Source organism: Novosphingobium sp. (assembly GCF_040398825.1).
Classification (GTDB): Bacteria; Pseudomonadota; Alphaproteobacteria; order Sphingomonadales; family Sphingomonadaceae; genus Novosphingobium.
The window spans coordinates 54,951-102,608 of record NZ_JBBATI010000010.1 but is presented as its reverse complement, the minus strand read 5'-3'; the positions used below and the strand labels follow the sequence as shown (position 1 = coordinate 102,608).

Genomic DNA, 47,658 nt, shown 5'->3' with positions numbered 1-47,658 from the left:
CCTCCTCGGAGCCCAACGCAATGTGTGAATCTGCTAGCCCCTGAGGGGGGAGGGGCTCGCAGGGGTCCGACCAACTCTAACCGAGGCGCGCCGCGCGTTCGGCCAGCCGCGCCACTGCGGCCGCGTGGATTGCGGGTGCGGTCACCAGCAGGCCGAACGCGCGCGGATCGCGCTTGTTGAAATCGAACGGCTTGCCAAACGCATCGCTGACTGCCGCGCCTGCTTCCCGCGCGATCAGGCAGGCGGCGGCGATGTCCCATTCATAGCCCCAGCGCAGCGTCGCCAGCAGATCGGCCTCATCACTGGCGACCATGGCGATGCGCAGCGCGATCGAATTGGGTTTGTCGACCAGGGTCAGGTCGGCATCGACGCGGGGCAGCATATCGGCCGGCACGCGCGCACCGGGCAGGGCGTCGCGGGCGCTGGCGATCAGCGGGAGGCCATTGCGGGTGGCGCCGCGCCCGGCGGTGGCGATCCAGAATTCGCCGCGCGCGGGCGCATCCAGCACGCCGATCAGCGCGCGCCCGGCGCTGACCAGCGCCACCGACACGCACCATCCGCTGCGCGAGGCGACAAAATCGCGCGTGCCATCGACCGGATCGACCACCCAGCACAGCGACCGGTCCAGCCGGTCGGGATGGTCGGCGGTTTCTTCGGACAGCCACCCGGCGCTGGGCAGCAGCGCGCCCAGTTCGTGTTTCAAATAGGCATCGACCGCCAGATCGGCCTCGCTGACCGGGTTGTCGTGCGATTTGTGCCACACTTGCGGCGTGTGGCCATGCCCCGGCCAATGCGCCAGCGCCATCGCCCCGGCGGTGCGCACGATCGCTTCAAGACGGGCATAATCGATCATCGCGACGGCGATGCGGCATGCCGCCAGCCAAAGCAAGTCGCGGTTTTTGCTCCCTCGCCGCGCGATTTACTCATTCGTATGCGGAGCCTTTGATCCTCCAGTTTTGCACTGCGGCATAACGCCCCTTTTCAATGCCGTGGCCGTGTGCTTAAGGCGGCAGGACTCCACTGGTTCGGCGCCTTGCATCGGGCCATCCTCCCATTCGGTCACAGCGGGGAACTGCGCATGAACGTCCATGAATATCAGGCCAAGGAATTGCTCGCCAAATATGGCGTCAGCATTCCGGCAGGCATTGCCGCATTGACGGTTGACGAAGCGGTTGCCGCGGCAAAGCAGTTGCCCGGGCCGCTGTACGTGGTGAAATCGCAGATCCACGCCGGCGGGCGCGGCAAGGGCAAGTTCAAGGAACTGCCTGCCGATGCCAAGGGCGGCGTGCGCCTGGCCAAATCGCTGGACGACGTGGCGCTGCATGCCAGCGAAATGCTGGGCAACACGCTGGTCACCATCCAGACCGGCGACGCGGGCAAGCAGGTCAACCGGCTGTACGTGACCGACGGTGTCGACATCGCCAGGGAATATTACCTTTCGCTGGTGGTTGATCGCGGCACCGGGCGCGTTGCGCTGATCGTTTCGACCGAAGGCGGGATGGATATCGAGGACGTCGCGCACAACACGCCGGAAAAGATTTCGACGATCGTGATCGATCCGGCCACCGGGTTTCAGCCGCACCACGGCCGCGCGGTCGCCTTTGCATTGAAGCTGAAGGGCGATCTGAACAGGCAGGCGCAGATCGTGTCAAAGCAGTTGTACGAGGCGTTTGTCGCGCTCGATTCCGACATGCTGGAAATCAACCCGCTGGTCGAATCCGCCGATGGCAAGCTGCTGGTGCTCGATGCCAAGATGAGCTTTGATTCGAATGCGCTCTATCGCCACCCCGACGTGGTCGCGCTGCGCGATGAAAGCGAAGAAGACCCCGCCGAAATCGAAGCGTCGAAATACGACCTTGCCTACATCAAGCTCGACGGCAACATCGGCTGCATGGTCAATGGTGCGGGCCTGGCCATGGCGACGATGGACATCATCAAGCTGAATGGCGAATTTCCGGCCAATTTCCTTGACGTGGGCGGCGGCGCCACCACCGAAAAGGTCACCGCAGCGTTCAAGATCATTCTGGGTGATCCCGCGGTAAAGGGCATTCTCGTCAACATTTTTGGCGGGATCATGAAATGCGACATCATCGCCGATGGTATCGTTGCCGCCGCACGCGAAGTGAACCTGCAGGTTCCGCTCGTTGTCCGTCTCGAAGGTACCAATGTGCAACAGGGCAAGGATATCCTTGCCAATTCGGGTCTGCCCATCATTCCCGCCAACGACCTTGGCGATGCCGCGCAAAAGATCGTGGCCGAAGTCCGGAAGGTTTCCTGAACCATGTCGATCCTCGTCAACCAGCACACCAAGATCATCACCCAGGGGATGACCGGCAAGACCGGCGCGTTCCACACCCAGGCGGCGCTCGACTATGGCACGCAGATGGTGGCCGGCGTTACCCCGGGCAAGGGCGGCACCAGCCACATCGGCCTGCCGCAGTTTGATACCGTGGCCGAAGCGCGGGCGACGACCGGCGCGACCGCGTCGTGCATCTACGTGCCGCCTCCGGGTGCGGCCGACGCCATTCTGGAAGCGATCGATGCCGGCATGGAATTGATCGTGTGCATTACCGAGGGCATCCCGGTGCTCGACATGGTGCGCGTGAAGCGCGCGCTGATCGGATCGAAATCGCGCCTGATCGGCCCCAACTGTCCCGGCGTGCTGACCCCCAACGAATGCAAGATCGGCATCATGCCCGGCAGCATTTTCAAACAGGGCAGCGTCGGCGTGGTGTCGCGTTCGGGCACGCTGACCTATGAAGCGGTGTTTCAGACGTCGAACATTGGCCTTGGCCAGACCACCGCGGTCGGCATCGGCGGTGACCCGGTCAACGGCACCAACTTTATCGACGTGCTGGAACTGTTTCTGGCCGATGACGCCACCAAATCGATCATCATGATCGGCGAAATCGGCGGCGATGCCGAAGAACAGGCCGCACAGTTCCTGATCGATGAAGCCAAACGCGGCCGCAAAAAGCCGATGGCCGGCTTCATCGCCGGTCGTTCGGCCCCTCCGGGCCGGCGCATGGGCCATGCCGGCGCGATCGTGTCGGGCGGCAAGGGCGATGCCGAAAGCAAGATCGCCGCGATGGAATCCGCCGGCATCCGCGTCAGCCCGTCACCCAGCCTGCTGGGCGAAACGCTGGCTGACGTGCTGAAGGGCTGATTTTACGGGATGGGGCGGGGCATTGTCCCGCCCCCCCGTTACCCGATTTGCGCCAGGAGCAAACCGGTGCCGGCGGCGATCGCCAGCACGCGGATCACCGACCATTTGCGGCCGATGATCAGCCAGGCTGACAGCGCCACGATCACCGCGGCGCGCCAATCGAAACTGGCCCACACCGGAAGGCTGAAGCCGAACCCCCACGGGTGCACCGCGCGGAACAGCAGGTGGAGCGCGAACCAAGCCCCCAGATTGGCGATCACCCCGACAATCGCCGCGGTCACCAGCGTCAGCGCCCCTTTCAGCAGGCGCGCCTGTTCCAGCCGTTCGATCCACGGCGCCAGCGCAAACACCCACAGAAAGCACGGCGCGAACGTCATCCATGTGGTCAGCGCGGCGCCCAGCAGCCCGGCCACCAATGGTGTGAACGGCGCCGGTGCGCGAAACGCCGCCAGATAGCCCACAAACTGCGTGACCATGATCAGCGGCCCGGGGGTGGTTTCGGCCAACCCCAGCCCGTCGGCCATTTCCGGCGCGGTCAGCCAGTGCTGCGCGCCCACCGCCTGCTGCGCCATATAGGCCAGCACCGCATAGGCCCCGCCAAACGTGACCACCGCCAGTTTGGCAAAAAACACGCCGATCTGCCACAGCACATGATGCGGCCCCAGCGCGATGAACACCACCACCATCGGCGCCGCCCACAGCGCACCCCCGATCACCACCGCCCACACCGTCTGGCGCCAGGGTAGCCGCGTGGGCAGCGGCGCCGGCGCTGGCGTACCCAGTGCCAGCAGGCCCGGACGTGTGCGCGCGACCACCCAGCCGATTGCGCCCGCACCGATCACCACCAGCGGAAACGGCAGGTTGAACACGAACAGCGCGACAAACGCCGCCGCCGCTGCCGCCCGTTTGAACCCGGTGTTCAGCGCGCGCCCGGCCAGCCGCAGCACCGCCTGTACGACAATCGCCAGCACCGCCGCCTTGATCCCCAGGAACAGCGCGACGAACCAGCCCAGATGCGCGGCAAAACCATACAGCATCGACAGCGCCAGGATGACCATGGCACCCGGAATCACGAACAACAGCCCTGCGCACAGCCCGCCGCGCACGCCGTGCAGCTTCCACCCGATCCAGATCGCCAGCTGCTGCGCCTCTGGCCCGGGCAGCAGATGGCAGAAATTCAGCGCATGCAGATACTGGTCTTCGCTGATCCAGCCGCGCTGTTCGACCAGTTCGCGGTGCATCAGCGCAATCTGCCCCGCCGGCCCGCCAAAGCTGAGGCACCCGATCCGCGCCGACACCCGCACGAGTTCGGCAAAGTTGGGGTGCGGGGCAGGGGTTTGCACGGGGGAAGTGGCCAAGGTCGACACAAATACCTTTCCGTCGGCGCAAACACCGACATGTGAAAGGCAACGCTTGGGCTGACGCCTGACCGGGAGGTTGCTTGATCCCGATAGTCCTCAGCCTAAGTCAGGTGCGCGTAGAGAGCAACCCGTTTGGCGTAACGGGCATAGGCCCCGCGCGCCGGATTACCGCTGCGCCACCGGCACCGGCGCTGCCGCCGGGGCGACCGGGCCGCCAGGGTAAAAGCGTGTGACCGGCGTGGTCGTGATCAGGCCATAGACCGCCATGCCCGCCGCGCCGGGCCCGGTGCCGGGTTTCAGCGGGACAGCAACGCGCACCGCGGCGAGCGCTGCGGTGGGTGCCGCGCCGAAATTGCGCGCCGGGTTCTGCACCTTGCGCACTTCGATCCAGTTGGTCGATGTCACGATGTCCTGCGCCAGCAGATGCGTGGTCAGATCGACCGCCTGGCGCGCGCGCGCGACTTTCAGCCGGGTTTCGGCCTGCAAGTCTTCGACCGTGTTCACGATCGGCTGGCCCTGCGGGCTGACCGGGTTGATCAGCCCGCTCAGTTCGATCCACAGGTCCGATGGCAGATAACCGCCCGCATAGGGCAGCGCGGCGGCCTGTGCCGGGGTCATCACGTCGCCCGGCCGCACCACGGTGAAAAACGGATTGGTAAAGCGTTCGATCCGCTGTGCCAGCACCACGCCCATGTTGGCCAGCGCGATGGTAAACCCTTCCACCTGGTTGGACAGGGGATAGGGGTCCCAATTGGCGTCGGACAGGATATAGCCGCCCTGCCCATGGCTCAGCGCGCCGCCCTGCACATGAAATTGCATCAATTGCGGCGTGGCCAGTTCCCAGCTGTCGCCGGGCTGGACGCCGGGGCGCACTGCCGGGTTGTGATCGGACGAATTCATCGCGATCATCACGCTGTCGCGCATCGCGGCCCAGGCCGCCCAGGCTGATCCCACACGTTGCGTCGATGCGCGCAGGCTTTCGGGGTCCTGGATGATCCGTTTGGGATCAGCCTCCAGCAGATAACTGCCGCGCACCATGTCGAGCACGCGTGCCGCATCCCAGTTCAGCCAGGGATAGGGCCGGTTGGCCTGCACCGGCGCCGACAGCGGCGTCACGCTGGAATTCATGCCCAGCAGCGCCATGGCGGTGGCCAGGTCGGTCCATTCCAGCAGATTGCGCGAATCCGCCACCAGCAGCGCGGCATTGGCGGTGAACCAGGCATTGGTGCTGACCAGCGCGGCGTCATCGGCGCCAAACGGTTCCAGCGGCTGCAGCCCGGCCGCCTGCAACGCCTGTGCCGCCGGCATGCGTACCCCGCGATAATGCACGTCGCCCTTGCCGACCATTGCGCGGCCGATATCCCCCATCAGCGCCAGATCGCCTTCGCCCAATGACCCCTGGGCGTGCACCACCGGGATCACATCGTGGTTGACCATATCGATCAGCATCTGCGTCAGCGCCGGGCTGGCCGCTTCATACGACATGGCATTGGCGCGGATCGCCATCATCGCGCGGATGGCATCTTCGTGATCGACCTCTGGCCCATAGGACCCGGTCTCCCCGCGCGCAAAATTGGCCAGCTGGCGCGCCTTGATGCCCGGCATGTTGGCGGCCGAGGTCGGATCGCCGGAAAAGATCGTGGTTTCGCGCTGTGATCCCGACCCGCGGTTGAACCAGTACACGCTCAAGCCCTCGGCCGCCGCCTCCAGCAGCAGGCCATAGGCGTCGGCCGAACGTTGGCGTGCGGCGGGCGTCAGCGCAATGGCGGCGCCGTGCCGTGCGATCAGCACCAGCTGTTCGATGGTCAGATCATGGCCGCTGAGCGAAACGGTCTGCGCGGCGGCATCGTGCGCGCAGGCGATGAACGCGTCGGCCGCCGGCGCCTGGGCCACGACGGGCGTGGCCAGCAGCGATGAACACGCCAGGGCCATGATCCGAATCGCGCGCATACCGTCACCCCTTCGCCAGCCGAGCGGCAAGGATTGCCGGGTTTGCGTTATAAAGCCACCCCGGCCTTCAACCCTTCAAACACCGCCTCTTCGGCGGTGCGCGGGGTCAGCGCATCACCGATCACGTGGGTTTCCAGGCCCATCATGCTCAGGTCATCCTCCAGCGTCGCCACGCTGGCGTGGCCGAGGCTGGTGATCAGCGTATCGACATCATCGAACACCATGGCCGCACCGCTGCTGGCGTGCTGGCAATAGACCGTCTGCCCGTCGATCCCGAACAGCCGGGCATAGGGGATGACCTCGACGCCCAGTTCGTGCAACGTGCCCATCCACTGGTCGCGCACATATTGGTGGATGCGCTGCCCGGCCATATAACCATCGACCGCCAGCCGCACGCGGCAGCCCGCGCGCGCCAGCCTTTCGGCAATGCCCATGCCGATCCAGTCCAGGCTCCAGTCGGCGATCAGCACCGATGCGCCGACGTTGACTTCATTGCGCAGCACTTGCCAGGGGTTGACAACCTGGCCGGTGTCGGCGCCTTCGATCATGGCGTGGCGCGGGGTTGCCCCGGTGGCCACCACCACCGCAGCGGGCGCGATTGTCTCGATCAGCGCAGGGGTAACGCGCGTGTTCAGCCGCACGTCCACCCCGGCCAGCGCCATTTCGCGCGCCAGATTGGTGACGATGCCGCCAAATTCGGCGCGCCCCGGCAGCATTTGCGCCAGCAGCGCCTGCCCGCCCAATTGCCGGCCCGCCTCACACAGGATCACCTGGTGCCCGCGTGCGGCCGCGACGGCGGCGGCCTTCATGCCGGCGGGGCCGCCGCCGGCGATCAGGATGCGGCGCGGCAATGCGGCGGGTGTCAGCGTGCCATAGGTCAGTTCGCGCCCGGTTTCGGGGTGCTGGATGCACGATATGGGATAGCCCATGTGGAAATGGCCGATGCAGGCCTGGTTGCAGGCGATGCAGGCGCGGATATCGTCCAGCCGGCCGTCGCGGGCCTTGGCCGGCATCCGGGGGTCACAGATCAGCGCGCGGGTCATGCCCACCATGTCGGCGGCGCCGCTGGCCAGAATGCGTTCGGCATCCTGCGGCTGGTTGATGCGTCCGGCGACAAACACCGGGGTGGTCACGCGCGCCCGGATCGATGCGGACAACGGCGCCAGATACCCGTTGGCGATGGCCATCGGCGGGGCGATGTTGATCGCGCTGCCGATCCCGGCAGAGGTGCCGGCGGTCACGTTGTAATAATCAAACCGGCCATCAAACGCGACCAGCGCGGCCATGACCTCGTCCGCGTTCAGCCCTTCATCATCGCGTTCATCACCGCTGATGCGCAGGCCGACGACGAAGTCCGGGCCGACCTTTGCGCGGATCGCGGTCAGCACCTCGTCCAGGAAGCGCCGCCGTGCGGTATCATCACCGCCATACCCATCGCTGCGCAGATTGACGCGGGGGTTCAGGAACTGCGCGGGCAGGTAGCCGTGGCTGGCCACCACCTCCACCCCGTCCAGCCCGGCGCGTTCCAGCCGCTGCGCGGCATCGGCATAGCCCGCGATCACTTCGGCAATCATCGCCGCCGACATTGGGCGCGGGGTGACATGGAACCGTTCATTCGGCACCGCCGATGGCGCATAGGCGACTGGCAGCGTACCATCCTGGCTCTCCATGATTTCGCGCCCGGGGTGAAACAATTGCCCGAACAGCGCGCAGCCATGGCCATGCACCGCCTCGGCCACACGGGCATAGCCCGGGATGCACGCGTCCGATGTCGCCATCAGCAGATGCGAGGTATAGCGCGCGGTTTCGTGCACGCCGGCCACCTGCATCACGATCAGCCCGGCGCCGCCGGCCGCCCGCGCGCGGTGGTATTCCACCAATGCGTCATTGGGCACAAACGCGGTCGGCAGCGTGGTATCGTGCCCGGTCGACAGGATGCGGTTGCGAATGGTCAGATTGCGGATGGTGATCGGTGAAAACAGCGTGGTCAAAACGGTCATGTCGGCCCCGGTATCATGCAAACGCCGGCAATCCGCCCTCCACCGGGCGATTGCGGCCGGCACCTCCTATCAGCAAGTCATGCTGCACGCCAACCTGCCAACCGGTTCAGCGCGGCAAGGTTGGTGGCCAAGGCACAATCGCCCAGCCCCATCCGGTCAGCAGTCGGGCTTTGCCATCGGGCCAGATGAAGCGGGTCGATTCCGCCGACAGGTTGACCACCACACGAACATGGTCGCGACCCAGATCGCGGGTAAAGGCAAAGACATGGGCATTGTCGGTGGTAATCAGGCGCAGGTTGCCTGGCGCCATCGTGTTGGTCAGCGCGGGGTGCGCGTGTTTCAGCGCCAGCAGGCGGCGGTAGAAGGATGCGCGCGGGAATTTGCCCCACGCGATCGGATCGCGGTCAAAGAATTTCAGCCGTTTGGCATTCGCGTCTTCCTGCCCGGAATAGACCAGCGGCATGCCCGGCAGCGTGGCGGCCAGCACCGCCATCGCATCGGCCGCCGGGCCATACAGCTCCTGATCCGTGCCGTTCCACGCATTTTCATCGTGGTCGCTGGTAAACGTCATGCGCATTGCCCCGGCGGGATAGCGGCGCGGCGGCGCGGTATAGAGCGCGGCCAGGTCGCGTGCATTGGCCTGCCCGCGCGCGATTTTGATCATCAGGTGATACAATGCCCAGTCATAGGTCATGTCAAACGCACGCGTCTGCATTTCGGGCGTATCGGCCTCTGCCAGCAGGAACACCGGTTTCACTTTGTCGAGTTCGGCGCGGGCCTGGTCCCAGAAATCGACCGGCAATGTCCACGCCACATCACAGCGAAAACCATCGATGTCGGCGGCTTTCAGCCAGTATTGCATGGCCGCGATCATGCCCGCGCGCACGTCTGCCCGGCGGTAATCCAGCCCGATTACATCGGCCCAGACTTCCTGATGATGGTCGGACAGGTCGGTGTAATGGTATCCTTCCAGATCGCCCGCGGCATTGCGCAAATACCAATCCGGGTGGCGGGTAACCCACACATTGTCCCACCCGGTGTGGTTGGCGACCCAATCCAGGATCACCCTGAACCCCAGTCGGTGCGCGGTCGCGACCAGGTGGCGGAAATCGTCCAGCGTGCCGAATTCCGGATTGACCGCCAGATAGTCGCTGACCGCGTAAGGGCTGCCCAGCGTGCCTTTGCGTTGCAGGTGGCTGATCGGGTTGATCGGCATGATCCACAGGATATCGACCCCCATCCGGCGCAGGCGCGGCAGGTGCCGTTCAAACGCGCGGAACGTGCCCTGTGGCGTGTACTGCCGCACGTTCACTTCATAGATGGTCGCATGGGTGGACCATGCCGGGTGGTGGACAGCGGTCACGCCGTCCGTTGGCGGTAGCGTGGCCTGCGCCGGCTGCGCCATCACGATGGTCAGCAGGCCCATAAAGCCCACGCCTATCCGCCGCCCAATCCGGATCATCCGTCACACCCCACCGTTGCCGCTGGCGCAACCTAGATCATGGCGCGACGGGGGTCTTTTGGTATTCGTATGCCGACCGCCGGATGTGCGGATTGCACAACCGGCGGCCGCAACGCTGTGTGGCGCCGTATTTGATCGAGCGCCATGCGGTGTCAGTTATGCCCGCCGCCGCCATGGGGCTGGCCACCACCGCCACCACCGCCGCCGCCATGGGGCTGGCCACCGCCGCCGCCGTGTCCGCCACCGCCGCCGCCATGGGGTTGGCCGCCGCCACCGCCACGGTATCCGCCGCCGCCGTGGAAACCGTTGCCGTGGGTGGTATAGGCATGTCCGCCATAGCTGACACGATGGCCCGCATTGCCGCCGTGGCCTGTCCGCCCGGCATAGCCATGACGGGCTGCGCGGGTTGCGTAATGCCCGGCGATCGCGCCAGCGGCGACCCCGCCGACGATAGCCGCAGCGTGGCCTTTGCCCGGGCCTGCGTGGCTGGCGGGATCGGACATGGCGTTGTACCCGCGGTTCGACGGGTTTGCCGGCCCGAACCCGCGGGCATGGCGTGCGGCGGCCAGCTCGTTGGTGGAGGCATAGGCACGCACCCCGCCCGGGCCACCGTTGTAACTCACGCCGTCATAGCCGCGACCCATATACTGTCGGCGGTCGTAGATCGCGTTGACATGCAGGCCGCCGAAATTGTTGGCCGACCGGTTGTAATAGAACGTGCGCCCGTTCCAGTATCCGCCGTCATAGCCATAACCGCCATAGCCATAACCATAGCGGACCCCACCGTAAAATCCGACATCTTCGCCCCAGTACCCGGGGGTAAAGGCATAGACGCCGCCAACCCAGCCCCACCATGGCGGGGTCCACAGCACGCCGATGCGGGGCGGCCGCGCCCACGCACCCGATACCCAGTAATAGTCATAACCGGTGGAATTCCACGCCCAATAGCCCGGCGTCCAGGCATAGCCATAGGCCGGCATCGCCGTTTGCACTTCGTGGCGCAGCCGTGGTGGCGGGCCGGCGCCCTGGGCGATGACCGCCTGCGGTGACGATACGCAGGGCACTGCGCCCATGGTCGGCATCGCTGATGTCGCCAGCGCGATGGCCGCGACAGAGGCGATCTGGCGGCAGAATGTTTGCATGATCACGTGGGCTTGCTCCTGAGCTTTGGCCCCCCAGGATCAATTGTCGCAACAGGCGCCCCCGGACGGGAACGCGCTGCGGCGGTGCTGCCCGCATAGCACCGCGTGATGGGTTCAACAGGTTCGGAATATACCGCCGGCCCGGCAGTGTGATGGCCAGGGGGTGACGGCCATTGTGTGGTGGGCACGGGCATTTTGCAGCCCATGGGCATCTGCGCGCGACGTGCTATTCCAGCGCGATGAACCATCCGATGTTTCCCCATTTTGCAAACGTGTGGGTGCCGCTGGGGCTGGTGCGCGATGTGCCCGCCGGGCGGCCGGTGCCGCATGTGGTGGCGGGCGAACGGGTGGTGCTGTTCCGCGACGCTGATGGCCAGGTGCGCGCCCTGGTGGACCGGTGCCCGCATCGCGGGGTGGCGCTGTCGCTGGGCCGGGTCGATGGCGGGCAGATCGTCTGCCCGTTTCATGGCTGGCGCTTTGACGGGGCGGGGCACTGCCGGCACGTGCCGTGGAACCCCGATGCGCGGCTGCACACGCTGTCGGCCACCGGGCTGCCGCTGCGGGAGGCGGGCGGGCTGATCTGGCTGTTTACCGGGCAAAACCCGGTCGGCGCGCCACAGTTGCCCGATGTGCTGGGGCGCGACGATGTGCGGGTGATGGCGCAAAGCTTTGTGTGGGCGGCGCATTGGACGCGGGTGATGGAAAACATGCTCGACACCCCGCACCTGCCGTTTGTCCATGCGCGCACCATCGGCCGGTCGCTGCGCGGCCGCACCGCGGAAAAAATGACCATGGTGTGGGATGACACCGATTTTGGCGCGCAAGTCACCGCGGTGCGCGGGGATGAACCCCCGCGCGCGGTGCTGCGTTATTATTTTCCCAACATGATGGAACTGGCGATCGATCCGGGCGGGCGGATCATGCGCCTGCTGGCGGTGTGCACCCCGGCCGAGGCCGGGACCACGCGGCTGACCATTTATACGGTGCGCAATTTCTTCAGGGCGCGCCTGTTCGATCCGCTGTTTGCGCGCAGCAATGCCCGCATCGCCGCAGAGGACCAGGCAATCGTCGAAAGCGCGCGACCGTCGCAAGTGCCCCCGCCGGCCGAAGAACGCTCGGTCGCCAGCGATGCGCCCACGCTGGCCTTTCGCAGGATCTGGCTGAACCGGATCATGGCGCTTGGCGATCAGGGTATCCCGAACCTTGCCCCGGTCCCTGACCCCGCGCATGCGGCCAGTGCCACCGCGGGGGATTGAACGATGCCGTCACCAGTTCCGTTGCACGAATTCTGGCACCGCGATGCGGCGGCCAATCTGGCTGCGCTGGGGGTCACCGACAAAGGGTTGACCGCGGATGCGGCGACAGAGCGGCACGCCCGGTTTGGCGGCAATGGCCTGCTCACCACGGCGCAGCGACCGGTGTGGCTTGATCTGGTGCGGCGGCTGGCCAACCCGCTGGTGCTGATCCTGCTGGCGGCATCGGGCGCGGCGGCGGTGACCGGCGATCTGGTCAGCTTTTCGATCATCGTGACGATCGTGGCGTTGTCCACGGTGCTGGATACCGTGCAGGAACGCCGCGCGGCGGCGACCGCGGCGGCGCTGAAACGGTCGATCGCGCTGACCGCCCGCGTGCTGCGCGATGGGGTGTGGGCGGAACATCCGGTCGATGATCTGGTGCCGGGCGATATGGTCAGCCTGTCGGCGGGCGATCTGGTGCCCGCCGATGGTGTGGTGGTGACCGCCAATGCGGTGCAGGTGAACCAGGCCGCGCTGACGGGCGAATCGTTTCCAGTGGAAAAAAATCCTGCTGCCGCCGCCGGTACCGGCATGGCCGATGCTGCCAATCTGTTGTTAAGCGGCAGTTCGGTGATTGGCGGCACCGCGACCATGCTGGTGGTCGAAACCGGTGCGCATACGCGGTTTGGCGCGATTGCCAGTTCACTGGGCGGCAATCCGGAAACCACTGCATTCGAAGTGGGCATTCGCAAGTTTGGCGTGGTGATCGCGCGGTTGACGGTATTTCTGGTGCTGTTCGTGCTGCTGGCGCGGCTGGCGCTGGGGCGGCCGGCGCTGGAATCGTTTCTGTTTGCGATGGCGCTGGCGGTCGGGCTGACGCCGGAACTGCTGCCGATGATCATGACCATCACGCTGGCGCGCGGGGCAAAGCGCATGGCCGCGGCCAAAGTGGTGGTCAAACGGCTGTCATCGATCCACGATCTGGGCCAGATGGACGTGCTGTGCACCGACAAGACCGGCACGCTCACCCAGGCGCAGATCGCCATGGTGGGCCACCCCGGCATCGACGGTACCGACCGCGACCGCGTGTACCAGCTGGCCGTGATCAACGCCGCGTTTGCGCAAGGCATGAAAAGCCCGCTTGATCAGGCGCTGCTGGCGCATGATGCGCCCGGCGTGCCGGCGGGGTGGACCCGGCTGGACGAACGGCCGTTCGATTTTGAACGGCGGCGGGTGTCGGTGCTGGCCGCGCATGGCGACACCCGCGTGATCATCGTCAAGGGCGCACCCGAAGCGGTGCTGGCGCTGTGCACGCAGGTCGAACAGGCGGATGGCAAAGTGGTGCCGATTGATGCGGCGATCACCGCGCAGGCCGCTGCGCTGGTCGCCGCGCGCGCGGCCGAAGGCCTGCGCATGCTGGCGATCGCGTGGAAAGCCGCCGATGGCCTGACCCGCATCGACGGCGCAGACGATCACGCGCTGATCCTGGCCGGCTATTGCGTGTTTATCGATCCGCCCAAACCCAGCGCGCGCGCCGCGCTGACGCGGTTGGCGCATGCCGGGGTGCGGGTCAAACTGGTCACCGGCGATGCCGTGGCGGTGGCACAGCATCTGGCGGGCGAGGTCGGGCTGGCACACGATCACGTGCTGACCGGCGACCAGATCACCCACATGTCGGCCACCGCGCTGATCTATCATGTCAACCGGACCGACCTGTTCGCGCGGGTCAGCCCTGATCAGAAACTGCGCATTGTGCATGCCCTGCGCGCGCGCGGGCATACCGTGGGTTTCATCGGCGATGGCATCAACGATGCGCCGGCGATCCGCGTGGCCGATGTCGGCCTGTCGGTCGATGGTGCCACCGATGTCGCGCGCGAAGCGGCCGACATGATCCTGCTGGCGCCCGATCTGGCGGTGCTGGCCGATGGCATCATCGAAGGCCGGCGGACGTATGCCAACATCATGAAATACCTGCGGATGGGCACCAGTTCCAATTTCGGCAACATGCTGAGCATGGCGGTGGCGTCACTGTTCCTGCCGTTTCTGCCGCTGACCGCTGCGCAAGTGCTGCTGAACAATCTGCTGTACGATATTTCGCAGACCGGCATCCCGTTCGACAATGCCGATCCGCCGCTGCTGCAACGCCCGCACGGCTGGGATATGCGCGCGCTGGTGCGGTTTACCGCCATCATGGGGCCGCTATCGTCGGTGTTCGATCTGGCCACGTTCGGCCTGCTGTTATGGGTGTTTCACGCCGATATACCCACGTTCCGTGCGGCGTGGTTTGTCGAATCGATGGCCACGCAAGTGCTGGTGGTGCTGGTTATCCGCACCAGCGGCCCGGCCTGGCGGTTGCGCCCCGACCGGGTGTTGCTGGCGACGCTGCTGGGCAGCCTGGGGGTGGCGCTGGCGCTGCCGTTCCTGCCGTTTGCCCGGATGCTGGGGTTTGCGCCGCTGGGGCCGGGGCTGAGCGCGGCGATTGTCGGGCTGGTGGTCACTTACCTGGCGCTGGCCGAATGGCTGAAACGCTGGGCACTGCCACGGGCGGAACGGACGCGACCATGATCAGCGCTGGCGCACGGGGCAAAGGCCATGGCCCTTGCCCCGTGCGCCAGCGGATCGATCAGTTGTGCCCGGTGCCGTGATGGCCGCCCTGGTTCCCGTTGTGACCGCCACGGTTGCCGCCGCGATTCTGGAAATGCGGCATGGTCACGCCCTGGCGATAGGTCATGCTGCCGTGCAGCGGCTGGTAATTGCCCTGGCCGCGCGGCGCCTCACGCGCAAAGTGGCCACCATCGCCACGGCGATATTCGCGATCGCCATCACCCCGACGGTAGTAAAACGCGTTGTCATCGCCCCAATAGCCATCATAAACCTGGCCATAATAGCCATCGTAATAGCCGTCATAGGCATAAGGCCCGGAATCATAGCCGATCCCCATGCCAGGGCCATATTCCCCCACACAGGCGGATAGCGGCAGACTGGCGAGCGCCATCAGCGCGGCGGTCATCGATCGTTTCATCATGGTAACTCCTGCAAACAAGCGCCCCGCCGTGCATGTGAAACGCCCGACGGTCCGATTTGTTGCATGGAGCATGCCCGATGCGGCCGGTCTGATCCGGCCGGCTGTTTAAAATGCCGAAGCGGTGATCGCCAGATCGGCGTGGCGCCACGCGGCCTTGAACGCGGCGTCGGCGGTGGCCGCCTCGGCGGTCTTGCCCTGGGCTGCCAGCGACAGGGCGAGCCCCTTCAACGCCCAGCCATTGCCGCGATTGCGCACCAGATCTTCACGATAGACCATGCCGGCGGTAACGGCGTCGCCATTGCGCAAAAGCGCCTCGCCCAGCACTTGACGGGTGGGGGTGAACCAGTTCCACGGTTCGTCATAGGACAGGCTGTCTTCGGCGATGACAGCCGCGCTCAATTGCGTGATTTCATCGCTGGGGCGGTGTTCGGCGCGCGCGATCCGCGCCTCCACCGTCGGGATCGCGACGGCCAGCACCGCGCGCAACATGTTCTGCCCCGCGCCGGTATCGGTCGCCGGGCTGGCGGTGAAGCTGCGCAGCGTGATCAGCGTGGCGCGCGCCTGTGCCACTTTGCCGGTGGCCGCCTGCGCCATCGCCAGCCCGTACAGATATCCGCCGTGCAGGCCTGGCAGCGCGGGATCGGGCGCGGGCATTGCCAGCAATTGATCCCACAGCCCGAACCGCACGCGCGCGCCATAAGATTCGGCCACGTACCAATCCATGCCCGGCATGGCGCGCAGCATGGCATCGGGCACCACGTCGCGGCTGCCGTCCACCGCCTTCAGCGTTTCGGCCTGGCGACCCTCCATCGCGGCGGAATAGGCCAGGAACTGGTAATTGTGGCCGGTGTACATAACCGGATAATAATCGGGCGCATCGGTCTGACCGGCATAGGCCAGATCGGCCATGACCCCGCGCCGGTTGGCCTCGGCAGCGGCCTCGTACTGCCCCACGCGCTGCTGGATGTGCGATGGCATGTGCAACAGGTGCCCTTCGCCAGGTGCGGCATCCTTCAGCACCGCGGCCGAGGGCAGCGCGTCTTCGGGATGGGGCGAAGCCTCGATCGCGTGGATGAAATAGTGGTTGGCGCCGACGTGCGCCGGATCGCGCGCCAGCACCGCTTTCAGCGTGGCGACAATTTCCAGCGTACCCGGCGCGGGCACGCCCTGCGGCGACCACAATTTCCACGCGTGCAGGTTCATCAGCGCCTCGGCATAGAGCACCTGCACATCCAGATCGCCCGGGAACCGCGCCGCCACGCCTTGCAGCGCGGCGGCATAATCCCCCAGCACCGGCAGCAGATGATCGGGATCGAGCGCGTCGCTACCCGGATAGCGTTTGGCCAGCGCGGCGATCAGCGCCTGTTCCACCGGCGATGCGGTGCCGGCCTCGGCTGTGGCGCGATGCAACGCCTCTGCTGCCATGCGGGCGCGATCGGCGGTCAAATAAGGCAGGTTGTAATTCGGGCCGACGGTTAGCGACAGGCCCCAGAAACACGCCGCGCAATGCGGATCCAGCTGGGCCGCGCGCGCAAACGAGCGCGCCGCCTCATCATGGTTGAACCCCCACAGCAACGCCAGACCCTGGTCGAAATAGGCCTGCGCCTCTGGCACGGTGGTTGAAACGGCGCGATGCACTTTGGCCATGCCGTCAAAATGCCGCGCGCCCTGGGCCCAGCCGGCCAGCGTGGTCGGTGGCCCGGGCATCGGCATGGACATCGGCATGTTCATGGGCATATTCATCGGCGCGGCCGGCGGTGGCGGAGCGGCACTGGCGGACCAGCCAGTGCCAGAGGCCAGTACGGCCAGAGTGACCCCGATCAATCTGCGCCGCATGTCTTGTCCCCCCACCCTGTCACTGCATTCACGCCCAATGATCCGGCAAACCTTGCAAGCGCGCAAGCCTGCCGCACGGGCCGTCGCCATGACCGGGCAAAAAAGATGCACCTTTGCGGCGCACCGCCCTCTTCCATCCCCGGACAAATCCTGCTGGATTGGGTGCAGCCCGATACCGGGTGTGGGGGAATGGCCGCTATGCGCGCAATCAGGAATTTGGTGATGGTGGCCACCGCACTTGCGGGTCTGGGTGGCGGGGCCGCGCAGGCGCAAACCGCGCTGCGCCCCGACCAGGTGGAATTTCGCGCGCTGTACAAACAGCTGGTCGAAACCGACAGCTCGATCACCACCGGATCATGCACTGTGCTGGCTGACAAAGTCGAACACCATCTGCGCGCCGCGGGCTATGGCGATGCCGATATCACGCGGTTTGCCGTGCCCGATCATCCGGCCGAAGGCGGGCTGGTGGTGATCCTGCCGGGCACATCGAAAGTGCTGCGGCCGATCCTGCTGCTGGGGCACCTGGATGTGGTGGTCGCGCGGCGGCAGGACTGGGTGCGCGATCCCTACACACTGATCGAGGAAGACGGCAAATTCTATGGCCGCGGCGCCTCTGACATGAAGGCCATGGACGCGATCTGGATCGACCTGATGAGCCGGCTGAAACGCGATGGCACGCAGCTGAAACGCACGCTGAAACTGGCGCTGACCTGTGGTGAGGAAACCAGCACCGCGTTCAACGGCGCACAATGGCTGGCCGAACACCGCCGCGATCTGATCGATGCCGAATTCGCGCTGAACGAAGGCGGCGGCGGGCGCACCGATGGCAAGGGCAAAGTGCTGACGGAAACCCTTCATGTCGGCGAAAAGACCCCGGTCAACTACCGCATCGAGGCGACCAACGCTGGCGGCCATTCATCGATCCCGATCCGCGACAATGCGATCTATGAACTGGCCGACGCGCTGGGTAAGCTGCGCAATTGGGAATTTCCGCTGCAGATGACCGACACCACGCGCGCCTTTTTTGCCAAGGCCGGGGCCGCGCGCGGCGATGATCTGGGCCGGGCGATGGTGACCCTGGCCACTGCCACCCCCGGCAGCGCAGAGTTTGTCGCCGCCGAAGCGCTGGTCAATACCGATCGATCGTATCACGCGATGTTGCGCACCACGTGCGTGGCCACGCTGCTCGACGGCGGGCACGCCAACAACGCACTGCCGCAACGCGCCGGCGCCAATATCAATTGCCGCATTTTTCCGGGCGTTTCGGGCGAAGCGGTGCGGCTGGCGCTGCAGACTGTCATCGCCGACACGCGCATGACAGTGGTGCGCACCGACAACCGCGGCCCGGATGCGGTGCCCCCGCCGCTCGACCCCAAAGTGCTGGGCCCGGCGGAAAAGCTGGTGGCGAAATACTATCCCGGCGTGCCGCTCGTCCCCGCGATGTCGGCCGGCGCCACCGATGGCGTGTATCTTGAGGCGGTGGGCATCCCGTCCTACGGCCCGCCCGGCACCTACAGCAACCCTGATGGCAATGGCGCGCACGGGCTAAACGAATACGCGATCGTCAAAGCGGTCTATACCGGCCGCGATCTGCTGAACGAACTGGTGCGCGAATACGCCTCGCACTGAGTGTATTCGCTGATTATCCGACAATCCTATACGGCACTGGTTCGCGCCGGGCCGGATCGACATCGATCGCCTTGTCGCTGGGGGGAAACGCGCGCTGGTCGCAGGTGTCGCGCGGGCAGATGCGGCATGATGCGCCGATCTGCGCGACCGAGTCTGCCGATGCCAGGTTCAGCCCGTCGGCATAGATGAATTCGGCGGCATGGGTCGCCTCGCACCCCAGCGTTACCGCATAACGGCGCGGCGGGCGGAAATAGGAATTGGATGGTTTCACCAGCCCCTTGGCGATCGACACATATTGGATGCCATCGGGCATCTGCGCCAGTTGCACGTGGATGCGATCGGGAATGGCGACCGCTTCGTGGACGATCCACAACGGGCACGCACCGCCAAACCGGCCGAATTGCAGCCGCGTCGCCGAATGGCGCTTGGTCACATTGCCCGCCATGTCGACCCGGCAGAAATAGACCGGGATGCCGCGCGCGCGCGGGCGTTGCAGCGTGGACAGGCGGTGGCAGCACTGTTCAAAACTGGTGTGGAATTGCAGCCGCAACCGGTCGACATCATGGCGCAGCTCGCGTGCCGCCACGCGAAACCGTTCATAGGGCATCAGCAGTGCGCCGGCGGCATAATTGCCCAGCCCGATCGTCAGCAAATGCCGCGCGGCATCGCTTTGCAGCGCCGCGGCATCAACAATCGCGGCGATCTGTTGCGACAGCGCCAGCGCCGCCACCTGATACGCCAGTTGAAACCGGCCGGATTCGATCGGCTGGTTGGAATCGAGCTCCAGGTGGCGGCGCTCCGCATCGAACTGCCGCATCGGCCCGCCGCTGGTCCAGGCGATGGTCACGCCATTGGCGCGCAGCCACGCTTGCATCGATTGCACACGCGGCGATGGATCGGCGCCGGCGATGTCGGCGGCCAGCGCCTCGGCCGCGCAATCCAGCGCATCGACATAATTGTTGGCATTGTGGAACCAGTCGCGCACTTCCTCCCACGGCAGGCGGCCGCCGGCGGCCAGGCTGGTGCCGATGGTCTCATCCAACATGTCCAGCCGCAGCCGGGTTTGCGTGTGCAGGCTGTGCAACTGGATGAAACTGGCGGCAAAGCCGGGAAACTGGCGCACCAGCCGTTCCACCGTTTCACCCGGGTGGCCGCCCGGCAATTGCGGATCGGCCAGTGCATCGCGCAGGGCATCGACCATTCCGTCGCCTTCGGCCGGGGCCAGATCGGGCCAGTCGAGCGGGAAGGTCGCGCGCAAGGCATCGGCCAGCGCCGGGGTGAGGTTGCGTTCGCCATTTTCCAGCTGCGACAGGTAACTGGCGCTGATCCCCAGCGCATGCGCCATGTCGATCTGCCGCACCCCGCGCCGATCGCGCAACGCGCGCAGATGGGCCCCGGCAAACAGGCGCTGGCGTGTGGTCATCGGCGGGGCCTTCTTTGCAAAGTTGGGGTTTACAACTTTGCAGATTAACATTGGACAGGTGCAAGGCAATGCGTCATTCGCGCGGGTCAAAGATTTCACAAAGGATGGGCCATGTCCGCCAACATTGCCGAAATGGAAAAACGCCGCGCCGCCGCGCATCTGGGTGGGGGCCAGCGCCGGATCGACGCCCAGCATGCCAAGGGCAAGCTGACCGCGCGCGAACGGCTGGAAATTCTGCTCGACGAAGGCAGCTTTGAAGAAGTCGACGCCTATGTCGAACACAATTGCGTCGATTTCGGCATGCCCGAAACCACCATTCCGGGCGATGGCGTGGTCACCGGGTCGGGCACCATCAACGGCCGGCTGGTGTTTGTATTCGCGCAGGATTTTACGGTGTTTGGCGGCGCAGTGTCCGAACGCCACGCGATGAAGATCTGCAAGATCATGGATACCGCGATGAAGGTCGGCGCGCCGGTGATCGGCCTCAATGATTCGGGCGGCGCACGCATCCAGGAGGGCGTGGCCAGCCTGGGCGGTTATGCCGAGATTTTTCAGCGCAATGTGCTTGCCTCTGGCGTGGTGCCGCAACTGTCGCTGATCATGGGGCCGTGCGCCGGTGGCGCGGTTTATTCGCCGGCGATGACCGACTTCATCTTTATGGTGAAGGACAGCAGCTATATGTTTGTCACCGGGCCCGACGTGGTCAAAACGGTGACCAACGAGATCGTGACGCAGGAAGAGCTTGGTGGCGCGATCACCCACACCACCAAGACTTCGGTGGCGGACCTCGCGTGCGAAAACGATATCGATGCCTTGCTGGCGGCGCGCGAACTGTTTGATTTCCTGCCGCTGACCAACCAGACCGGGGTGCCGGTGCGGCCCAGCAGCGATGCCTGGGACCGGATCGACCACAGCCTGGACAGCTTGATCCCGGCCTCAGCCGCGCAGCCCTATGACATGCACGAAGTGATCCGCAAGGTGCTGGACGAGGGCGATTTCTTTGAAATCCAGCCCAAACACGCGGGCAATATCCTGTGCGGGTTCGGGCGGATCGAGGGCCGGACGGTGGGCGTCGTCGCCAACCAGCCGCTGGTGCTGGCGGGCGTGCTCGACATCAATTCATCCAAGAAAGCCGCGCGGTTCGTGCGGTTCTGCGATGCGTTTGAAATCCCCATCCTGACGTTTGTGGACGTGCCCGGGTTCCTTCCCGGCACAGCACAGGAACACAACGGCATCATCAAGCATGGCGCGAAACTGCTGTTCGCCTATGCCGAGGCGACCGTGCCCAAGATCACCGTGATCACGCGCAAGGCCTATGGCGGGGCTTACGATGTGATGGCCAGCAAGCACCTGCGCGGCGATCTCAACTATGCCTGGCCCACCGCTGAAATTGCGGTGATGGGCGCCAAGGGCGCGGTGGAAATCATCTTTCGCGGGCTGTCGGGCGAAGAACAGGCCGAAAAGGTGCGCGAATACGAAGATCGCTTTGCCAACCCGTTCGTCGCGGCCAGCAAGGGCTTTGTGGACGAGGTGATCCACCCGCATTCGACGCGGCGGCGGATTGCGCTGGGCCTGCGCAAGCTGCGGCACAAGTCGTTGGAAAACCCGTGGAAGAAACACGACAACATTCCGTTGTGATGCGGGGAGAGCCAGCCATGCGCACCCACTTCTTCACACCACTCCCCACCCCCGTTCGTGCTGAGCCTGTCGAAGCAGGCGCGCTGACGCTGGCCTCATTTACCCATCCCCTCAGGGAAGGGTGTCCTGCGCCCGCAATGACGCGCGTCAATCGAACGTCGGACACCCCCACCCAACCCTCCCCCTGGAGGGGGAAGGCTTTAAGGACCGTGCTATGAAACTGGGTCGCTTAAACCATGTCGGTGTGGCGGTGCCGTCGATGGCGGACGCCATCGCCTATTACCGCGATGTGATGGGCGCGAGCCTGATCACCGAACCGTTCGACTTGCCCGAACAGGGCGTAAAGGTCGCCTTCGTCAACACCCCGCACGATAGCGGCGCACTGGGGACGCAGGGCGGCACGCAGATCGAACTGATCGAGCCGCTGGGCGAAACCAGCCCGATCGCCGGCTTTATCGCGAAGAACCCCGCCGGCGGTCAGCATCATCTCTGCTACGAAGTCGATGATATCGACCAGGCGCGCGAATGGTTCACCGCCCAGGGCAAGCGCATCCTGGGCCCCACGCGCATCGGGGCGCATGGCACGCCGATCTTTTTCCTGCACCCCAAGGACATGTTGGGGCAGCTGACCGAAATCATGGAAACGCCGAAAGCGGCGCACTGAGGATTACCATGGCAACGCATGACGATTGGCAGAAAGCCGCCGCGAAAGAGGTGAAGGGCAAGGACCTGACCTGGCACACGCCTGAAGGGATCGCGGTAAAACCGCTGTACACCGCTGCCGATGTGACCGCCGATCCCGGCCTGCCCGGCTTTGCCCCGTTCACACGTGGCGTGCGCGCCAGCATGTATGCCGGGCGGCCGTGGACCATCCGGCAATATGCGGGTTTTTCGACGGCTGAGGAATCCAACGCGTTCTACCGCCGCAACCTGGCCGCGGGCCAAAAAGGCCTGTCGGTCGCGTTCGATCTGGCCACGCATCGCGGCTATGACAGCGATCATCCGCGCGTGGTCGGCGATGTGGGCAAGGCCGGCGTGGCAATCGACAGTGTCGAGGATATGAAGATCCTGTTCGACGGCATCCCGCTCGATCAGATGTCGGTATCGATGACCATGAACGGCGCGGTCATCCCGATCCTGGCGTTCTTTATCGTCGCGGGTGAGGAACAGGGTGTGCCACGCGCCGCGCTCGACGGGACCATTCAGAACGACATTCTGAAGGAGTTCATGGTCCGCAACACCTATATCTATCCGCCCGAACCCAGCATGCGGATCATTTCCGACATCTTTGGCTATACCAGCCGCGAAATGCCCAAGTTCAATTCGATCTCGATTTCCGGCTACCACATGCAGGAAGCCGGCGCGACGCAAGTGCAGGAACTGGCGTTCACCATCGCCGACGGCATGGAATATGTGAAATACGGCGTCGCATCGGGCCTCGACATCGACAAGTTCGCCGGGCGGCTGTCGTTCTTTTTCGCGATCGGCATGAATTTTTTCATGGAGGTCGCCAAACTGCGCGCCGCGCGCGTGCTGTGGCACCGCGTGATGACGCAACTGGGTGCGCAGGACGAACGCAGCAAGATGCTGCGCACGCATTGCCAGACCTCGGGCGTGTCCTTGCAGGAACAGGACCCCTACAACAACGTCATCCGCACCACGATCGAGGCGATGGCGGCGATGCTGGGCGGCACCCAGTCGCTGCACACCAATGCGCTGGATGAAGCGATCGCGCTGCCCACCGATTTTTCCGCGCGCATCGCGCGCAACACGCAGATCGTGATCCAGGAAGAAACCGGCATGTGCAACGTGGTCGATCCGCTGGGCGGGTCGTACTACATCGAAGCACTGACCACCCAACTGGTCGATGCCGCCTGGGCGATCATCGAACGCGTCGAGGCCGAAGGTGGCATGGCCAAGGCGGTCGCCGCCGGCTGGCCCAAGGCAATGATCGAGGAAGCCGCCGCCGGCCGCCAGGCGCGCGTCGATCGCGGCGAAGACGTGATTGTGGGCGTCAACAAATACCGCCTGGGCACCGAGGACAAGCTCGACACGCTCAGCATCGACAACCATGCCGTGCGCGAAGGCCAGATTGCGCGGCTGAAATGGGTGCGTGAATCGCGTGATGAGGCGGCCTGCCGCGCCGCGCTGGCCGCGCTGACCGAGGGCGCAAAGGGCAGCGGCAATCTGCTGGAACTCGCGGTCGATGCCGCGCGCCATCGCGCCACGCTCGGCGAAATTTCCGACGCAATGGAGGCAGTGTTTGGCCGCTACGGCACTGTGCCAACCCCGGTGCGGGGGATCTATGGTGCGGCTTATGCAGGCGATCCGCGTTATGCGCAGGTGCAGGACGGGGTTGCGGCGGTGACCCGCCGGCTGGGCCACACGCCGCGGATGCTGGTCGCGAAAATGGGGCAGGATGGCCATGATCGCGGGGCCAATGTCATCGCCTCGGCCTTTGCTGACATGGGTTTCGACGTGTTCAGCAGCCCCTTGTTCCAGACCCCTGCGGAAACTTGCGCGCAGGCGCTGACGCTTGGGGTCGAAGTGGTCGGCGCGTCGTCGCTGGCAGCCGGACACAAAACGCTCATCCCCGAACTGATCGCACTGCTGCGCGAAGCCGGGCGCAACGACATCAAGGTGGTCGCGGGTGGGGTGATCCCGCCGCAGGACTACGAGTTCCTGCGCGATTCCGGGGTGCAGGGGATATATGGCCCCGGATCAAACATCGTCGAATGCGCCGCCGATGTGCTGCGCCTGCTGGGCCACAACATGCCGCCCGCGGGCGAAGAACTGGATGCGGCGGAATGACCATGCGGCTATCCCGCCCCTTGCCCCTTCGTCACCCCGGGCTTGACCCGGGGCCCCGCTTCTCGGGCGTCGCGCACCACACAGCGGGATCTCGGGTCAAGCCCGGGCCGACGGTTGAATTGCTCTCATTCCCATCCGCAAAGTGAACACATCAATGTTCAAAAAAATCCTCATTGCCAACCGTCGCGCAATTGCCTGTGGCGCGATCAAGGCCGCTCGGCGCTCAATTTATGCCGCCATCACTTCGCTGCGTACTGTCGCGCCGAACTTGGCTTCTGCCTGATGCAGATCATAGGCCGCCTGCATGTTCAGCCAAAGCCGGGCCGGGGTGCCCAGGCTGGCTTCGAGCCGCAGTGCGGTTTCGGGACTGATGCCGCGCCGCCCTGCGACGATATCCTGAATGCGCTGGGGCGGCACACGCAGCTTCAGCGCGAAGGCGTTCGCGGAAAGGCTGCGCGCTTCCAACTCTTCGCGCAGAACGGCGCCGGGGTGGACGGCTTGAAAGGCGAATTGGGCTTCAGGTTTTGTCATCGCGCCACATCCTTAATGGTAATCGACAATTTCGACATCTTCGGCATTGCCATCATGAAAACGGAAAACCAGCCGCCACGGACCGTTGATCGTCATCGCCCATTGCCCTTGCCGGTCACCAGACAGCGCATGCAGGCCAATCGATTTGAGCGGCGGAATGTCGTCCAGCGCATTGGCGGCATGCAACACCTGCAACCGCGCCAAGGCTTTGGCAGCATCCATTCCGCCGAACTTGCTTTTGCCATCCATGGCAAACCGTTGGGTGGCGCGGTTGGCGAAACTGACAATCACACCAACTCCCATGCCATGAACGGCATGACACGTCAACCATGTCATACGAAGTGGGTTCCCTGACAGTGTTCAAGAAAATCCTCATTGCCAACCGGGGCGAAATTGCCTGTCGCGTGATCAAAACGGCGCGTCGGATGGGCATTGCGACCGTGGCGGTCTATTCCGATGCCGATGCGCGCGCGCCGTTTGTGCGCATGGCGGATGAGGCGGTGCATATCGGCCCGGCCCCCGCTGCGCAGTCGTACTTGATCGCCGACAAGATCATTGCTGCGTGCAAGGCGACTGGCGCTGATGCGGTCCACCCCGGCTATGGCTTTCTGTCCGAACGCACCAGTTTTGCGCAGGCGCTGGCCGAAGCGGGGATTGCCTTTGTCGGGCCGCCGGTGGGCGCAATCGCCGCGATGGGCGACAAGATCGAATCGAAAAAGCTGGCGATGGCGGCCGGCGTCAATGTCGTGCCGGGGTTTGTCGGCGAAATCGACAGCACCGAACACGCGGTGCAGATCGCTTCTGAAATCGGTTATCCGGTCATGATGAAGGCCTCTGCCGGCGGCGGGGGCAAGGGCATGCGGCTGGCGCACAGCGAACAGGACGTGCGCGAAGGTTTTGAGGCGGTGAAGCGCGAAGGGCTGAATTCGTTCGGCGATGACCGCGTGTTCATCGAAAAATTCATCCTCAACCCGCGCCATATCGAAATCCAGATCCTGGGCGATCAGCATGGCAACATCGTCTATCTCAACGAACGCGAATGTTCGATCCAGCGGCGCCACCAGAAAGTGGTCGAGGAAGCGCCATCGCCGTTCGTCACCCCCGACATGCGCCGGGCGATGGGCGAACAGTGCGTCGCGCTGTCGCGTGCGGTGGGCTATTATTCCGCCGGCACGGTCGAACTGATCGTGTCGGGCGCCGATCCCACCGGCAAAAGTTTCTATTTTCTGGAAATGAACACCCGGCTGCAGGTGGAACACCCGGTGACCGAGGCGATCACCGGCATCGATCTGGTTGAACAGATGATCCGCGTCGCCGCGGGCGAACCGCTGGCGTTCACGCAAGCTGACATCGGCATCGACGGCTGGGCGATCGAAAACCGCGTCTATGCCGAAGACCCCTATCGCGGCTTTCTGCCCTCCACCGGCCGGCTGGTGCGCTATGATCCGCCGGTGCCCGGTTGGGAAGATGATGGCGCGGGGAACGGCCGGCGCGGGATCGACGGCGTGCGCGTGGACGATGGCGTCTATGAAGGCGGCGAAGTGTCGATGTTCTATGACCCGATGATCGCCAAGCTGATCACCTGGGGCGAAACGCGGGACGAGGCGGCCGACAAGCAGATCGCCGCATTGGACGCGTTCGAAATCGAAGGGCTGGGCCACAACATCGATTTCGTCAGCGCGATCATGCAGCATCCGCGTTTCCGCAGCGGCAATCTCACCACCGGGTTTATCGCAGAGGAATATCCCGACGGGTTCCACGGCGCGCCCGCGTCGGATGAACTGTTGCAGGGTCTGGCGGCGATTGCCGGGTTTTTGGCGACCGCGCGCGCCGATCGCGCGCGGCGCGTTGATGGCCAGTTGGGTGATACGCTCGATCCGCCGGGCGCCTGGTCGGTGCTGATCGACAAGACCCGCCATGCCGTGGTGCTGGCCGCCAATTCGGTCACCGTCGATGGCGTGGCGGTGGACCTGGACATGGAATATACCCCCGGTGACCGCATCGTGCATGCCGATCTGGGCGGTGCGCCAATCAGCGTGCAGGTGGCACCGCTGCGCACCGGGTTCCGCCTGACCACGCGCGGCGCCAGCCACCGGATCGATGTGCTGCCGCAGCGCGTGGCCGCGCTGACCACGCACATGATCGAAAAGATTCCGCCTGATCTGTCGCGCTATCTGATCTGCCCGATGCCCGGGCTGCTGGTCGCGCTGCATGTTGGGCCGGGTGACGCGGTGGAGGCGGGGCAACCGCTGGCCGTGGTCGAAGCGATGAAGATGGAAAACATCCTGCGCGCCGAAAAAGCGGGCCGGGTGAAATCGGTGAATGCCAAGGCCGGGGAAAGCCTTGCGGTTGACGCGATTATTCTCGAAATGGAATGAGCCGTGCGAGCGCTGGCGCGACGATGCGAATCGTCGTGATGGCGCTGGCAATTTTGCCCCGATCGTCAGTTGACGTTTACGTAAACGCGAATTAGGGGGCGCACACAGTTGGTTGGAAAAAGGCGTAAAGACCCATGAAAGCGCTGGTAACGGTAAAACGGGTGATCGATTACAACGTGAAACCGCGGGTAAAGGCGGACGGCACGGGTGTCGATCTGGCCAATGTCAAAATGAGCATGAACCCGTTTGACGAAATCGCGGTGGAAGAGGCGCTGCGCCTGCGCGAAAAGGGCGTCGTGACCGAAGTGCTGGTGGTATCCATCGGGCCGGCCAAGGCGACCGAAACGCTGCGCACCGCGCTGGCGATGGGCGCCGACCGCGCCATTCTGGTGCAGGTGGAAACCGAGGTTGAACCGCTGGCGGTCGCCAAGATCATCAAGGCTATCGCCGACGAAGAACAGCCCGGGCTGATCATCACCGGCAAGCAGGCGATTGACGACGACAGCAACCAGACGGGGCAGATGATTGCCGCGCTGCTGGGTCGTGGCCAGGGCACTTTCGCCAACGAAATCAGCGTCGAAGGCGATCACGTGGTGGTCAAACGCGAAGTCGATGGCGGGCTGGAAACGCTGAAGCTCCCGCTGCCGGCGGTGATCACCGCCGATCTGCGGTTGAACGAACCGCGCTATGCCAGCCTGCCCAACATCATGAAGGCGAAGTCAAAGCCGCTGGCGACCAAGACCGCCGCCGATTATGGCGTGGACATTGCCCCCCGCCTGAAAACGCTGAAAGTCGGCGAACCGCCCATGCGCAGCGCCGGGATCAAGGTCGCGGACGTGGACGCGCTGGTTGCCAAGCTCAAAGAAATGGGAGTTGCCTGACATGGCAAAGGTACTCGTTTGGGTCGAACACGATGGTGCGTCGGTAAAGGACGCGACGCTGGCGACGGTGACCGCCGCCACGCAACTGGGCGATGTGACCGCGCTGGTCGCAGGGTCGGGCGTGGATGCCGTGGCCGCACAGGCCGCGCAGATTGCCGGCGTCGGTGCGGTGCTGGTGGCCGATGACGCCGCCTATGCCCATGCGCTGGCGGAAAACATCGCGCCGCTGATCGCCGGATTGCTGGCCGATTACGACGCGTTTGTCGCGCCTGCCACCACCACCGGCAAAAACGTCGCCCCGCGCGTCGCCGCGCTGATCGATGTGGCGCAAGTGTCGGACATCCTGTCGGTCGAAGGGCCAAAAACCTTTACCCGCCCGATCTATGCCGGCAACGCCATCGCCACGGTCGAATCGACCGATGCGAAACTGGTGATCACCGTGCGCGGCACCGCCTTTGCCAAGGCCGAACCGACCGGCGGCAGCGCCACCGTGACCGCCGTCGCGGCGGGCGCGGATTCGGGCCTGTCGGCCTATCTGGGTTCGGAAATTGCCAAGCTCGAACGGCCGGAACTGACCTCTGCCAAAATCATCGTGTCGGGTGGCCGCGCGCTGAAGGATGCGGATACGTTCGCTTCGACCATCACACCGCTGGCCGACAAGCTGGGTGCTGCGATCGGCGCCAGCCGCGCTGCGGTCGATGCGGGCTATGTGCCCAATGACTATCAGGTCGGCCAGACCGGCAAGATCGTCGCCCCGGAAATCTATGTCGCGGTCGGCATTTCGGGCGCGATTCAGCATCTGGCGGGGATGAAGGACAGCAAGACCATCATCGCCATCAACAAGGACGAAGATGCGCCGATCTTCCAGGTTGCAGACCTGGGCCTGGTGGCAGACCTGTTCAGCGCCGTGCCGGAACTGACCGGAAAGCTGTAACACCGGCGCAACGACGATCTTGTCCCCTCCGCTTCGGGGAGGGGACGGGATCGGACCAGGCGGGAAACCTGTGTCGGCCAGATCGATAATCCTTGTCGAAGATGATCCGGCGCTGCGCACACTGACCGCCCGCGTGCTGGCGTCGCATGGCTATGACGTTCGCACCGCGACGACCGGCGCGGAACTGTGGGTCCTGCTGGACAATGGCCCTGCCGATCTGATCGTGCTCGACATCATGCTGCCAGGTACTTCGGGCATCGACCTGTTTCGCCGGCTGCGGCGTGACAGCGACATTCCGGTCATCTTTGTCAGCGCGCGCGGCAGCGAAGAAGATCGCGTGCTGGGGCTGGAACTGGGCGCGGATGACTATCTGGCCAAGCCGTTCGGCACGCGCGAATTGCTGGCGCGCATCGGCGCGGTGCTGCGGCGCGGCCGCGGCGAAAGCGATGATGCCGGATCGGGCCGCGCGTTCAGCTTTGATGGCTGGCACTTGTCGCTGGTCCGCCGCGAATTGCGGTCGCAGGATGGCACGCTGGTCGATCTGACTGCGGCGGAATTCGATCTGCTGGCGACCTTCGTGTGCCAGCCGCAGCGCGTGATTGGCCGCCAGCGGTTGATCGAACTGTCGCGCATGCGGCTGTCGGACAGTTCGGATCGCAGCATCGACGTATTGGTCAGCCGGTTGCGCCGCAAATTGAGCAATGCGCGCGGCGAAGCGCCGCTGACCACTGTGCGCGGCCTGGGGTACATGTTCACCGCCAGCGTGGAACGGCATTGATGGGCCTGCGCCAATGGGGCCTGACTGCGCGCATTTTGTTCATCCTGGTGCTGGTGCTGGTGCTGGATTTTACCGCCAACGCCTGGCTGAACGAACGGTCCAACCGCTTTTCAATGCCGCACGACGAGGCCGCCGCGCTCGCGCAGAATTTGATCGCGGCGGAATCGCGGATCGATCGCGCCACGCCCGCCGACCGTGCCGCGCTGACGCGGCGCCTGAGCAGCGCCACGCTGCGGTTTGACTGGTCTGCTGGCAACCAGGCGCCGGTGCCGGGCATCGATCTGGGCAATCTTGAAGATCAGCTGCTGCGGTTGCAACCCGCGCTGGCGCGCGCGCGGCTGGAAATGACGATTTCGCCGCTGCGCCTGACCGACGGACTGACCGGCACGATGACGCTGGGTGATCGCACGACCTTGCGCTTTGCCGGCGATACCCGTTCGGCCTGGCCGCTGGTGCTGGGCCACCTGGCCGATTTCCTGTTGCCGACCACCGCGTTTGCACTGCTGGCGTGGTTGCTGACCTATGGTGCGCTGCGCCCGTTGCGCAAACTGGTGCGCGCCAGCCTGCGCGTTGGCACGCGCCGTGCGCAGCCGATCGCCGTGGCCGGGCCGGGTGAAGTGCAGTTGCTGATCCGCGCGTTCAATTCGATGCAGCAACGCATCGATGCGCTGCTTGATTCAAATTCGCAGACGATTCTGGCCATCGCGCATGATCTGCGCACGCCGTTGACGCGCATGCAATTGCGGCTGGATGCGATGGGCATCGATGACGATGACCGGCAGGGGCTGGAATCCGACATGGGCGAGATCCGCGATCTGCTGGCTTCGCTGCAAAGCTATATCGATCTGGATGGCGATGCGGCGCTGCGCGAACCGGTTGATCTTGCTGCGATGGCGCAGACACTGGTCGATCAATCGAGCGAAACCGGCGGCGTGGCCAGCTATCACGGTCCCGATCATCTGGTCGTCCATGCCCGGCCGCTGGCGCTGCGACGGTCGATCGGCAATCTGCTCGACAATGCGGTGCATTACGGCGGCTCTGCGCGCGTGATCCTGGTCGGTCCGCCGTCGGGGGTGACCATCATGGTCGAGGATGACGGTCCTGGTATTCCGCCCGATGCCTTTGACAAAGTGCTGCAACCGTTCATCCGGCTGGACCATGCGCGCGAACGCAATACCAGCGGCATGGGGCTGGGCCTGGCCATCGTCGATCGCGCCGTGCGCGCAGAGGGCGGCGCGCTGATACTGGCCAACCGGCCCACTGGCGGGCTGCGCGCCACGATCCGCCTGCCGGAATCGGCGCTTTTACCCGCGCCAGCAACACTTCCTTACAATTGAGCAAAATTCGGGAAAAAGCCGCGCCCTAGAACGACGGGCATGTGCAATGACGACAAAACGTCCCCGCTCAGGTGCAAGGTCGGGGGTATGACCCCAGCCTTTGCCGCGTTGATCGGACCAGGGCCCCGCCTGGTCATGCGCAGCCTTGCGCTCCCGCTCATCAGCGCCATCGCGCTGGCGCTGCCGGGCGTGGCCTGGGCGGGGGAGAGCTTTACGCTCCAACAGCTGGAAGCCATGGCGGCAGAGGGCAATCTGGCGATCCGTGCGGCGGCCAGCGATGTGGCGGCAGCGCGCGGATCGCTGCAGGTCGCGCGCGCATTTCCCAACCCGGAAGTGGAATATATCGCCGGGTCGCTGCGTTATCGCAACGGCGTCGATGGTGTGTCAGGCCGCAGCGCCAGCATGAGCCTGACCCAGCCGCTCGATCTGCCGTTCCGCCGCAATCCGCGCATTGCCGCCGCGCAATCGGGGCTGGCCGCGCGGGAGGCGGGGCTGCGGTCGTTTCAGGTGGACTGGATCGCCGAACTGCGGCGCGGCTATTTCGATGTGCTGCGGCGCACGGCGGAAAAGGCCAACGCCGACGAAGACCTGGCGCTGATGCAGCAAATGCACAAGGGCATCGCGCTGCGCGTAAAAGTCGGCGATTCGCCCCGCATCGAACTGATCCGCGCCGAGGCGGACCTGTTGAACGTGCAGAAACAGGCACAGGCCGCCGCCTTGCGCGAAACCCAGGCGCGGCTGAACTTGCGCAAGCTCGTCAGCGCCGCCCTGCCCGAAAATTTTGCGCTGCAGGGTCAACTGGATGCGCCGCTGACGGTCGCCCCGCTTGGCACGCTGGTGGATCAGGCGCTGGCCGCCAATCCCGGGTTGGTGCGCGCCCGCGCCGAACAGGACCAGGCGCGTTACCGGCTGAATTACGAACAGGCCGGCCGGCTGCCCTCGCTGGCATTGCGCGCGGTGCGTGAGGCCGATCGCGAAATGCGCCAGACGCGTGTCGGGGTCAGCCTGTCGATCCCGCTGTGGGACCGGCGCCAGGGTTCCGTGCGGGAGGCAGAGGCCGAAGTCGCGCGGTCATCGCTAACGCTGGATGCCGAAAGTTTTGCCATCCGCCAGGATCTGGAAGTGGCCTATCGCCAGTACGAAGTCGCGCAGGCGCAAGTGACCGCGCTGGAAAAAGGCCTGGTCGCGCAGGCACGGTCCGCTGTCGAGACCACCGAAACTGCCTATCGCGCCGGCGAACGCGGCTTGATCGATGTGCTCGATGCACAGCGGGTGTTCCGCGCGGCGCGCGCCGATCTTATCGCCAGCCGTTTTGAACTGGCCACAGCCTGGCTGGAAATCCAGCGGCTGGTGGCCCCGTCCGATCAGGAAACCCAATGAACCGGTCCGCTTCCGCTCTTGCCCTCATGCTGATCCTGTCCGCCTGCGGCAAAGGTGAGGACAAAGTCGCTGGCAAACCCGCTGGCGATCCACTGCAGGTCACCGCACCAGCCGCACTGGTCGCGCGGCTGAAAATCGCGCCGGTCACGATGACGCCGGTGTCGGAAACGCTGCGCGTGGCTGGCCAGATCGATTTTGATGAAAACCGCGTGGCGCGGATCGGCGCCACCGTAACCGGCCGGGTTGCCGCGATGCAGGCCAATGTCGGGCAGGGCGTGTCGCGCGGCAGCGTGCTGGCGCAGATCACCAGCACCGAATTGTCCAGCCAGCAATTGGTCTATGTCCGCGCGCGATCGTCCAACGATCTCAACCGCCGCAATGTCGAACGCGCGCGCACACTGTTTGCCGCCGGGGTGATCTCGGCGGCCGAACTGCAACGGCGCGAAAGCGAATACCAGGTTTCCGGCGCGGAAATGCGCGCGGCGGCCGATCAATTGCGCTTGCTGGGGCTGTCGGGCGCGGCGCTGGGCCAACTGGGCGCGCGCGGCACGCTGCATTCGGTGTCGCAGGTGTCATCAACCATGGCCGGGGTGGTGGTCGAACGCCATCTGGCGGTGGGCCAGGTGGTGCAACCGTCGGATCAATTGTTCGTAGTGGCCGATCTGTCGAAAGTGTGGGCAGTGGCGCAAGTGCCTGAACAACAGGCGCGGTTTGTTCACACCGGGCAGATGGTTACGCTGGATATTCCTGCGCTGGGCGATGAAAAACGCAGCGGGCGGCTGGTTTATGTCGGGCAGGTGGTCGACCCCCGCACGCGCACCGTGCTGGTGCGCACAGAGCTGGACAACGCTGGCGGGCAGCTGAAACCGTCGATGCTGGCCACCATGCTGGTGCAATCCGATGCGACCGACCGCCTGACCATTCCGGCCAGCGCGGTGGTACGCGAAAACAACGCCGACCACGTTTTCGTGGCGCAGGGCAGCAATCGCTATACGCTGCGTGCCGTGTCGGTGGGTGAGGAAAGCAAGGGGCGCCGCCCGGTCCTGTCCGGGCTGGCGGCCGGCGACCAGGTCGTTGCCGAAGGGGCGTTCCACCTGAATATCGAACGCAACCGCCAGGCGATCGAAGGCCAATGATCACCGGGCTGATCCGCGCCGCGCTCAACCAGCGGCTGATCGTGGTGGTCATCGCGCTGGCGCTGCTGGGCTTTGGGTTTCGCGCGACGCAACACCTGTCGGTCGATGCCTTTCCCGATGTGACCAACGTACAGGTGCAGATCGCCACCGAAGCGGCCGGCCGCAGCCCCGAAGAGGTGGAGCGCATGGCCACCGCCCCGATCGAGGTGGCCATGACTGGCCTGCCCGGGCTGGAGGAAATGCGATCGCTCAACAAACCGGGTCTGTCGCTGATCACGCTGGTGTTCACCGAATCGACCAATGTCTATTTCGCCCGGCAACTGGTGATGGAGCGGCTGAGCGAGCTTGGCCCCAGGCTGAGCGATGGCATTGCGCCGGTGCTGGGCCCGGTGTCGACCGGGCTGGGCGAGGTCTATCAGTATACGCTCGAACGCACCGGCGATGACGGCCGGGCCTTGTCCACGGCAGAGCTGACGCAGCGCCGGCTGGTGCAGGACTGGACGGTCAGGCCGCTGTTGCGATCGATTTCCGGCGTGGCCGAAATCAATTCGCAGGGCGGCTTTGCGCGGCAGTACCAGATCGAGGTCAACCCCGACCGGCTGCGGCATTACAACGTTTCGGTGGCCGAGGTGTTTCAGGCGGTCGCCAGCAACAACGCCAACGCCGGCGGCGGGGTGCTGCCGCAATATGCCGAACAATATCTGATCCGCGGTGTCGGCTTGGTGCGTACCGAAGACGACCTGCGCGCGATCGTCATCCGCGAAAGCGCCAGCCAGCCGGTATATTTGCGCGATCTGGCAGAGGTGAAGATCGGCCCCGGCGTGCGCGAAGGCGCGGTGATCAAGAACGGCACGACCGAGGCGGTCGGCGGCGTGGTGATGATGATGGCCGGCGGCAATGCCAAGGACGTGGTCAGCCGGGTGAAAGACCGTGTGGCCGAAATCAATGCCAAGGGCATGCTGCCCGGCGGATTGAAGATCGTGCCCTATTACGACCGGTCCGAACTGGTCGATGCGGCGCTGCACACCGTGGTCAAGGTGCTGATGGAAGGCATCGTGCTGGTGGTGGTCGTATTGTTCCTGTTTCTGGGCGATGTGCGATCATCACTGATCGTCGTGGCGACGCTGGTGCTGACCCCGCTGCTGACCTTCATGGCGATGAACCAGCTGGGCATATCGGCCAACCTGATGTCGCTGGGTGGCCTGGCCATCGCCATCGGCCTGATGGTCGATGGATCGGTGGTGGTGGTGGAAAACGCCTATCTGCAGCTTGGCCACGCGCGCAGCAGCGGCGAAAGCAAGGCGCGCATCATCCTGCGATCGGTGGTGGAGGTGGCGACGCCGGTCATTTTCGGCGTGGGCATCATCATCCTGGTGTTCCTGCCGCTGATGACGCTGGAAGGTATGGAGGGCAAGATGTTCGCCCCGCTCGCCTATACCATCGCCATCGCGCTGGCGGTGTCGCTGCTGCTCAGCCTGACGCTGACGCCCGCGCTGTCGAGCTTTCTGCTGAAGGCGCCCGACCATGACGGCGATCATGACACCCGGATCATCGCCTGGCTGAAGGCGCGCTATCTGCGCATGCTGGGCTGGACGCTGGCCAATGAACGCAAGACGATTGCCAGCGCGCTGGCCGCATTTGCGCTGACGCTGTGCGTGTTTCCGTTGCTGGGCACGGCGTTCATCCCGGAAATGAAGGAAGGCTCGCTGGTGCCCGGCATCAACCGCGTGCCCAATATCGCGCTGGATGAATCGATCCGTATTGAAATGGAGGCGATGCGGCTGGTCATGCAGGTGCCCGGCGTCAAATCGGCGGTATCGGGCGTTGGCCGCGGCGAAAGCCCGGCCGACCCGCAGGGCCCCAACGAATCGACGCCGATCGTCAGCCTGAAACCGCGTGACCAATGGCCCGCCGGCTGGAACCAGGACAGCATCGCCGATGCCATGCGCGAAAAGCTGAAGGTGCTGCCCGGCATCCAGATTGTAATGGCCCAGCCAATTTCCGACCGCGTGGATGAAATGGTGACCGGCGTGCGGTCCGACATCGCGGTCAAGATTTTTGGCGATGACCTGGGCGAATTGAAAGCGCGGGCGGAGGATATCGCGCGGGTGGCGCGGTCGATGCAGGGCGCAGAAGATCTTCGCATCGAAAAGACCAGCGGCCAGCAATACCTGTCGATCGATATCGACCGCGCCGCGGTCGCCCGCTTTGGCCTCAACGTCGCGGACGTCAACGCCATGATCGAAACCGCCGTCGGTGGCAAAGCCGCCACCGAGATTTTTGAAGGCGAACGCCGGTTCCCCGCGGTGGTGCGACTGCCAGCGGAATACCGCAATTCGATTGCGACGATTTCCAACCTGCTGGTCGGTTCCCCTGGCGGGGCGCAGGCGCGGCTGGCGGATATTGCCAAAATCACGGTGGTGGACGGCCCTGCGCAGATCAGCCGTGAAATGGCCAAGCGCCGGATCGTCGTCGGCATGAATGTCAAAGGCCGCGATCTGGGCGGGTTTGTCGCCGAATTGCAGCAGAAAGTCGGTGCGCAGGTCAAACTGCCCGACGGCTATTATCTGGAATGGGGCGGGCAGTTCCAGAACATGGAACGCGCGCTGGGCCATCTGATGATCATCGTGCCGATCACCATCGCCGCGATCTTCTTTCTGCTGTTCGTGCTGTTCAAATCGCTGCGGCTGGCCACGCTGATCATCCTGGTGCTGCCATTTGCCTCCATCGGCGGGGTGATCGGGCTGTTCGTGAGCGGCGAATACCTGTCGGTGCCGGCCTCGGTCGGGTTCATCGCCCTGTGGGGGATCGCCGTGCTCAACGGCGTGGTGCTGGTGTCCTATATCCGCAATTTGCGCGATGAAGGCCGCAGCGTGGCCGACGCGGTGCAACAGGGCGCGGCATTGCGGTTCCGCCCGGTGATGATGACCGCCACCGTCGCGCTGCTGGGCCTGATCCCGTTTCTGTTTTCCACCGGGCCCGGCGCCGAGGTGCAGCGGCCGTTGGCGATCGTGGTGATCGGCGGGCTGATCACCTCGACCGTGCTGACCCTGCTGGTGCTACCCACCATCTACCGCTTTTTCGACAGTGAGCCGCTTGAAGCATGACACACCCATTCCACGACAACGCCATTGTCGAAATCAAGGCGGTCATCCGCCCCGCCAAGCTGGAACCGCTGCGGCTGGCGCTGCGCGATCTCGACGAATTTCCCGGCATGAGCGTGACCAAGGTCGAAGGGTGCAGCGCCAAATACAAGGACCATGCGCGCAGCCCCAACATCAAACAGGAATTGCTGGATTATTCGCCAAAGGTGCTGGTGACGATCGTCGCCCCGGCCGAAACCGCCGACGCGATTTGCGCCACGATCCTGGCGCAGGCGTGCACCGGTCGCATCGGCGACGGGCTGCTGTGGACCTCACCTGTTGCCCGGGCCTGGCGAATCGCCGCTGGTGACCCCGACCGGCCCTGACAAACCGGCCAGTGCGCCGGCGTGGCGCGGGTGGCGCGCAAGGACTGCGCGATAGGCCGCCGCCGCCTCATCGGCGCGGCCCACGGCATCGAACGCGCAACCCAATTCGAACTGCGCCGCGATCCGCCCCGGTTCGCGTGCGATCGCGCGTTGCAGCGCATCGATCGCCCCGGCATCATCACCGGTCGCACGCAAGGCAAACCCCAGATCGGCCCAGGCCCTGGCCAGTGCCGGATCGGCTGCGACCGCATTGCGATAGCTGAGCGCGGCTTCGGCCCATTGCCCCTGCTGGCGGTGCAGCGCGCCGAAATCGTGGTGCGCCTCGGCCAGCGTGGGGTCTATCCGCAGCGCGCGGCCGATCAGCACAAAGGCATTGGTCACGTCGCCGGTCTGCGCATGGACCTGCCCCAGCAGATGGCACGCCCGGGCGTGATCGGGCTCGCGCTGCAACACCTGGTGATAGACCCGCGCCGCCGCACCCAGATCGCCATCACGATGGTGCGCCAGGCCGGCGGCCAAAAGCTGTTCGGGCGTTGCAGACATTGCGGCCGGTTTACCCCGGCGTGGCGGCGCGATCCACCGGTTTGCGCAGCATCGGCACCGCGCAGGCGACGACCGGCGCGATGCACGCCACGGCCAGCACCACCCAGATCAGGTTGATCGACTGGCTCAGTCCCAGGTGGGTGATCAGCGGTTGCAGCAGCGCGCGCGTGTCATCATCGAGCGGCATATCGTGCATTGCCAGAAAATCATCGATCGGCAGGTGCAGCATGGCGGCGATATGGACATCACCATCGCGCAGACCTTTGGCAATTGCGGCAATCCGCTGCGGGGTCTGGCCATACAGCAGGCTGTCGATCAGCGCGATGCCCAGCGCGCCGCCCAGGTTGCGCGCCAGATTGAACAAGCCGCTGGCGTTGGCCACGGCGCTTTCGGCCAGGTGCCCCAGCGCCAGCCGCGTGGTGCCCAGAATGCACACCATCAGTGCCGCGCCGCGCAGCATCTGCGGCCAGAACAGCGCGGCAAACCCGCTGTCCGGGGTCAGCGCCGCATCGGTCCAGCAGCCCAGCCCGAACAGGGCAAACCCGAACAGGCAATAGGGCAGCGGCGCCACATAGCGTTCCGCCCAGACCGCCAGCGGCGCGGTCAGCAATTGCGCCGCCCCGGTCAGCACCACCGTTTCGCCAATCGCCAGCGCGTCCATCCCGCGCACCAGCCCCAGAAAGATCACCATCAGATAGGTCGAACCATACAGCGTCGCGCCCAGAACAGCATTGCACCCGGTGCCCAGCGCCACGCGCCAATCCGCCAGCGCGGCCGGATCGACCAGCGGCATGGAAATGCGCAGGCACCGCGCGACAAACGCCCCAAGCGCGATCAGCCCACCGATGCCGCACGCCAGCGTCACCGGCGCAGCCCATCCCGCCTGCGGTGCATGTTTGAGCGCGACTTCGATCCCGATCATGGCCAGTGCCAGCAGCACCAGCCCCGCGCGGTCCAGATGCCGCAACAGCGCCGGTTCCGCGGCTTCACGCGGCAGCAGCCACACCATCCCGGCGACGGCGACAATGCCAGGCACCAGATTGATGAAAAACAGCCAGGGCCACCCGAAATGCACCGTCAGCCAGCCACCCAGCCATGGGCCGAGCGTGGGCGCCAGCATCGCCATGACCCCGGCCAGCCCGGTCGCCACCGCTTCATCGCGCGGCCCGAACAACAGGAACACCGCGCTGAACACACACGGGATGATCACCCCGCCAAACAGGCCCTGCACGGTGCGCGCGACGATCAGCATGGCAAACCCGTCGCTGAACCCGCAGGCTGCCGATGCCAGCGTAAACCCCGCGACCGCCAGCACCATGCACCCGCGCAACGATAACGCGCGCGTCAACAGCCCCGACAGCGGGATCGAGATGACTTCTGCGGTCAGATAGCTGGTCTGGATCCAGCTCATCGCGTTTTCATCGATGTGCAGCCCGCGCTGCATTGTCGGCAGTGCGGTCAGCACGATCTGCACATCCAGCACCGACATGAACAGGGCGACGCACATCAGCGCAAAGCCGGCCCATACGGCCAGCGATGTGCGTGACGGTCCATCGGCAGGCAGCGGTTCGGTCATCATCGCGGGGGATGGTATCGCGGTCATCGCATCATGGTCAACGCAGGGGTGCCAGCGCCGCGTTTTCGGCGCGGATGCGAATGGTCAGCATCACCGCATTGGCGATCGAAAAACCCAATGCCATGCGGTTCAGCCCAAAGGCCAGCGGCAGGCTGGCGACTTCACCCACCACCACCGCGTAATTGGGATGGTGCAGCCAGCGATAGGGGCCCGTCCGTACCAGCACTTCGCCTGGCACGACCAGGATGCGCGCGGTCCAGCGCCGCCCCAGTGCCGCCATCACCCAAATGCGCAGCGGTTGCAGCGCGGCAAACACCGCCAGCCAAACGGGCACCACCGCGCGCCCCGGCGCCAGCCACCACAGCCCGCCCAGCCAGGCCAGGTGCATGGCGATGATCACCGGGTAATGCCCCGGTGCAACCTCATGCGCCCCCGCAGCCAGCAATCGCGCGGTATTCGCGCGGGCCATGCGCATTTCCACCAGCCGTGCCAGCGTGACATAGCCAAGCGCAATTTCGGCGATCATGGCAGCGGCGTGAGCAACGCGCTGCTGAGCGTGAAGCCCGGCCCCAGCGCCAGCATCGCGCTGGGTCGGTCGGTGGGCAGCAGGTTGTCGGCCAGCGCCCGGTGCAGCACAAACAGCACCGATGGCGCCGACATGTTGCCATTGGCGGCCAGCACCGTGCGTTCGGCATCCAGCGACCCTGCCGCCAGGTCCAGGCTGGTTTCCAGCGCTTCGACCACTTTGGCACCGCCCGGGTGGCAGACAAACCGGCCGATGTCGGCGCGCGCCACGCCCAACTGTGCGCACATGCCCGCCAGCGTGGTGCGCAAATGCCGCGCGATCAGCGCCGGGATCGATTGGGCAAAGATCACCCCAAAGCCGTGCGGCGCCACGTCCCAGCCCATCACGTCCAGCGTGTCGGGCCACAGATGTTCGGCCGCAGCGGTCACCGCGACGGTGGCTGGGCCTTCGGTCGACAGGACCGCCGCCGCGGCGCCATCGCCAAACAGCGCGGTCGCCACGACATTGGCCTTGGTCAGCATGTCTTCGCGGAACGACAGCGAACACAGCTCGACCGTGACCATCAGCACGCGTGCGCCCGGTTGCGCGGCGGCCAGCCGCGCGGCCAGTGCAAAACCGCTGACCCCGCCGGCACAGCCCAGGCCGAACACCGGCACGCGCACGACATCGGCGCGCAGGCCCAGCTCGGCATGCGCCAGCGCCTCAAGACTGGGGGTGGCGATCCCGGTGGACGACACCGTGACGACGATATCGATATCCGCCGGGGTCAGCCCTGATGCATCCAGCGCATCGCGCGCGGCAGCGATGAACAGCGTGCGCCCGACATCGCGGTAGGCCGCGGTGCGGGTCGCCCAGTTCTGCGGTTGCAGGTACCATTCCACCGGCATGGCGATATGACGGTTGCTGATCCCGGCATTGGCAAACACCGGGGCGAGCCGTTCAAACGCCGGAAACCGCCCGGCAAACTGTGCGCGCGCCCATTCGCGTGCATCTTCCTGGGGAATCGAATGGGGCGGGGTCGCGCGACCCAGCCCGAGCAACCGCGCTGGCGTCATAGCGCGGATGCATCCGGCTTGCGCCCCGACAGGGCCTCGTTGCGTGCCTTGACCATGAAATCGTGGCACGGCGGCGATGTTTCGGCCATGTGCACGATCAGACAGGCGCGCACCTTTGATCGGCTGAGCGAATGCATTTCATGCGAACACAGCCGCTTGGCATCGGGCATGCACGCCTTTTTGCCGGCGTCATCGGCAAGGGCGGGGGCGATCCCCGCCGCCATCAGTGCGGGCGCCAGCACGATCATGGCCAGCGGCCAGCGGTGCCGCCGTGGTGCGGTACAGGTGAAAATCGACATTGAACCTCCTGGATCGCGGGCACAGCAACGCCAGCGACGATAGCGCGTGGTGCGGCCCGAACCGGTGCATGGAGGAAACGCGATGAACCGGCGCTGTCGCAGGGGGAGGACGGGCAATGCCCCATCTCCTCCGGTCGCGACCGGCCGACACCCTGCGACATCCTTGCCAACAGACCGTTCGTAGCCACCCACGCCAGTAAAATTGCGCTTACCCGCGGTGTGTGCAAACAGCCAGCATCTTTTCGCAGCCGGCCGGATGTTTCGCCCATGCGGGCAAAGTGCCGCACTTAATCGCGGCCAATCGGCGTCGTTCTTGAAACATTGCACAGCAATGCGGCGTGCGGGAGGCTACCCATGGATATGCGAATTGGTGCGAATGGCCCCCTGCAGGCGCCGGTTACCGCGCGTGCGGCCGCGATCGCGCCGGCCCGGCCGGTGGCGGCAGTGGCCGCCGGTGCCGCGATCGCGCAAGGGACCACCGATCAGCAGGGCGCCGCCGCGATGCAGGCGCTGGCGACTGGCACCAGTTTCAGCATCATGGCTTAGCGCGTTCTGCAAACGATATCTGATCAGCGCGCGGGCCCGGGGTCGAACTTGTCCGCCTTGCGCCGGCCCAGCCGCATGCCGGTTTCCAGCCGGGCGCGCAGCTGGGTGTAATAGGCATCCAGAAACGCGCGTTCATCGCCCGCGCCGCTGGTCCAGCCAATCTTGCGGCAGATCGTTTCGGCCACTTCGGTCAGGGCCTGCGGCCGGTTGTCGCGCAGCACGCGTTCCAGCATCTGCAATTCGTATTCGCCGTAAACCGCCAGGTCCGCTTCGGAAAAGCGGTACTGCGCGCCGGTTATCGTGCTGATCCCCTGCGCCGCCGTGCCCAGCGACAGCACCGTATCCAGCCGGCTGCGCGGGGTTTCCACCACCCAGGTGCCCGCGATCACATCGCCACACCGAAGCCCATCGCGGTTGAAAAACGGGAACAGCGCAAAGATCCCGAACCACACCAGCGATGCCCAGCCGGCCAGCGTGGTATCGGCGCCGGCGTTCAACGCGCCGCCGACAAACACGATCGGCATGAACAGTTCGATATCGCGCAACAGGTTGCGTGCAATCACCGCCTCTGCCGACAACCGCGTCGCGCCGCCGTCGCTGCCCGGGCGCGCAGCGATCCGGATGCCGGTCAGCCGCTTGCCCGGTGTCGCCCCGCGCGGCCCCAGTTCAAACCACAGGAACCACGCGCTGCGCGCCAGGAACGCGGCGATGATCCACACCACGATCACCGCCTGCGCCAGATCGCCCGCCGCGGCGCTGCCGTGCGACAGCTGGTCCAGCCCCACCCCCTTGGCGATGTACCCCAGCACCACGGTGGTGCCGATAATGCCCATCACGATCAGGAACAGATCGATCAGCAGCGCCGCCGCGCGCACGCCGCGCGATGCCAGCGTCAGCGTCAGCGGCAGACCTTCGGCCGTCAGAATCACGCGCTGGCGCCGGTTCAGCGCGGAAGCCGGGCGCTGGTCGGCGGTGTCGCGGCGCTTGCGCCCAAACCAGCGCGCCATCAGCGGCGCCGCCCAAACGCAAAGAAATAGACCAGCCACCACACCAGCATCGCCCCGCCCAGCGCCAGCCTGGGCGCGGTGGCGTTGATCAGCTGGCGGGCAAACCCTTCCAGCAGCCCGGCCACGATCAGCATCAGCACCACCCCGGTCATCACCGTGGCGGTGCGCCGCCCCGCCTCCGCCGCGGCATCCAGCACCGCGCGCTGCCCGGGAAAGGCCATCGCGCGGCCGATATGCAGGCCCGATGCACCGGCCAGCATGATCGCAAACAGCTCTGTCGTGCCATGCACCATCAACCAGCCAACCAGTTCCAGCGTCAGCCCCTGCCCATGGTACAGCCACAACAGCGCCCCCAGCAGCGCGGTGTTGTGGATCAGCAGCAACAGTACCGGCACGCCAAAGGCAAAGCCCAGCGCGTAACACAGGATCGATACTTGCGCGTTGTTGCTGAACAGCGATGCCGCAAACACAGCCAGCCCGTCGCGCTGGCCATGGTCGAACAGCGTGGCATAGAGCGCAGCGCGGCTGGCCCCCGGTACGCGCGCATCGCCAGGCTGTGCCGGCATCAGCGCATAGAACCAGTCGGGATTGCCGCTGACCAGCAACCAGCCGATCACCGTCCCGCCGATCATCAGCGCCAGCGCGATCACGATGTCGGGGGCGATCGATCGCACCGCCGCGCTCCACCCGCCACCAAAAAAGCGCGCGCACCAGCCGCGAAAGCCCATTTCCGGCCCATGCACGACAAACCACGCGCGCTGCGCCAGCCCTTCCAGATAGGCCAGCGTGGCGGCATCCAGCGTGGTTTCGCGCGCCACCGACAGGCTGGACGCCAGCATGCGGTACAGCGCCGGCAGCGCGATCAGGTCGTCATCGCTGATGGATCGGATGCGCCCGGCCTCGATTCGCGTGACAATCGCCTGCAACCGCCGCCAGTCCGCCTCCCGCTCCAGCCGGAACCGGTCGGAACGCAGCGCGGCCTGTTCTGCGGCGGCAATGTCGGCCTGCCCGCTGCCGGCAAACCAGCTGACCAGCCGCGCCGCGCCGGGGATGCGGGCGGACAAGCTGGCTGATGCAGGGATGGGTGCAGCGTCGCTCATCCAATGCTGCCTTCGCGCTTGATCGCCAGATAGGTTTCCACCAGCCGCAGCCCGATCGATTGCCACGGCGCCTCGATCACGCGCACCCCGGCCTGGCGCAACCGGGTCAGCACCACCGCGCGCTGGCGGATCAGCCCTTGCGCGGTCACTGCACGCGCCACATCGCCCGGGCTGGCGATGGTGCCGCCCGCCACGGCATCCAGATCCTCGTCCCGCATCACCACGAACAGCACGCGGTGGCGCCGCACCAGCCCGGCGCACATTTCGATCATCATTTCCGCGCCCGTCGAATCGGTGAAATCGGAAAACACCACGATCAGCGACCGGCGTTGCAGCCGGGTGGACAGCGTCGCCATGGCCAGCGTGAAATTGGCGTCCTGGTCATGATAATCGAGCGTGGCGGCGGCGGCCTGCAACCGGCGGAACTGGCTGGGTGCGGTCACAAATGGGCTCATCACCAGCGGCTTTGCGGCAAAGCCGAACAACGCGACACGGTCTTCGGCCTTCAACGCGACCCACGCGGCGGTCAGCGCGGCGGTCACCGCGCGGTCGATGCGGGCGATCCCGGCGATCGGTTCGCACATCGCCTGGCCGCAATCAAACGCCAGCACGATCTGGTTGTTGCGTTCGATTTCGTATTCGCGCGCCACCAGATGCGCGTGACGCGCCGATGATTTCCAGTCGATCCGGCGCCGGTCCATTCCTGGCTGGTATTCGGCCAGCGCCTCGAATTCGCTGCCGTCGCCGCGGATGCGGCGGGCAATCCGGCTGAACCCGGCCTCTCGCAGGAAAATCTGCAGGGCGGTGCCGCGCACCGGGGCGATGTTGGGCCACACGCCGATCTGGTGCGCCACGCTGCGCACCACCTGCCGCTGCGCCAGACCCAGCGGCCCCTGCCAGCGCAGCCAGCCGCGCACGATCTGTGCCGGTCCGCGCCGGCTCGGCGCCGGGTGGCCGGTACCCTGCCAGTGCCCGGCCTCAATCGCCGGCGTCAACGCAACATCCAGCCGCCCGCCGGGCGCCAGTCGCGGATCGGTGGCCAGCGACGCCTGCGGCCGGGTCCAGCGCGGGCCCCGCGCCAATTGCGCCTCGATCCGGATCGGCAACGGTTCTCCCACTTCGCCGGCATCCGCGGCGATCACGCGGAATGCGACCACCCCGCCGGCCAACAGCCCGTCAACCAGCACCAGCAGCGCCAGCGCGCCCGCCGCTGCCGGGCCAACCGTCCACGCCGCCGGCGTGACGCTGGACACCACCAGTGCGGCCACGGCCATGACCACCAGCAGCCGGACTGCGCGTGCCGAGGGCGCCAGCGCCAGCGTCATGATCAGCGCGGTGCCTCGGTCCGCGCGACCAGGTCGGCGACGATGGTTTCCACCGCGCGGCCCTCGATCTCTGCGGCGGGTGACAGCAGCAGCCGGTGGCGCAGCACGGCGGTGGCCAGCGCCTTTACATCATCGGGCAGCACATAGTCGCGGCCATCCAGCGCGGCGCGCGCGCGCGCCGCGCCCGCCAGCAGCACAGCGGCGCGCGGGCTGGCGCCCGACACCAGATCGCCGCTGTCGCGCGTCGCGCGGATCAGCCGCACGACATAATCGACAATGCTGTCGGCCATCGTCACTGCACCCACTGCCGCGATCGCCTCTGCCAGCTGGGCCGCGCTGGTGACCGGCATGATACCCAGATCGGCCGGGCGGCGCTGCGTCTGCCCGGTGGCATAGCGCGCGACGATCCGCGCCTCTTCCGCCGCATCGGGATAATCGACCAGCACCTTGAACAGGAACCGGTCCAGCTGTGCCTCTGGCAGTGGATAGACGCCCTGGCTTTCGATCGGGTTTTGCGTGGCGATCACGGTAAAGCGGTCGGACAGCGCATGCGCCTCTCCATCCAGCGTGACCCGGCGTTCCTGCATCGCCTCCAGCAGCGCGGCCTGGGTTTTGGGCGGGGTGCGGTTGATTTCATCGGCCAGCAGCACCTCGCAAAAAATTGCGCCGCGCGTCAGGGTGAACTGGCTGGTCTGGAAATTGAACAGGTTCGACCCCAGGATATCGCCCGGCAGCAAATCTGGGGTGAACTGGATACGCCCGAATTGGAGCCCCAGCGTGGCGGCAAAGCACTGCGCCAGCATGGTCTTGGCAGTGCCCGGCGGCCCTTCCAGCAGGACATGCCCGCCCGAAAACAGCGCGATCAGCAGGTGGTCGACCACCGCGTCCTGGCCCACCACCGCCTTGGCCACTTCGCCGCGGATGGCGCCGGCCAGTGCGCGCAGATTGTCTGGTGTCATGATGCCTCGCTCAAGTGGGGGTGTGCCGGCTGGAATGCACCAGCAGTGTTTCGATGGTGTGCAGATCGGCGGCGCGCGCGGCGATCGCCGGGGGGGTACGTGCCGCTGTCAGCCGTGCCACAGCCGTGGCAAACGGGGTGGTGCCGGGCGCGGTCAGGTGCTGGATGCGTTCGATCGCGGCGTCGGTTTCGGCCGCATTGCGCCAGCGCGGCAGGCCCAGCGCGATTTGCAGGCGTTCGCGCGTGGCATCGGCATAAGGCCCGGTGATCAGATGATGGCGCCGTGCGCGCAACAGCAGCGCCGCGCCGCCGTCGACCAGCGCCAGTTTGCCCACGGTATCCGCCGGCGCGCCGTGGCGGGCCGGGCCGAACCGCGCAAAGGCGCGCCAGCCCACCGCTGCCATCGCCAGCAGCAGGCAGATCGTCGCGGCCAGGAACGGCGGTTCAAACGCCAGCGTCAGCAGGTTGCGCGGCGCGCCCAGCCCGGCCAGTGACAGATCGAACACGATCGGCAGCCGGGCGGCGCGCTCACCGCCGGCTGTGGCCACGATCAGCGCGCGGGCATTGAGCGCGGTGGCGCGGTCGGCCAGGCCACGGTTGTTCAACAGGTCGGGTTCGAACACCATCACCAGCGGCTGCATGGTTGCCGCCAGCGGCGCGGCGGCATCATCGGTCGGTTCGGCCCCGGCCAGGGCATCCAGCGCCGGATAGTTGCCACCATCGGCGAAATACCCGGCCAGAATGCGCCCGTCGCCGCTGCGCACCAGCGGCACCAGCGGGTGGCCGGCATCATCAAAACCATTGCCCGCCAGCACGACATGGTCATCGGGCAGCGGGCCATGCGTGCCATCCCCTGCGCGCCAGCCATGTGCCGCAGCATTCCTGCTATTGCCCAGGGTGACGCCCACCCGGTCCAGAAACCCTTTCCAGTCGGGCATGCCGGCGCCGACGATCGTGGTCCATCCGGTCGGCGCCCTGGGCGCGCCAAACACGCTGGTCCATGGGCTGGGACGTGCGCGCGGATCGGTACCGAGCAGTTCGGTGCGCCATTTCGGGGTGACCACGATGGTCGGCCCCAGCCCGCTGCGGCGCGCCTGCACCAGCGCGGCAATATCCTTGGCCTCTGCCCCCGGCAGCGGGGTCAATACCAGCAGATCGCCCCCACCGGCATGATGCGGGGCGCGGTTGAATCCGACACTGTGCCCATCCGCCTGCAGCATC

The 47,658-nt window shown here is 65.7% G+C and carries 39 protein-coding genes (1 of these 39 cut by a window edge); 18 read left to right on the top strand and 21 right to left on the bottom strand.

The features are described from left to right. Nucleotides 1-76 precede the first annotated feature (76 nt). The gene (locus ABWP89_RS07500) at nucleotides 77-853 is read right to left on the bottom strand and encodes a 3'(2'),5'-bisphosphate nucleotidase CysQ (RefSeq protein WP_353228316.1); all 777 of its coding nucleotides are present in this window, start codon (nucleotides 851-853) and stop codon (nucleotides 77-79) included. A 225-nt stretch (nucleotides 854-1,078) separates the two neighbouring features. Between ABWP89_RS07500 and sucC the strand changes: the two genes are divergently transcribed. Continuing rightward, complete coding sequence (gene sucC / locus ABWP89_RS07495) at nucleotides 1,079-2,278, top strand: ADP-forming succinate--CoA ligase subunit beta (RefSeq protein WP_353228315.1); 1,200 nt, start codon at nucleotides 1,079-1,081, stop codon at nucleotides 2,276-2,278. 3 nt (nucleotides 2,279-2,281) lie between these two features. Beyond that, the gene (sucD, locus tag ABWP89_RS07490) at nucleotides 2,282-3,166 is read left to right on the top strand and encodes a succinate--CoA ligase subunit alpha (RefSeq protein WP_353228314.1); all 885 of its coding nucleotides are present in this window, start codon (nucleotides 2,282-2,284) and stop codon (nucleotides 3,164-3,166) included. Nucleotides 3,167-3,204: 38 nt separating this feature from the next. Here sucD and chrA read toward each other — a convergent pair whose 3' ends face one another. The 5 genes from chrA to ABWP89_RS07465 all read right to left on the bottom strand — a co-directional run bounded on the left by chrA (nucleotide 3,205) and on the right by ABWP89_RS07465 (nucleotide 11,087). Next, nucleotides 3,205-4,524, bottom strand: a complete 1,320-nt coding sequence (gene chrA, locus ABWP89_RS07485) for a chromate efflux transporter (protein WP_353228313.1) — start codon at nucleotides 4,522-4,524, stop codon at nucleotides 3,205-3,207. Between the two features lie 168 nt (nucleotides 4,525-4,692). Next, entirely contained in the window at nucleotides 4,693-6,477 is a 1,785-nt protein-coding gene (locus ABWP89_RS07480) for an aromatic amino acid ammonia-lyase (protein ID WP_353228312.1), read from the bottom strand. Between the two features lie 47 nt (nucleotides 6,478-6,524). Beyond that, on the bottom strand, nucleotides 6,525-8,477 hold the full coding sequence (locus ABWP89_RS07475) for an oxidoreductase (RefSeq protein ID WP_353228310.1): 1,953 nt from the start codon (nucleotides 8,475-8,477) through the stop codon (nucleotides 6,525-6,527). A gap of 106 nt (nucleotides 8,478-8,583) precedes the next feature. Beyond that, a complete protein-coding gene (locus ABWP89_RS07470) occupies nucleotides 8,584-9,939 on the bottom strand; it encodes an alpha-amylase family glycosyl hydrolase (protein ID WP_353228309.1) in 1,356 nt (451 codons plus the stop codon). A 152-nt stretch (nucleotides 9,940-10,091) separates the two neighbouring features. Beyond that, nucleotides 10,092-11,087 carry a hypothetical protein gene (locus ABWP89_RS07465; RefSeq protein ID WP_353228307.1) on the bottom strand — a complete coding sequence of 332 codons (996 nt, stop codon included), beginning with the start codon at nucleotides 11,085-11,087 and terminating at the stop codon, nucleotides 10,092-10,094. Nucleotides 11,088-11,332: 245 nt separating this feature from the next. On the opposite strand from ABWP89_RS07465, the gene ABWP89_RS07460 reads away from it, so the two are divergent. After that, nucleotides 11,333-12,337, top strand: coding sequence for a Rieske 2Fe-2S domain-containing protein (locus ABWP89_RS07460; protein ID WP_353228306.1), 1,005 nt, complete (start codon nucleotides 11,333-11,335; stop codon nucleotides 12,335-12,337). A 3-nt stretch (nucleotides 12,338-12,340) separates the two neighbouring features. Beyond that, a complete protein-coding gene (gene mgtA / locus ABWP89_RS07455) occupies nucleotides 12,341-14,881 on the top strand; it encodes a magnesium-translocating P-type ATPase (protein WP_353228304.1) in 2,541 nt (846 codons plus the stop codon). A gap of 58 nt (nucleotides 14,882-14,939) precedes the next feature. Here mgtA and ABWP89_RS07450 read toward each other — a convergent pair whose 3' ends face one another. Together ABWP89_RS07450 and ABWP89_RS07445 are read right to left on the bottom strand one after the other, a co-directional pair. Continuing rightward, nucleotides 14,940-15,341 (bottom strand): hypothetical protein, encoded by a 402-nt coding sequence (locus ABWP89_RS07450; protein ID WP_353228302.1) that lies wholly within the window; start codon nucleotides 15,339-15,341, stop codon nucleotides 14,940-14,942. Nucleotides 15,342-15,446: 105 nt separating this feature from the next. After that, nucleotides 15,447-17,177, bottom strand: coding sequence for a tetratricopeptide repeat protein (locus ABWP89_RS07445; RefSeq protein ID WP_353228301.1), 1,731 nt, complete (start codon nucleotides 17,175-17,177; stop codon nucleotides 15,447-15,449). Nucleotides 17,178-17,375: 198 nt separating this feature from the next. On the opposite strand from ABWP89_RS07445, the gene ABWP89_RS07440 reads away from it, so the two are divergent. Further along, the gene (locus ABWP89_RS07440) at nucleotides 17,376-18,806 is read left to right on the top strand and encodes a M20/M25/M40 family metallo-hydrolase (RefSeq protein WP_502915257.1); all 1,431 of its coding nucleotides are present in this window, start codon (nucleotides 17,376-17,378) and stop codon (nucleotides 18,804-18,806) included. A 13-nt stretch (nucleotides 18,807-18,819) separates the two neighbouring features. On the opposite strand, the gene ABWP89_RS07435 is transcribed toward ABWP89_RS07440, so the two are convergent. After that, entirely contained in the window at nucleotides 18,820-20,229 is a 1,410-nt protein-coding gene (locus ABWP89_RS07435; protein ID WP_353228298.1) for a helix-turn-helix domain-containing protein, read from the bottom strand. 111 nt (nucleotides 20,230-20,340) lie between these two features. On the opposite strand from ABWP89_RS07435, the gene ABWP89_RS07430 reads away from it, so the two are divergent. The 3 genes from ABWP89_RS07430 (at nucleotide 20,341) to scpA (ending at nucleotide 24,678) form a co-directional block, all read left to right on the top strand. Further along, a complete protein-coding gene (locus ABWP89_RS07430; protein ID WP_353228296.1) occupies nucleotides 20,341-21,867 on the top strand; it encodes an acyl-CoA carboxylase subunit beta in 1,527 nt (508 codons plus the stop codon). Between the two features lie 214 nt (nucleotides 21,868-22,081). After that, nucleotides 22,082-22,531, top strand: coding sequence for a methylmalonyl-CoA epimerase (mce, locus tag ABWP89_RS07425; protein WP_353228295.1), 450 nt, complete (start codon nucleotides 22,082-22,084; stop codon nucleotides 22,529-22,531). Nucleotides 22,532-22,539: 8 nt separating this feature from the next. Further along, complete coding sequence (gene scpA, locus ABWP89_RS07420; protein ID WP_353228294.1) at nucleotides 22,540-24,678, top strand: methylmalonyl-CoA mutase; 2,139 nt, start codon at nucleotides 22,540-22,542, stop codon at nucleotides 24,676-24,678. A 228-nt stretch (nucleotides 24,679-24,906) separates the two neighbouring features. Here scpA and ABWP89_RS07415 read toward each other — a convergent pair whose 3' ends face one another. Together ABWP89_RS07415 and ABWP89_RS07410 are read right to left on the bottom strand one after the other, a co-directional pair. Next, nucleotides 24,907-25,209 carry a HigA family addiction module antitoxin gene (locus ABWP89_RS07415; protein ID WP_353228292.1) on the bottom strand — a complete coding sequence of 101 codons (303 nt, stop codon included), beginning with the start codon at nucleotides 25,207-25,209 and terminating at the stop codon, nucleotides 24,907-24,909. Between the two features lie 12 nt (nucleotides 25,210-25,221). After that, nucleotides 25,222-25,500, bottom strand: coding sequence for a type II toxin-antitoxin system RelE/ParE family toxin (locus ABWP89_RS07410; RefSeq protein ID WP_353228291.1), 279 nt, complete (start codon nucleotides 25,498-25,500; stop codon nucleotides 25,222-25,224). A 65-nt stretch (nucleotides 25,501-25,565) separates the two neighbouring features. On the opposite strand from ABWP89_RS07410, the gene ABWP89_RS07405 reads away from it, so the two are divergent. The 9 genes from ABWP89_RS07405 (at nucleotide 25,566) to ABWP89_RS07365 (ending at nucleotide 37,502) form a co-directional block, all read left to right on the top strand. Next, nucleotides 25,566-27,587, top strand: coding sequence for an ATP-binding protein (locus ABWP89_RS07405; protein ID WP_353228322.1), 2,022 nt, complete (start codon nucleotides 25,566-25,568; stop codon nucleotides 27,585-27,587). A gap of 134 nt (nucleotides 27,588-27,721) precedes the next feature. Next, the gene (locus ABWP89_RS07400; protein ID WP_353228289.1) at nucleotides 27,722-28,468 is read left to right on the top strand and encodes an electron transfer flavoprotein subunit beta/FixA family protein; all 747 of its coding nucleotides are present in this window, start codon (nucleotides 27,722-27,724) and stop codon (nucleotides 28,466-28,468) included. Between the two features lies 1 nt (nucleotide 28,469). Further along, on the top strand, nucleotides 28,470-29,402 hold the full coding sequence (locus ABWP89_RS07395) for an electron transfer flavoprotein subunit alpha/FixB family protein (RefSeq protein ID WP_353228287.1): 933 nt from the start codon (nucleotides 28,470-28,472) through the stop codon (nucleotides 29,400-29,402). Nucleotides 29,403-29,472: 70 nt separating this feature from the next. Further along, entirely contained in the window at nucleotides 29,473-30,180 is a 708-nt protein-coding gene (locus tag ABWP89_RS07390; protein WP_353228286.1) for a response regulator transcription factor, read from the top strand. Next, nucleotides 30,180-31,517: an ATP-binding protein gene (locus ABWP89_RS07385; protein WP_353228284.1), complete on the top strand. Its 1,338-nt coding sequence runs from the start codon at nucleotides 30,180-30,182 to the stop codon at nucleotides 31,515-31,517. The genes ABWP89_RS07390 and ABWP89_RS07385 overlap by 1 nt, the downstream gene beginning before the upstream one ends. Before the next feature lie 135 nt (nucleotides 31,518-31,652). Beyond that, entirely contained in the window at nucleotides 31,653-32,897 is a 1,245-nt protein-coding gene (locus ABWP89_RS07380) for a TolC family protein (RefSeq protein WP_353228283.1), read from the top strand. Next, nucleotides 32,894-34,033 carry an efflux RND transporter periplasmic adaptor subunit gene (locus ABWP89_RS07375; protein WP_353228282.1) on the top strand — a complete coding sequence of 380 codons (1,140 nt, stop codon included), beginning with the start codon at nucleotides 32,894-32,896 and terminating at the stop codon, nucleotides 34,031-34,033. The genes ABWP89_RS07380 and ABWP89_RS07375 overlap by 4 nt, the downstream gene beginning before the upstream one ends. Next, a complete protein-coding gene (locus tag ABWP89_RS07370; RefSeq protein WP_353228281.1) occupies nucleotides 34,030-37,140 on the top strand; it encodes an efflux RND transporter permease subunit in 3,111 nt (1,036 codons plus the stop codon). Before ABWP89_RS07375 ends, ABWP89_RS07370 begins: the two co-directional genes overlap by 4 nt. Beyond that, entirely contained in the window at nucleotides 37,137-37,502 is a 366-nt protein-coding gene (locus ABWP89_RS07365) for a P-II family nitrogen regulator (protein ID WP_353228280.1), read from the top strand. The genes ABWP89_RS07370 and ABWP89_RS07365 overlap by 4 nt, the downstream gene beginning before the upstream one ends. Here ABWP89_RS07365 and ABWP89_RS07360 read toward each other — a convergent pair. Genes ABWP89_RS07360 through ABWP89_RS07340 form a run of 5 tightly spaced genes read right to left on the bottom strand, consistent with a single transcriptional unit; the run spans nucleotide 37,449 to nucleotide 41,501 of the window. Next, the gene (locus ABWP89_RS07360) at nucleotides 37,449-38,045 is read right to left on the bottom strand and encodes a tetratricopeptide repeat protein (protein WP_353228279.1); all 597 of its coding nucleotides are present in this window, start codon (nucleotides 38,043-38,045) and stop codon (nucleotides 37,449-37,451) included. The genes ABWP89_RS07365 and ABWP89_RS07360 overlap by 54 nt on opposite strands. A 10-nt stretch (nucleotides 38,046-38,055) precedes the next feature. Continuing rightward, a complete protein-coding gene (locus ABWP89_RS07355) occupies nucleotides 38,056-39,648 on the bottom strand; it encodes a DHA2 family efflux MFS transporter permease subunit (RefSeq protein WP_353228278.1) in 1,593 nt (530 codons plus the stop codon). Between the two features lie 10 nt (nucleotides 39,649-39,658). After that, nucleotides 39,659-40,147, bottom strand: a complete 489-nt coding sequence (locus ABWP89_RS07350) for an isoprenylcysteine carboxyl methyltransferase family protein (protein ID WP_353228276.1) — start codon at nucleotides 40,145-40,147, stop codon at nucleotides 39,659-39,661. Then, entirely contained in the window at nucleotides 40,144-41,202 is a 1,059-nt protein-coding gene (locus tag ABWP89_RS07345; RefSeq protein ID WP_353228274.1) for a type III polyketide synthase, read from the bottom strand. The genes ABWP89_RS07350 and ABWP89_RS07345 overlap by 4 nt, the downstream gene beginning before the upstream one ends. Then, nucleotides 41,199-41,501 (bottom strand): hypothetical protein, encoded by a 303-nt coding sequence (locus ABWP89_RS07340; protein WP_353228272.1) that lies wholly within the window; start codon nucleotides 41,499-41,501, stop codon nucleotides 41,199-41,201. Before ABWP89_RS07340 ends, ABWP89_RS07345 begins: the two co-directional genes overlap by 4 nt. 354 nt (nucleotides 41,502-41,855) lie before the next feature. On the opposite strand from ABWP89_RS07340, the gene ABWP89_RS07335 reads away from it, so the two are divergent. Continuing rightward, nucleotides 41,856-42,047 carry a hypothetical protein gene (locus ABWP89_RS07335; protein WP_353228271.1) on the top strand — a complete coding sequence of 64 codons (192 nt, stop codon included), beginning with the start codon at nucleotides 41,856-41,858 and terminating at the stop codon, nucleotides 42,045-42,047. Nucleotides 42,048-42,070: 23 nt separating this feature from the next. Here ABWP89_RS07335 and ABWP89_RS07330 read toward each other — a convergent pair whose 3' ends face one another. The 5 genes in view from ABWP89_RS07330 to ABWP89_RS07310 are tightly spaced (at most 10 nt apart) and all read right to left on the bottom strand, a layout consistent with a single transcriptional unit that may run on beyond the window. Further along, the gene (locus ABWP89_RS07330; protein ID WP_353228270.1) at nucleotides 42,071-43,054 is read right to left on the bottom strand and encodes an RDD family protein; all 984 of its coding nucleotides are present in this window, start codon (nucleotides 43,052-43,054) and stop codon (nucleotides 42,071-42,073) included. Beyond that, on the bottom strand, nucleotides 43,054-44,154 hold the full coding sequence (locus ABWP89_RS07325; RefSeq protein WP_353228269.1) for a stage II sporulation protein M: 1,101 nt from the start codon (nucleotides 44,152-44,154) through the stop codon (nucleotides 43,054-43,056). The genes ABWP89_RS07330 and ABWP89_RS07325 overlap by 1 nt, the downstream gene beginning before the upstream one ends. Then, a complete protein-coding gene (locus ABWP89_RS07320; protein ID WP_353228268.1) occupies nucleotides 44,151-45,479 on the bottom strand; it encodes a DUF58 domain-containing protein in 1,329 nt (442 codons plus the stop codon). Before ABWP89_RS07320 ends, ABWP89_RS07325 begins: the two co-directional genes overlap by 4 nt. A gap of 2 nt (nucleotides 45,480-45,481) precedes the next feature. Continuing rightward, nucleotides 45,482-46,438 carry an AAA family ATPase gene (locus tag ABWP89_RS07315; protein WP_353228266.1) on the bottom strand — a complete coding sequence of 319 codons (957 nt, stop codon included), beginning with the start codon at nucleotides 46,436-46,438 and terminating at the stop codon, nucleotides 45,482-45,484. 10 nt (nucleotides 46,439-46,448) lie between these two features. After that, on the bottom strand, nucleotides 46,449-47,658 hold the 3' portion of the coding sequence (locus ABWP89_RS07310; protein WP_353228265.1) for a hypothetical protein. Its footprint extends 179 nt past the window's final position; the window shows 1,210 of its 1,389 coding nt (coding positions 180-1,389); its start codon lies beyond the right edge, outside the window — the gene reads right to left on this strand; the stop codon is at nucleotides 46,449-46,451.

Bases quoted from the DNA above. Each gene is read 5' to 3' on its own strand.
- ABWP89_RS07500 (WP_353228316.1), bottom strand. From the start codon at position 853: ATGATCGATTATGCCCGTCTTGAAGCGATCGTGCGCACCGCCGGGGCG.
- sucC (WP_353228315.1), top strand. From the start codon at position 1,079: ATGAACGTCCATGAATATCAGGCCAAGGAATTGCTCGCCAAATATGGC.
- sucD (WP_353228314.1), top strand. From the start codon at position 2,282: ATGTCGATCCTCGTCAACCAGCACACCAAGATCATCACCCAGGGGATG.
- ABWP89_RS07480 (WP_353228312.1), bottom strand. From the start codon at position 6,477: ATGCGCGCGATTCGGATCATGGCCCTGGCGTGTTCATCGCTGCTGGCC.
- ABWP89_RS07475 (WP_353228310.1), bottom strand. From the start codon at position 8,477: ATGACCGTTTTGACCACGCTGTTTTCACCGATCACCATCCGCAATCTG.
- ABWP89_RS07470 (WP_353228309.1), bottom strand. From the start codon at position 9,939: ATGATCCGGATTGGGCGGCGGATAGGCGTGGGCTTTATGGGCCTGCTG.
- ABWP89_RS07460 (WP_353228306.1), top strand. From the start codon at position 11,333: ATGTTTCCCCATTTTGCAAACGTGTGGGTGCCGCTGGGGCTGGTGCGC.
- mgtA (WP_353228304.1), top strand. From the start codon at position 12,341: ATGCCGTCACCAGTTCCGTTGCACGAATTCTGGCACCGCGATGCGGCG.
- ABWP89_RS07450 (WP_353228302.1), bottom strand. From the start codon at position 15,341: ATGATGAAACGATCGATGACCGCCGCGCTGATGGCGCTCGCCAGTCTG.
- ABWP89_RS07445 (WP_353228301.1), bottom strand. From the start codon at position 17,177: ATGCGGCGCAGATTGATCGGGGTCACTCTGGCCGTACTGGCCTCTGGC.
- ABWP89_RS07440 (WP_502915257.1), top strand. From the start codon at position 17,376: ATGCGCGCAATCAGGAATTTGGTGATGGTGGCCACCGCACTTGCGGGT.
- ABWP89_RS07435 (WP_353228298.1), bottom strand. From the start codon at position 20,229: ATGACCACACGCCAGCGCCTGTTTGCCGGGGCCCATCTGCGCGCGTTG.
- ABWP89_RS07430 (WP_353228296.1), top strand. From the start codon at position 20,341: ATGTCCGCCAACATTGCCGAAATGGAAAAACGCCGCGCCGCCGCGCAT.
- mce (WP_353228295.1), top strand. From the start codon at position 22,082: ATGAAACTGGGTCGCTTAAACCATGTCGGTGTGGCGGTGCCGTCGATG.
- scpA (WP_353228294.1), top strand. From the start codon at position 22,540: ATGGCAACGCATGACGATTGGCAGAAAGCCGCCGCGAAAGAGGTGAAG.
- ABWP89_RS07415 (WP_353228292.1), bottom strand. From the start codon at position 25,209: ATGACAAAACCTGAAGCCCAATTCGCCTTTCAAGCCGTCCACCCCGGC.
- ABWP89_RS07400 (WP_353228289.1), top strand. From the start codon at position 27,722: ATGAAAGCGCTGGTAACGGTAAAACGGGTGATCGATTACAACGTGAAA.
- ABWP89_RS07395 (WP_353228287.1), top strand. From the start codon at position 28,470: ATGGCAAAGGTACTCGTTTGGGTCGAACACGATGGTGCGTCGGTAAAG.
- ABWP89_RS07385 (WP_353228284.1), top strand. From the start codon at position 30,180: ATGGGCCTGCGCCAATGGGGCCTGACTGCGCGCATTTTGTTCATCCTG.
- ABWP89_RS07380 (WP_353228283.1), top strand. From the start codon at position 31,653: ATGCGCAGCCTTGCGCTCCCGCTCATCAGCGCCATCGCGCTGGCGCTG.
- ABWP89_RS07375 (WP_353228282.1), top strand. From the start codon at position 32,894: ATGAACCGGTCCGCTTCCGCTCTTGCCCTCATGCTGATCCTGTCCGCC.
- ABWP89_RS07370 (WP_353228281.1), top strand. From the start codon at position 34,030: ATGATCACCGGGCTGATCCGCGCCGCGCTCAACCAGCGGCTGATCGTG.
- ABWP89_RS07365 (WP_353228280.1), top strand. From the start codon at position 37,137: ATGACACACCCATTCCACGACAACGCCATTGTCGAAATCAAGGCGGTC.
- ABWP89_RS07360 (WP_353228279.1), bottom strand. From the start codon at position 38,045: ATGTCTGCAACGCCCGAACAGCTTTTGGCCGCCGGCCTGGCGCACCAT.
- ABWP89_RS07355 (WP_353228278.1), bottom strand. From the start codon at position 39,648: ATGACCGCGATACCATCCCCCGCGATGATGACCGAACCGCTGCCTGCC.
- ABWP89_RS07350 (WP_353228276.1), bottom strand. From the start codon at position 40,147: ATGATCGCCGAAATTGCGCTTGGCTATGTCACGCTGGCACGGCTGGTG.
- ABWP89_RS07345 (WP_353228274.1), bottom strand. From the start codon at position 41,202: ATGACGCCAGCGCGGTTGCTCGGGCTGGGTCGCGCGACCCCGCCCCAT.
- ABWP89_RS07340 (WP_353228272.1), bottom strand. From the start codon at position 41,501: ATGTCGATTTTCACCTGTACCGCACCACGGCGGCACCGCTGGCCGCTG.
- ABWP89_RS07335 (WP_353228271.1), top strand. From the start codon at position 41,856: ATGGATATGCGAATTGGTGCGAATGGCCCCCTGCAGGCGCCGGTTACC.
- ABWP89_RS07330 (WP_353228270.1), bottom strand. From the start codon at position 43,054: ATGGCGCGCTGGTTTGGGCGCAAGCGCCGCGACACCGCCGACCAGCGC.
- ABWP89_RS07325 (WP_353228269.1), bottom strand. From the start codon at position 44,154: ATGAGCGACGCTGCACCCATCCCTGCATCAGCCAGCTTGTCCGCCCGC.
- ABWP89_RS07320 (WP_353228268.1), bottom strand. From the start codon at position 45,479: ATGACGCTGGCGCTGGCGCCCTCGGCACGCGCAGTCCGGCTGCTGGTG.
- ABWP89_RS07315 (WP_353228266.1), bottom strand. From the start codon at position 46,438: ATGACACCAGACAATCTGCGCGCACTGGCCGGCGCCATCCGCGGCGAA.